At 73.5% G+C, this 56119-nt stretch carries 51 protein-coding genes (1 of these 51 cut by a window edge); 19 read left to right on the forward strand and 32 right to left on the reverse strand.

Features of this window, described 5'->3' with window-relative positions; genetic code table 11:
- Positions 1-89 precede the first annotated feature (89 nt).
- The 10 genes from AB0J08_RS29700 to AB0J08_RS29745 form a co-directional block, all read right to left on the reverse strand.
- Positions 90-995, reverse strand: coding sequence for an ABC transporter permease (locus tag AB0J08_RS29700; RefSeq protein WP_360640919.1), 906 nt, complete (start codon positions 993-995; stop codon positions 90-92).
- Complete coding sequence (locus tag AB0J08_RS29705; RefSeq protein WP_360640921.1) at positions 982-1785, reverse strand: ABC transporter ATP-binding protein; 804 nt, start codon at positions 1783-1785, stop codon at positions 982-984. Before AB0J08_RS29705 ends, AB0J08_RS29700 begins: the two co-directional genes overlap by 14 nt.
- A gap of 264 nt (positions 1786-2049) precedes the next feature.
- Positions 2050-3222, reverse strand: coding sequence for an aliphatic sulfonate ABC transporter substrate-binding protein (locus AB0J08_RS29710; protein WP_360640923.1), 1173 nt, complete (start codon positions 3220-3222; stop codon positions 2050-2052).
- A gap of 265 nt (positions 3223-3487) precedes the next feature.
- Positions 3488-4813, reverse strand: a complete 1326-nt coding sequence (locus AB0J08_RS29715) for a GTP-binding protein (RefSeq protein ID WP_360640925.1) — start codon at positions 4811-4813, stop codon at positions 3488-3490.
- The gene (cysD, locus tag AB0J08_RS29720; RefSeq protein WP_360640978.1) at positions 4813-5745 is read right to left on the reverse strand and encodes a sulfate adenylyltransferase subunit CysD; all 933 of its coding nucleotides are present in this window, start codon (positions 5743-5745) and stop codon (positions 4813-4815) included. Before cysD ends, AB0J08_RS29715 begins: the two co-directional genes overlap by 1 nt.
- A 17-nt stretch (positions 5746-5762) precedes the next feature.
- A complete protein-coding gene (gene cysC / locus AB0J08_RS29725; protein ID WP_360640979.1) occupies positions 5763-6344 on the reverse strand; it encodes an adenylyl-sulfate kinase in 582 nt (193 codons plus the stop codon).
- An 84-nt stretch (positions 6345-6428) separates the two neighbouring features.
- Positions 6429-7130 carry a phosphoadenylyl-sulfate reductase gene (locus tag AB0J08_RS29730; RefSeq protein ID WP_360640927.1) on the reverse strand — a complete coding sequence of 234 codons (702 nt, stop codon included), beginning with the start codon at positions 7128-7130 and terminating at the stop codon, positions 6429-6431.
- Positions 7111-7308, reverse strand: coding sequence for a hypothetical protein (locus AB0J08_RS29735; protein WP_360640929.1), 198 nt, complete (start codon positions 7306-7308; stop codon positions 7111-7113). Before AB0J08_RS29735 ends, AB0J08_RS29730 begins: the two co-directional genes overlap by 20 nt.
- Positions 7305-9029, reverse strand: coding sequence for a nitrite/sulfite reductase (locus AB0J08_RS29740; RefSeq protein ID WP_360640931.1), 1725 nt, complete (start codon positions 9027-9029; stop codon positions 7305-7307). Before AB0J08_RS29740 ends, AB0J08_RS29735 begins: the two co-directional genes overlap by 4 nt.
- A 198-nt stretch (positions 9030-9227) precedes the next feature.
- Positions 9228-9311, reverse strand: coding sequence for a putative leader peptide (locus AB0J08_RS29745; RefSeq protein ID WP_329492070.1), 84 nt, complete (start codon positions 9309-9311; stop codon positions 9228-9230).
- Between the two features lie 177 nt (positions 9312-9488).
- Here AB0J08_RS29745 and AB0J08_RS29750 point away from each other — a divergent pair, with 177 nt between their 5' ends.
- Together AB0J08_RS29750 and rsgA are read left to right on the forward strand one after the other, a co-directional pair.
- A complete protein-coding gene (locus AB0J08_RS29750; RefSeq protein ID WP_360640933.1) occupies positions 9489-10778 on the forward strand; it encodes a YihY/virulence factor BrkB family protein in 1290 nt (429 codons plus the stop codon).
- Between the two features lie 373 nt (positions 10779-11151).
- The gene (rsgA, locus tag AB0J08_RS29755) at positions 11152-12210 is read left to right on the forward strand and encodes a ribosome small subunit-dependent GTPase A (RefSeq protein WP_360640980.1); all 1059 of its coding nucleotides are present in this window, start codon (positions 11152-11154) and stop codon (positions 12208-12210) included.
- 104 nt (positions 12211-12314) lie between these two features.
- On the opposite strand, the gene AB0J08_RS29760 is transcribed toward rsgA, so the two are convergent.
- Complete coding sequence (locus AB0J08_RS29760; RefSeq protein ID WP_360640935.1) at positions 12315-12770, reverse strand: ASCH domain-containing protein; 456 nt, start codon at positions 12768-12770, stop codon at positions 12315-12317.
- Positions 12771-12958: 188 nt separating this feature from the next.
- Between AB0J08_RS29760 and AB0J08_RS29765 the strand changes: the two genes are divergently transcribed.
- Together AB0J08_RS29765 and AB0J08_RS29770 are read left to right on the forward strand one after the other, a co-directional pair.
- The gene (locus AB0J08_RS29765) at positions 12959-14479 is read left to right on the forward strand and encodes an AlkA N-terminal domain-containing protein (RefSeq protein ID WP_360640937.1); all 1521 of its coding nucleotides are present in this window, start codon (positions 12959-12961) and stop codon (positions 14477-14479) included.
- The gene (locus AB0J08_RS29770; protein WP_360640939.1) at positions 14476-14985 is read left to right on the forward strand and encodes a methylated-DNA--[protein]-cysteine S-methyltransferase; all 510 of its coding nucleotides are present in this window, start codon (positions 14476-14478) and stop codon (positions 14983-14985) included. The genes AB0J08_RS29765 and AB0J08_RS29770 overlap by 4 nt, the downstream gene beginning before the upstream one ends.
- Positions 14986-15008: 23 nt before the next feature.
- On the opposite strand, the gene AB0J08_RS29775 is transcribed toward AB0J08_RS29770, so the two are convergent.
- Both AB0J08_RS29775 and AB0J08_RS29780 read right to left on the reverse strand, forming a co-directional pair.
- The gene (locus AB0J08_RS29775) at positions 15009-15542 is read right to left on the reverse strand and encodes a GNAT family N-acetyltransferase (protein WP_360640941.1); all 534 of its coding nucleotides are present in this window, start codon (positions 15540-15542) and stop codon (positions 15009-15011) included.
- 105 nt (positions 15543-15647) lie between these two features.
- Positions 15648-16238 (reverse strand): MarR family winged helix-turn-helix transcriptional regulator, encoded by a 591-nt coding sequence (locus AB0J08_RS29780; RefSeq protein ID WP_360640943.1) that lies wholly within the window; start codon positions 16236-16238, stop codon positions 15648-15650.
- Positions 16239-16553: 315 nt separating this feature from the next.
- On the opposite strand from AB0J08_RS29780, the gene AB0J08_RS29785 reads away from it, so the two are divergent.
- Positions 16554-17990, forward strand: coding sequence for an MFS transporter (locus AB0J08_RS29785; protein ID WP_360640944.1), 1437 nt, complete (start codon positions 16554-16556; stop codon positions 17988-17990).
- A 49-nt stretch (positions 17991-18039) separates the two neighbouring features.
- Here AB0J08_RS29785 and AB0J08_RS29790 read toward each other — a convergent pair whose 3' ends face one another.
- Entirely contained in the window at positions 18040-18759 is a 720-nt protein-coding gene (locus AB0J08_RS29790) for a response regulator transcription factor (protein WP_360640945.1), read from the reverse strand.
- Positions 18756-20027, reverse strand: a complete 1272-nt coding sequence (locus tag AB0J08_RS29795; protein ID WP_360640946.1) for a sensor histidine kinase — start codon at positions 20025-20027, stop codon at positions 18756-18758. The genes AB0J08_RS29790 and AB0J08_RS29795 overlap by 4 nt, the downstream gene beginning before the upstream one ends.
- Positions 20028-20315: 288 nt before the next feature.
- On the opposite strand from AB0J08_RS29795, the gene AB0J08_RS29800 reads away from it, so the two are divergent.
- The gene (locus AB0J08_RS29800; protein ID WP_360640947.1) at positions 20316-22520 is read left to right on the forward strand and encodes an MMPL family transporter; all 2205 of its coding nucleotides are present in this window, start codon (positions 20316-20318) and stop codon (positions 22518-22520) included.
- Between the two features lie 101 nt (positions 22521-22621).
- Here the strand turns inward: AB0J08_RS29800 and AB0J08_RS29805 are convergent, their stop codons facing one another.
- The 3 genes from AB0J08_RS29805 to AB0J08_RS29815 form a co-directional block, all read right to left on the reverse strand.
- Complete coding sequence (locus AB0J08_RS29805; RefSeq protein WP_360640981.1) at positions 22622-23206, reverse strand: DUF305 domain-containing protein; 585 nt, start codon at positions 23204-23206, stop codon at positions 22622-22624.
- A gap of 158 nt (positions 23207-23364) precedes the next feature.
- Positions 23365-24030 carry a DUF3105 domain-containing protein gene (locus AB0J08_RS29810; RefSeq protein WP_360640948.1) on the reverse strand — a complete coding sequence of 222 codons (666 nt, stop codon included), beginning with the start codon at positions 24028-24030 and terminating at the stop codon, positions 23365-23367.
- Between the two features lie 133 nt (positions 24031-24163).
- Positions 24164-24739, reverse strand: coding sequence for a hypothetical protein (locus AB0J08_RS29815; RefSeq protein ID WP_360640949.1), 576 nt, complete (start codon positions 24737-24739; stop codon positions 24164-24166).
- Between the two features lie 282 nt (positions 24740-25021).
- Here AB0J08_RS29815 and AB0J08_RS29820 point away from each other — a divergent pair, with 282 nt between their 5' ends.
- Positions 25022-26599, forward strand: coding sequence for a protein phosphatase 2C domain-containing protein (locus AB0J08_RS29820; RefSeq protein WP_360640950.1), 1578 nt, complete (start codon positions 25022-25024; stop codon positions 26597-26599).
- 21 nt (positions 26600-26620) lie between these two features.
- Here the strand turns inward: AB0J08_RS29820 and AB0J08_RS29825 are convergent, their stop codons facing one another.
- Positions 26621-27265 (reverse strand): TetR/AcrR family transcriptional regulator, encoded by a 645-nt coding sequence (locus AB0J08_RS29825; protein WP_360640951.1) that lies wholly within the window; start codon positions 27263-27265, stop codon positions 26621-26623.
- Between the two features lie 185 nt (positions 27266-27450).
- Here AB0J08_RS29825 and AB0J08_RS29830 point away from each other — a divergent pair, with 185 nt between their 5' ends.
- Positions 27451-27675, forward strand: coding sequence for a hypothetical protein (locus AB0J08_RS29830; protein ID WP_360640952.1), 225 nt, complete (start codon positions 27451-27453; stop codon positions 27673-27675).
- A gap of 129 nt (positions 27676-27804) precedes the next feature.
- Here AB0J08_RS29830 and cyaB read toward each other — a convergent pair whose 3' ends face one another.
- The 4 genes from cyaB to AB0J08_RS29850 form a co-directional block, all read right to left on the reverse strand.
- On the reverse strand, positions 27805-28368 hold the full coding sequence (gene cyaB, locus AB0J08_RS29835) for a class IV adenylate cyclase (protein WP_360640953.1): 564 nt from the start codon (positions 28366-28368) through the stop codon (positions 27805-27807).
- Positions 28369-28826: 458 nt separating this feature from the next.
- Complete coding sequence (locus AB0J08_RS29840) at positions 28827-29867, reverse strand: agmatine deiminase family protein (protein WP_360640954.1); 1041 nt, start codon at positions 29865-29867, stop codon at positions 28827-28829.
- Positions 29868-29899: 32 nt separating this feature from the next.
- Positions 29900-31612 carry an urease subunit alpha gene (locus AB0J08_RS29845; RefSeq protein ID WP_360640982.1) on the reverse strand — a complete coding sequence of 571 codons (1713 nt, stop codon included), beginning with the start codon at positions 31610-31612 and terminating at the stop codon, positions 29900-29902.
- Positions 31613-31617: 5 nt separating this feature from the next.
- Complete coding sequence (locus tag AB0J08_RS29850; protein WP_360640955.1) at positions 31618-32328, reverse strand: urease subunit gamma; 711 nt, start codon at positions 32326-32328, stop codon at positions 31618-31620.
- Between the two features lie 327 nt (positions 32329-32655).
- Here AB0J08_RS29850 and AB0J08_RS29855 point away from each other — a divergent pair, with 327 nt between their 5' ends.
- Together AB0J08_RS29855 and AB0J08_RS29860 are read left to right on the forward strand one after the other, a co-directional pair.
- A complete protein-coding gene (locus tag AB0J08_RS29855) occupies positions 32656-33189 on the forward strand; it encodes an ATP-binding protein (protein WP_360640956.1) in 534 nt (177 codons plus the stop codon).
- Positions 33190-33741: 552 nt separating this feature from the next.
- Positions 33742-35991, forward strand: coding sequence for a SpoIIE family protein phosphatase (locus AB0J08_RS29860; protein WP_360640957.1), 2250 nt, complete (start codon positions 33742-33744; stop codon positions 35989-35991).
- A gap of 91 nt (positions 35992-36082) precedes the next feature.
- Here AB0J08_RS29860 and AB0J08_RS29865 read toward each other — a convergent pair whose 3' ends face one another.
- The 5 genes from AB0J08_RS29865 to AB0J08_RS29885 all read right to left on the reverse strand — a co-directional run bounded on the left by AB0J08_RS29865 (position 36083) and on the right by AB0J08_RS29885 (position 41253).
- Positions 36083-37120, reverse strand: coding sequence for a DUF2637 domain-containing protein (locus tag AB0J08_RS29865; RefSeq protein ID WP_360640958.1), 1038 nt, complete (start codon positions 37118-37120; stop codon positions 36083-36085).
- A 201-nt stretch (positions 37121-37321) separates the two neighbouring features.
- On the reverse strand, positions 37322-38260 hold the full coding sequence (locus AB0J08_RS29870) for a (2Fe-2S)-binding protein (protein WP_360640959.1): 939 nt from the start codon (positions 38258-38260) through the stop codon (positions 37322-37324).
- Between the two features lie 167 nt (positions 38261-38427).
- Positions 38428-39186, reverse strand: a complete 759-nt coding sequence (locus AB0J08_RS29875; protein ID WP_360640983.1) for a hypothetical protein — start codon at positions 39184-39186, stop codon at positions 38428-38430.
- Between the two features lie 395 nt (positions 39187-39581).
- Positions 39582-40436, reverse strand: a complete 855-nt coding sequence (locus tag AB0J08_RS29880; RefSeq protein ID WP_360640960.1) for a hypothetical protein — start codon at positions 40434-40436, stop codon at positions 39582-39584.
- Positions 40437-40623: 187 nt separating this feature from the next.
- A complete protein-coding gene (locus tag AB0J08_RS29885; RefSeq protein ID WP_360640961.1) occupies positions 40624-41253 on the reverse strand; it encodes a nucleotidyltransferase family protein in 630 nt (209 codons plus the stop codon).
- 146 nt (positions 41254-41399) lie between these two features.
- Between AB0J08_RS29885 and moaA the strand changes: the two genes are divergently transcribed.
- The 4 genes from moaA to AB0J08_RS29905 all read left to right on the forward strand — a co-directional run bounded on the left by moaA (position 41400) and on the right by AB0J08_RS29905 (position 45135).
- On the forward strand, positions 41400-42395 hold the full coding sequence (gene moaA / locus AB0J08_RS29890; RefSeq protein WP_360640962.1) for a GTP 3',8-cyclase MoaA: 996 nt from the start codon (positions 41400-41402) through the stop codon (positions 42393-42395).
- A gap of 9 nt (positions 42396-42404) precedes the next feature.
- A complete protein-coding gene (locus tag AB0J08_RS29895; RefSeq protein ID WP_360640963.1) occupies positions 42405-42539 on the forward strand; it encodes a hypothetical protein in 135 nt (44 codons plus the stop codon).
- A 120-nt stretch (positions 42540-42659) separates the two neighbouring features.
- Positions 42660-43412 carry an HNH endonuclease family protein gene (locus tag AB0J08_RS29900; RefSeq protein ID WP_360640964.1) on the forward strand — a complete coding sequence of 251 codons (753 nt, stop codon included), beginning with the start codon at positions 42660-42662 and terminating at the stop codon, positions 43410-43412.
- A gap of 91 nt (positions 43413-43503) precedes the next feature.
- Positions 43504-45135, forward strand: coding sequence for an alpha/beta hydrolase (locus tag AB0J08_RS29905; RefSeq protein ID WP_360640965.1), 1632 nt, complete (start codon positions 43504-43506; stop codon positions 45133-45135).
- Positions 45136-45245: 110 nt separating this feature from the next.
- Here AB0J08_RS29905 and AB0J08_RS29910 read toward each other — a convergent pair whose 3' ends face one another.
- Both AB0J08_RS29910 and AB0J08_RS29915 read right to left on the reverse strand, forming a co-directional pair.
- A complete protein-coding gene (locus AB0J08_RS29910; protein WP_360640966.1) occupies positions 45246-47645 on the reverse strand; it encodes a glycosyltransferase family 39 protein in 2400 nt (799 codons plus the stop codon).
- 112 nt (positions 47646-47757) lie between these two features.
- Positions 47758-48876: an alpha/beta hydrolase-fold protein gene (locus tag AB0J08_RS29915; protein ID WP_360640967.1), complete on the reverse strand. Its 1119-nt coding sequence runs from the start codon at positions 48874-48876 to the stop codon at positions 47758-47760.
- 168 nt (positions 48877-49044) lie between these two features.
- On the opposite strand from AB0J08_RS29915, the gene AB0J08_RS29920 reads away from it, so the two are divergent.
- Positions 49045-50010 (forward strand): hypothetical protein, encoded by a 966-nt coding sequence (locus AB0J08_RS29920; RefSeq protein ID WP_360640968.1) that lies wholly within the window; start codon positions 49045-49047, stop codon positions 50008-50010.
- A gap of 133 nt (positions 50011-50143) precedes the next feature.
- Here the strand turns inward: AB0J08_RS29920 and AB0J08_RS29925 are convergent, their stop codons facing one another.
- Positions 50144-50866, reverse strand: a complete 723-nt coding sequence (locus AB0J08_RS29925; protein ID WP_360640969.1) for a helix-turn-helix domain-containing protein — start codon at positions 50864-50866, stop codon at positions 50144-50146.
- A gap of 78 nt (positions 50867-50944) precedes the next feature.
- On the opposite strand from AB0J08_RS29925, the gene AB0J08_RS29930 reads away from it, so the two are divergent.
- The 3 genes from AB0J08_RS29930 to AB0J08_RS29940 all read left to right on the forward strand — a co-directional run bounded on the left by AB0J08_RS29930 (position 50945) and on the right by AB0J08_RS29940 (position 53894).
- Positions 50945-51355 carry an ester cyclase gene (locus AB0J08_RS29930; protein WP_360640970.1) on the forward strand — a complete coding sequence of 137 codons (411 nt, stop codon included), beginning with the start codon at positions 50945-50947 and terminating at the stop codon, positions 51353-51355.
- Positions 51356-51720: 365 nt separating this feature from the next.
- Complete coding sequence (locus tag AB0J08_RS29935; protein WP_360640971.1) at positions 51721-53265, forward strand: putative Ig domain-containing protein; 1545 nt, start codon at positions 51721-51723, stop codon at positions 53263-53265.
- A gap of 239 nt (positions 53266-53504) precedes the next feature.
- Entirely contained in the window at positions 53505-53894 is a 390-nt protein-coding gene (locus tag AB0J08_RS29940; RefSeq protein WP_360640972.1) for a hypothetical protein, read from the forward strand.
- 66 nt (positions 53895-53960) lie between these two features.
- Here the strand turns inward: AB0J08_RS29940 and AB0J08_RS29945 are convergent, their stop codons facing one another.
- Positions 53961-55142: an RICIN domain-containing protein gene (locus AB0J08_RS29945; RefSeq protein WP_360640973.1), complete on the reverse strand. Its 1182-nt coding sequence runs from the start codon at positions 55140-55142 to the stop codon at positions 53961-53963.
- A 704-nt stretch (positions 55143-55846) separates the two neighbouring features.
- On the opposite strand from AB0J08_RS29945, the gene AB0J08_RS29950 reads away from it, so the two are divergent.
- Positions 55847-56119 carry the 5' end (the start) of a SigE family RNA polymerase sigma factor gene (locus AB0J08_RS29950; RefSeq protein WP_360640974.1) on the forward strand. The gene runs 312 nt beyond the window's last position, so 273 of the gene's 585 nt are visible here — the first part of the coding sequence; the start codon lies at positions 55847-55849; its stop codon lies beyond the right edge, outside the window.

Genomic DNA, 56119 nt, shown 5'->3' on the forward strand with positions numbered 1-56119 from the left:
CGAGCCCATCTGATCGACGCCTGCCTCACCGAGACCGGACTGATCATGGACGGCTGAGCTCAGCAACAGCCGACATCACGCAATCAAGTTCAGTAGCGGGAGCCGGCCAGCAGGCCGCGGTTGCGCAGCACCCGGCGCTCCAGCGGAGCGAAGAGCAGGAGGTCGATGGCGATGCCGACGAACAGGATGAGGATGATGCCGAGGAGGACGCCGGACATGCTGGCCGACTCCCGCTGGTTCTCCAGAAACCGGCCCAGGCCCAGGCCCAGATCGGGGGAGGAGGCGACGAGTTCGGCGGCCATCAGCGAGCGCCAGGAGAACGCCCAGCCCTGCTTGAGGCCGGCCAGGTAGCCGGGGAGGGCGGCCGGCAGCAGGATGTGGCGGGCGTTCGACAGGCCGGTGGCGCCCAGGGTGCGGCCGGCCCGGAGGAACAGCGGCGGCACCTGGTCGATGCCGGCCACCAGGCCGTTGGCGATGGACGGGACGGCGCCGAGCAGGATGACGGTGTACATCATCGAGTCGTTGATGCCGAGCCAGATGACGGCGGCCGGCACCCAGGCGACCGAGGGCAGCGACTGCAGGCCGGAGAGCACCGGCCCGAGGGCGGCCCGGACCGGCTTGACCCGGGCGACCAGCAGGCCGATCGGCGTGCCGATCACGACCGCGATCAGGAAGCCCGATATGCCGCGCCAGACGCTCGTCCAGATGATGCTGAAGAGCGTCCCGGCCTCCCAGAGCTCGACCAGCGAGTCCCAGACGTCGGCCGGGCTGGGCAGCTTGTACGAGGAGGTCAGTTCGAGGCTGTAGGCGCCCTGCCAGACCGCCAGCACGAGCAGCAGCCCCAGCAGCGGGGGCAGGGCCTTCGTCCGCAGGATCTCGCCGAGCGGCACGCGCCGAACCTGGACGGCGTCCAGCGCGTCCAGTCCGGCCCCGACGTCGGCGATGTCCTCCGGCCGCTCCTTGGCCAGGGTGGTGGTGCTGTCAGTGCTGGCCATGGCGGCGGATCTCCCCACGAAGTTCTTCGGTGATCTCGATGGACAGGTCGGCGACGCCGGAGGACTCGATCCGGCGCGGCTGCGGCAGGTCGATCCGCCACTCACGGGCGACCCGGCCGGGGCGGGAGGAGAGCAGCACCACGCGCTGGGCGAGCCGGACGGCCTCCCGCACGTTGTGCGTGACGAACAGGACGGAGAGCTGTCGCTCGGCCCAGATCCGGGTGATCTCGTTGTGCAGCACGTCCCGGGTGATGGCGTCGAGCGCGGCGAACGGCTCGTCCATCAGCAGCACCGAGGCGCCCTGGGCGAGTGCGCGGGCGAGCGCGACGCGCTGGCGCATGCCGCCGGAGAGCTCGTGCACGCGCTTGCCGTAGGAGCCGCCCAGGCGGACGAGTTCGAGCAGCCGCTCGGCCTCGGGCCTGCGCTCGGGGCGGGGCACGCCGGCGAGCTTGAGCGCGAGTTCGATGTTCCTGCCGGCGGTGAGCCAGGGGAACAGCGCGTGCTCCTGGAACATCAGCGCGGGGCGACCGCCGGCCACCTCGATCGACCCCGCGGTGGGCTTGTCGAGACCGGCGACCAGGTTGAGCAGGGTGGACTTGCCGCAGCCCGAGGCGCCGAGCAGCGTGACGAACTCGCCGGGCGCGACATCGAGGGTGATGTCGTCCAGGACGTGCGTCTGGGCGCCCGGGCGGCCGAAGGACTTGTGCACGTGCGAGATCCGGACGGCGGGCGAGCCGCCGCGGGTGTCGACGCCGGTGGCGTCGTCCGAGGTGGTCAGTGCCGGGGTCATCCGGGCACCTCCTGCATCTGGGTGCACCTCCCAGCCGGGGCCGGGGGCGGTCATGGCCCCTCCTGCCGGTGGACGGGCGAGGAGGGCGGGGTGGTGAAGGTTCGGGGCCGGGGTCCGGCCCCGCCCGTCCCGTGTGCTCGGGGCGTCGATCGGGCATCGACCGGGCATCGACCGGGAGGGCGGGGAGCCGGACCGCGGGGCTTGGGTGCGGCGGGGCTCGCGGCGGCGCGGCGGGGTACGGCGGCCGGCGCGGTGCCGCCGTGGTTACTTGGTGCCGAGCCCGGCGTCCGCCACCGGGCTCTGGTTCTTCTCCTTGAGCACCTTGTTGAGCGGCGTCAGGTCGTAGATCCCGGCCAGGTTCGGCTTCTTGAGCAGACCGGCGGTGACGGCGTGGTCGGCCTCGGCCTGCAGGGTGTTGGCCAGCGGGTCGTCCAGGAAGTCGATGTCGGCCCAGGCCGGGTCGAGGATCTCCGGCGGCAGCGCGTTGCCGGCCTCCTTCTTGATGGCCTCGTTGGCGTCGGCCTTGGCCTTGTCCGGGTTGGCCTTGATGAAGGCGTTGGTGTTCACCGAGGCGCGCAGTACGGCCTCCACCACGTCGGCGTGCTCCTTGAGGAACTTCTGCGAGACGATGATGTTGGTGATCACGAACTTCTTGTCCGGCCAGACGTCCTTCTCGTTGAGCAGGACCTTCGCGCCGAGGGTGACCAGCTTGGAGGCGGTCGGCTCCGGTACCCAGGCGCCGTCGATCGAGCCGGAGCTGTACGCGTCCGGGGTGACCTTGTTGTCGGTCCGCACGACGGAGACGTCCCCGGCGCCGGTGTCGGGGTTGACCTTCAGGCCCTTGCCCGCCAGGTAGTTGAGCAGCGCCACGTCCTGGGTGTTGCCGCGCTGGGGGGTGGCGATCTTCTTGCTCCTGAGGTCGTCCAGGCTCTGGACCTTCTCGGGGTTGACCACCAACTTGACGCCGCCGGAGGCCGAGCCGCTGATGATCTTGAGCGACTCGCCGTTGGACTGGGTGTAGCCGTTGATCGCGGGGGAGGGGCCGATCCAGCCGATGTCGATGGAGCCGGCGTTCAGCGCCTCGATCTCGGCCGGGCCCGCGTTGAAGACCTGGGTCCTGATCTGGGTGGCGCCCAGCTCCTTCTGGAAGAGGCCCTCCTGGAGCCCGACCAGCGGGGTGCCGTGGGTCAGGTTGGCGAAGTAGCCGATCTTGACCGTGTCGGCGGAGAGCTTCACCCCGGAGGCGGAACCGGCCGCGGCCGCCGCGGTGTCGGGCTTGGTGTCCTCGCTCTTCGAGCCGTAGCCGCAGGCGGAGAGCAGTGCCACGGCGGTGAGGCCGGAGACGGCGGCCACGGCGGAGCGTCTGATCCGGCCGGCGGCGGGGCGTGCGGGGCTATGCGTGTCGGCGGAGTGCGGAAGTGCCTGGTTCGGTGCCATGGGCGAAGTCCTGTTCACGGACGGACCGCCAGTGGGCGGTCCCGGGCGGGAAGGTCGGGTCGGGCTCGCGGCATCGGGGGATGCCGGGCAAGCCGGGTCGGTGCGCTGCACCAGCTGTGGGGCGGGACAGCGGCGGCCCGGTGACAGGGCTCTGGTCAGCCCTGTCGGCCCACACATCGGGTCAGGCCGCCCTGGCCGCTGCCGAGGACGCCGCTGCCGATGCGGCCGCCTTCCTTGTCCATGCCCGAGAACGCCTCGCTGGGCATCAGACCCAGTCCTCCTCTTCGGGTGCGTCGGGTGTGTCGGTGCGTACGGTGTCGAAGGCCTCGCCCGCCATGCCGGCGGTGAGGGTGGTGCCGTCGGCCGGGTCGATCAGCAGGAACGAGCCGGTCCGGCGGTTCTCGCCGTAGCCGTCGAGCGCCAGCGGCTCGGCGGTGCGCAGCACCACGTGGCCGAGGTCGTTGACGCTCAACCCCTCGGCGCCGGAGCGCTGTTCGAGGGTGTCGATGTCGATCCGGTAGGAGATCTCCTTGACCAGCGCGCGCACGGTGCGGGTGGTGTGCTTGAGCAGCACCTTGTCGCCGGCGCGCAGCGGGCGCTCGTTGAGGTGGCTGACCGTGGCCTCGATGTCCTTGGTGGGCACCGGGGCCGGTCCGGCCGCGATCAGGTCGCCGCGGGAGATGTCGATGTCGTCGGCGAGACGGACGGTGACCGACTGGGGGGCCCACGCGAGGTCCGTCTCCCTGCCGAGTGCGTCGATTCCGGCGACGGTGGTGGTGTGGCCGGAGGGCAGCACGGTCACCCGGTCGCCGACCCGCAGCACGCCGGAGGCCAACTGCCCCGCGTAGCCGCGGTAGTCGGGGTGCTCGTCGCTCTGCGGGCGGATCACGTACTGGACCGGGAAGCGGGCCGGCTGGAGGCTCGGGTCGGTCCCGACGGGGACGGTCTCCAGGTGCTCCAGCAGGGTCGGGCCGCCGTACCAGTCCATGTGGGCGGACGGCTCGACCACGTTGTCGCCGGCGAGCGCGGAGATCGGGACGGCGACCACGTCCTTGACGCCCAGCGAGGCCGCGTAGGCGGTGAACTCCTCGGCGATGGCGGCGAAGACGGGCTCCGCGTACTCGACCAGGTCCATCTTGTTGACGGCCAGCACGACGTGCGGCACGCGCAGCAGCGCGGCGACGGCGGCGTGCCGGCGGGTCTGCTCGACGACGCCGTTGCGGGCGTCGACCAGCACGACGGCGAGTTCGGCGGTGGAGGCGCCGGTCACCATGTTGCGGGTGTACTGCACGTGCCCGGGGGTGTCGGCGAGGATGAACCGCCGGCGGGGCGTGGCGAAGTAGCGGTACGCGACGTCGATGGTGATGCCCTGCTCGCGCTCGGCCCGCAGGCCGTCGGTGAGCAGCGCGAGGTCGGGCGCTTCCTGGCCGCGGCTCAGGGAGGCGCGCTCGACGGCCTCCAACTGGTCGGCGAGCACCGACTTGGAGTCGTGCAGCAGGCGGCCGACCAGGGTGGACTTGCCGTCGTCGACGGAGCCGGCGGTGGCGAAGCGCAGCAGGGAGGTGGCGCTGTTCTCGGTGGTGGTGCTCATTAGAAGTATCCCTCGCGCTTGCGGTCTTCCATCGCGGCCTCGGAGAGCTTGTCGTCGGCCCGGGTGGCGCCGCGTTCGGTGAGGCGGCTGGCGGCGATCTCGGCGATGACGGCGCGGATGTCGGTGGCGTCGGAGTCGACGGCGCCGGTGCAGGACATGTCGCCGACCGTGCGGTAGCGGATCAGGCGCCGCTCGACCGGCTCGTGCTCCTTGGGGCCGCCCCACTCACCGGCGGTCAGCCACATGCCGCTGCGGGAGAAGACGTCGCGCTCGTGCGCGTAGTAGATCTCGGGGAGCTCGATGCCCTCGCGCTCGATGTACTGCCAGACGTCCAGCTCGGTCCAGTTGGAGAGCGGGAAGACGCGCACGTGCTCGCCGACCGCGTGCCGGCCGTTGTACAGCGACCAGAGCTCGGGGCGCTGGCGGCGAGGGTCCCAGGCGCCGAACTCGTCGCGCAGCGAGAAGACGCGCTCCTTGGCGCGCGCCTTCTCCTCGTCGCGGCGGCCGCCCCCGAAGACGGCGTCGAAGCGGTTGCCCTCGATGGCGTCCAGCAGCGGGACGGTCTGCAGCGGGTTGCGGGTGCCGTCGGGGCGCTCGCGCAGCCGGCCGTCGTCGATGAAGTCCTGGACGTGGGCGACGTGCAGGCGAAGGTTGTGCTTCGCGGCCACCCGGTCGCGGTACTCGATGACCTCGGGGAAGTTGTGGCCGGTGTCGACGTGCAGCAGCGAGAACGGGACGGCGGCCGGCCAGAAGGCCTTGAGCGCCAGGTGCAGCATGACGATGGAGTCCTTGCCGCCGGAGAACAGGATCACCGGGCGCTCGAACTCCCCCGCGACCTCGCGGAAGATGTGCACCGACTCGGCCTCCAACGCGTCCAGGTGGGACAGCGCGAAGGGCCCCCCGGAGTTGTCGGGGTCGTCGGTGTGGACCAGGTCGTCGGTCGCGGTGGTCACGCGAGACCCCTCTCGGTCAGGAAGGCGTGGAGTTCGGCGGCGCTCTCGGCCACCTCGCGGCCCTGGGTCTGCAGCCGCAGCTCCGGGTCCGCGGGGGCCTCGTACGGGTCGTCGACGCCGGTCAGGCCGGAGATCTCACCGGCCGCCTGCTTGGCGTACAGCCCCTTGACGTCACGCTCTGCGCAGAGCTCGACGGGGGTGGCGACGTGGATCTCCAGGAATTCGGTGCCACGGGCGGCGTGTCGCTCGCGGACCGCCGCGCGGGAGTCCTCGTACGGGGCGATCACCGGGGCGAGCACCTTGACGCCGTTGGCGGCGAGCTTCTCGGCGACGAAGCCGATCCTGGTGACGTTGGTGTGCCGGTCCTCGCGGGTGAAGCCGAGGCCCTTGGAGAGGAACTCGCGGATCTCGTCGCCGTCCAGGACCTCGACCCGGTGGCCCTCGGCGCGCAGCCGCTCGGCCAGGGCGAAGGCGAGCGTGGTCTTGCCGGCGCTCGGGAGTCCGGTCAGCCACACGGTGGCGCCGCGCTCGCAGGGGCCGGCCGCGGGGGCCGCCTCTGCGGCTCCGTCGGCGGCCAGGGTGGTGGCTGTGCTCACGGTGAGGTCTCCAGACGGGTAGTGACGGTGGATCGGTGGTGACGGCAGGTCAGACGTGAGGGCGGGTCAGAGGTGGATGCCGCACTCGGTCTTGCCGGAGCCGGACCAGCGGCCGGCCCGGGCGTCCTCGCCCTCCTCCGGCTTGCGGGTGCACGACAGCGGCGAGCAGCCGACCGAGGTGTAGCCCTCCCACAGCAGCGGGTTGAGCAGGACGCCGTTGGCGTTGACGTAGGAGTCCACGTCCTCCTGCGTCCAGCGGGCGATCGGGGCGATCTTGACCTTGCGGCGCTTGGCGTCCCAGGCGACCACCGGGGTGCCGGCCCGGGTGGGCGACTCGTCGCGGCGCAGCCCGGTGGCCCAGGCGTCGTAGCCGGCGAGCCCGCGGTTCAGCGGCTCGACCTTCCGCAGCGAGCAGCAGAGGTCCGGGTCGCGGTCGTGCAGCTCGGGCCCGTACTGGGCGTCCTGCTCGGCCACCGTCTGCAGCGGCTTGAGGGTGATGACGTTGACCGGCATCACCGCGGCCACCGCGTCCCGGGTGCCGATGGTCTCCGGGAAGTGGTAGCCGGTGTCCAGGAACACCACGTCCACGCCGGGGAGGACCGAGGACGCGAGGTGGGCGACGACCGCGTCCTCCATCGAGGAGGTGACGCAGAACCGCCGGCCGAAGGTGTCGGCGGCCCAGGTCAGGATCTCCTGCGGGGTCGCCTCCTCCAGCTCGCGGCCGGCGGCGGTCGCGATCGCCTCGTAGTCAGCCGTCGTGCCGGTCATGTGACGTACCCCCGTGAGTCGCCGTACTTCCGTTGGCCGTCGACAGCAGGCCGAGGAACTTCAACTGGAAGGCCCGGCGGCAGCCGTGGCACTCCCAGGCACCGTGCCCGGCCTCGGAGGGGCGCAGGTCCTCGTCGCCGCAGTAGGGGCAGAAGAAGGGTGCCGCTCGCTCGCTCACGACAGCTGCTCCTCGCCGGCCCGGGCGGCCCACTGGGCGAAGCGCTCGCCCTCGGCGCGGTCGGCCTGGTAGCGGGTCAGGACGCGCTCGACGTAGTCCGGCAGGCCGTCCTTGGTGACCTTGAGGCCGCGGACCTTGCGGCCGAAGCCGGCCTCCAGCCCGAGCGCGCCGCCCAGGTGCACCTGGTAGCCCTCGACCTGCTCGCCGTTCTCGTCGGTCACCAGCTGGCCCTTGAGACCGATGTCGGCGACCTGGATGCGGGCGCAGGCGTTCGGGCAGCCGTTGATGTTGATGGTCAGCGGCTCCTCGAAGTCCGGCAGGCGCTTCTCCAGCTCGTCGATGAGCGTGCGGCCGCGCTCCTTGGTCTCGACGATGGCGAGCTTGCAGTACTCGATGCCGGTGCAGGCCATGGTGCCGCGGCGGAAGGGCGAGGGGGTGACGCGCAGGTCCAGCGCCTCCAGGCCGGCCACCAGCGACTCGACCCGGTCCTCGGCGATGTCGAGGACGAGCATCTTCTGCTCGGCGGTGGTGCGCAGCCGGTCGCTGCCGTGGGCGGCGGCGAGGTCGGCGATCTGCCCGAGCAGGGCGCCGTTCACCCGGCCGACCCGCGGCGCGAAGCCGACGTAGTAGTTTCCGTCCTTCTGCCGGTGCACTCCGACGTGGTCGCGCCAGCGGCCGCTGGGCTCCTTCGGCGCGGGCCCGTCGACCAGCTGGTACTTGAGGTACTCGTCCTCCAGCACCTGGCGGAACTTCTCCACGCCCCAGTCGGCGACCAGGAACTTCAGCCGGGCGCGGTTGCGCAGCCGGCGGTAGCCGTAGTCGCGGAAGATGCCGATGACACCGCCGTAGACGTCCGCGACCTCGTCCAGCGGGACCCACGCGCCCAGGCGGACGCCGAGCTTGGGGTTGGTGGAGAGGCCGCCGCCGACCCAGAGGTCGAAGCCGGGGCCGTGCTCGGGGTGTTCGACGCCGACGAAGGCGATGTCGTTGATCTCGTGCGCGACGTCCAGCAGCGGGGAGCCGGAGACGGCGGACTTGAACTTGCGCGGCAGGTTGGAGAAGTCCTTGTTGCCGATGAAGCGGCGCTGGATCTCGTCGATGGCGGGGGTGCCGTCGATGATCTCGTCCTCGGCGATGCCGGCCACCGGGGAGCCGAGGATGACGCGCGGGGTGTCGCCGCAGGCCTCGGTGGTGGACAGGCCGACGGCCTCCAGCTTCTGCCAGATCGCGGGGACGTCCTCGATCCGGATCCAGTGGTACTGGACGTTCTGCCGGTCGGTCAGGTCGGCGGTGCCCCGGCCGTACAGCTCGGAGACCTCGGCGATCGCCTTGAGCTGGGCGACGGTCAGCCGGCCGCCGTCGATGCGGACGCGGAGCATGAAGAACTCGGCGTCCAGCTCGTGCGGGTCCAGGATCGCGGTCTTGCCGCCGTCGATGCCCTCCTTGCGCTGGGTGTAGAGACCCCACCAGCGCATCCGGCCGCGCAGGTCGGCCGGGTCGATCGAGTCGAAGCCGCGCTTCGAATAGATCGTCTCAATACGTGTCCGCACATTGAGACCGTCGTCGTCCTTCTTGAACTGCTCGTTGGCGTTCAGAGGAGTGAAGTGGCCCATGCCCCACTGGCCCTCACCGCGGTGGCGGGTCACCTTGCGAGGCGCGGCGGGGCGGCGCGCCTCGGCGCGGTCGGCCGTCGGCTCGGCGGTCTCGGGGGTGGTGGCCATGGTGAAGTCCTTCGGGGCAGGTGGCTCTGACGCCGGGTGGGTCGCTGGGCGTGCTCGGCCCGGTGCTACTGCTGTGACCTGCGGGTTTCTCAAGGCCGGGAGAGCAGTGACCGTGGCCGGGCGGGCGCCTGCGCATCCTCTTCGGCGGGGATGGCGAGGTGGTGGCGCCGGGTGCGGTGGGTGGCGGCGGGGTGGGGCTCAGATCACCGGACAGATGGCGCTGGACACGCGAAGGAGATCGACGTGGAGTCGACCTACTAGGGTGGTTCCGGCGCTAGGCATGGCAAGAGATTCGCACGGCGCACGACGCGAGGTCCACTAACGTCCGTATTGTGGACGCAAAGGTTTCGCATTCCGAGATGCCGTGACGTTCCCGCCGCTCCCCGGATCGGACCGCTGTCGACCGGTCAGCGACACGGGAGATCAACGGACCTGCCCCGGCCCGATACCGTTAGGCCTGTGCAAGCAGCAGGCGAAACGACGAGACCCAACCCGGAGCGGCCCTCCCGTCGTCGGGGCAAGGGCTCCCGGCGGGCGGCCAAGCAGGTCACCTGGCGCAGTACGGCCTGGGCGCTGGTCAAGGACACCACCAACACCTGCGTCGAGTACCGGGTCACCGGCCTCGCGGCGGAGGCGGCGTTCTTCACCCTGCTGTCCATTCCGCCGCTGCTGCTCTGCCTGGCCGGCACCCTCGGGTACCTGGACGAGTTCCTCGGCGCCGGCACGATCGACAAGCTGAAGTCGGACATCGTCTCGGCAGCCGGGACGGTGCTCTCGGACTCGTCGATCAAACAGGTCGTCGTGCCGCTGCTGAACGACGTGTTCGACCACACCCGGCCCGACCTGATCTCGATCGGCTTCCTGCTCTCGCTCTGGTCCGGCTCACGGGCGCTCTACATCTTCATCGACACCATCACGGTGATGTACGGGCTCGACGGCAAGCGCGGCATCGTCAAGACCAGGCTGATGTCGCTCGGCCTCTACCTCGGCGCCCTGGTGATCGGTTCGCTGGTGCTGCCGCTGCTGATGGCCGGGCCCGGGCTGGTGCAGAACGCCGTGCCGGACCTCGCGACGCTGGTCAACGCCGCCTACTGGCCGGTGGCGATCCTGCTGCTGATCGTCTTCCTGACCACCCTGTACCACCTCGCCGTGCCCGTCTCCACGCCCTGGCGGGAGGACATCCCGGGCGCGCTGGTCGCGTTGGTGGTGCTGGTCGTCTGCAGCGTGGCCCTGCGCCTCTACCTGGTCAGCTCGGTCGAGGGCCCTTCGGTGTACGGCTCGCTGGCCGCGCCGGTGGCCGTGCTGCTCTGGATCTTCGTGGTCGCGCTCGCGGTACTGATCGGCGCCGCGATGAACGCCGCGATAGACCGCCGCTGGCCCACCCTGGAGACCGCCGACGCCCGCGCCGAGAACGAGCGAGCGCAGGAGGAGGCCGCCGCCGCGGTGGTCCGCGAGGTGGCCGCCCGGCGCGCCGTCGAGCGGGCCCGGCGGGCGCGCGAACTCGGCCTCGCCGAGGGCGCCGAGGAGGAGTACGCGGAGGAGGGCGAGGACGCCGACGCGCCCTCCGAGTACCCCGAGCGCTGGGCCGACGTGCTCGCCGCCGACAACCTCCGGGCCCGGCTCACCACCCGGGGCGGCCCGCACCACCGGCCGGCCCCGCCACCGCCGGACAGCGATCGGCCGACCGCGCCACCACCCGAGCGCACGCTGCCCGGCCACCCGCCGCGGCCGCCGTGGGACCAGCGCTGACGCGGTCCGGGCCGGGTGGGGACGCCGCGCCCGGCCACCGGTGGTCGGCCGCGCGGCGCGGGTGAAAAACCGGTTGGCAGGGTCGGGGGAGGCCGCTACGGTGTGAGCAGTTCGGTTCGGGGGCCGCTTTGCCGGCCCATGGAGAAGCAGGAGGTGAGCCTCGTGGCTGTCATTGCCGTCACGGCTGCCCTGGGCAGCGCTCGCATACACCACCTCTCCCTCCCGGCCGCCGGCTGACGACGCCTCTTCGCGCGCAGCCGTAGCCCGGCGGGATCACTTTCCTCCCGAAGGGCCCACCGCGTTGTTCAACGCTGCCTCCGTTCCGTCGTTCCCCCTCTCTTCTTCCGACCCGCTCGACTCCCTCGACCTCCCACTGGCCGGCTACGGCTGGACGGCCGAGTCCGAGGAGTCCTTCGCCCCGCTCGCCGAGGCCGGGCTGACGCCTGCCCGGATCGTCCGGGTCGACCGCGGCCAGTGCGACGTCGTCCTGGCCGACCCGGCGACCGGCGAGGTGCGCACCGTCCGGGCCGACACCCGGGCGGTCGGCGACGCCGACATGATCAACTGCCCCTGCACCGGCGACTGGGCGGCCGTCGACCTCGCGGCCGAGCCGATGCCGTCCGTCGCGGCCCTGCTGCCGCGTTCCACCGCGATCATCCGCAAGGTGGCCGGCAAGCGCTCGGACGGCCAGGTGCTGGCGGCCAACGTCGACACCGTGCTGATCGCCGCCTCGCTCGCCGCCGAGCCCGACCTCGGCCGGATCGAGCGCTTCCTCGCCCTGGCCTGGGAGTCCGGCGCCGAACCGGTGGTCGTGCTCACCAAGGCCGACCTGGTGGACGACGCCGACTTCATCCGGTCCGACGTCGAATCCATCGCGCCCGGCGTCACGGTGCTGGTGGTCAGCGCCGAGACCGGCGAGGGGGTGGACGTGCTGCGCGCCTGCACGCCCGGCACCACCGCCGTGATCGGGCAGTCCGGCGTCGGCAAGTCCACCCTGACCAACGTGCTGGCCGGCGCCGACGTGATGGCCGTTCAGCAGGCCCGCGCGGTCGACCAGAAGGGCCGCCACACCACGACCACCCGTGAGCTGACCCTGCTGCCCGGCGGCGGCGTGCTGATCGACACGCCCGGCCTGCGCGAGGTCGGCCTCTACGGTGGCGAGGGCGTGGCGATGGCCTTCTCCGACATCGAGGAGCTGGCCGAGGGCTGCCGCTTCCACGACTGCGGCCACCACACCGAGCCCGGCTGCGCGGTGCAGGCCGCGCTGGCCGACGGCACGCTCCCGCAACGGCGGATGGACAGCTACCTCAAGCTCCAGCGCGAGAGCGAGTGGATCGCCTCCCGTTCGGACGCCCGGCTGGCCTCGGCCCGGTTGAAGAAGTGGAAGGTCATCACCAAGTCGGTGCGCGCCCGGGGCACCGTGAAGCCGTGACGGCGGACGGGCCGGGCGGCGCGGCTCGACGACGCACCCTGGCGGACGGCGACGGCGCGGGGTGACCGGGCGCGGGTGGGGGTGACGTGCGGTGGTCTGCCGGGTCAGCGCAGATCGGCCACCAGGCGGAACCGCTCCAGGACGACGGGCGTGGAGTCGTCCACGGTGAAGCCCTGGTCCCCGAGGGCGGCGCGCATCTGGTCGCTGTGCCAGAACCGCTCATGGCCGGAGCGCCACTCGGCCACCGTCGCGTAGCCCTCGCCCTCGTCCAGGGCGTGCCGGAGGTCGACCCCGGCGAGCGGGACGACCCGGACGTCGGTCGTCTCCGTCACCGCGACCACCCGGCCGTCCGAGTCGATCACCGCGGAGCGCACGCCCACCCGCGGCAGCGGGTCGCCCGCGTGCTCGTAGTCGGCGAGCAGACCGGTGGTGCTGGTCTTGGCGCCGCTCAGCACGGCGGCGACCAGCTGGTCGCGCAGCGGCCCGGGGAAGGCGAACTCCCCGACCGGGAGCGCGGTGACCCGGGGGTCGTCCGGACCGCTGTACGGCTGCTCACTCATGGGGGCTCCTGCTCCTGTCGGGACGGACGGGTCGGTGGTCGGGCGTCGGTCAGCGTAACCGTCGGCCGGTCGAGGAGGCGCGTGGTTTTCGGGCGACGTCCGGGCCCGGCGACGGCGCCGGCCGGGCCCCGACGCCCGTGTCCGATATCCGCCAGTCGACCGGCCGTCGGTGCCGCAGACTGGACAGCGTGATCGACGACGACATCCGGTACCGAGCCGTGGACAGCCGGGACGCCCGCTTCGACGGCGTCTTCTTCACAGCCGTCACCTCGACCGGCATCTACTGCCGACCGAGCTGCCCCGCGGTGACCCCCAAGCGCGTCAACTGCACCTTCTACCCCAGCGCCGCTGCCGCGCAGGGCGCCGGCTTCCGCGCGTGCCGGCGCTGCCGCCCCGACGCGGTGCCCGGCTCGCCCGAGTGGAACCACCGTGCCGACCTGGTCGGCCGCGCGATGCGGCTGATCGGCGACGGCGTCGTGGACCGCGAGGGCGTCGCCGGCCTGGCCCAGCGCCTCGGGTACAGCTCCCGCCAGCTCCAGCGCCAGCTCACCGCCGAACTCGGCGCCGGGCCGATCGCGCTGGCCCGTGCCCGCCGCGCCCAGACCGCCCGGTTGCTGTTGCAGACCACCGAGCTGCCGGTCACCGAGATCGCCTTCGCGGCCGGGTTCGCGTCCGTCCGGCAGTTCAACGACACCGTCCGCGAGGTCTACGACCGCACGCCCAGCGGGCTGCGCGCCGAGGTCGCGTCGGGTCGGCGCACCGCGACCCCGGCCGGCGGCCTCACCCTGCGCCTGGCCTACCGGGGCGCGCTGGACAGCGACCACCTGATCGACTTCCTGGCCCTGCGCGCCGTCCCCGGCGTGGAGGAGGTGGTGCCCGGACCGCGCCCCGGCGTCCGTACCTACCGCCGGACCCTCGCGCTCCCGTACGGCCACGGCATCGCCGAGGTGGACGGGCTCGCGGCCGACGAACCGAGGACCCGGGGCTGGCTGGACTGCCGTCTCTTCCTGGCCGACCTGCGCGACCTGCCGACCGCCGTCCAGCGGCTGCGGATCCTGTTCGACCTGGACGCCGACCCGGACGCGGTGGACGGCCGGCTCGGCGGCGATCCGGTGCTCGGCGCGCTCGTCCGCGCCCGCCCCGGCCTGCGCTCGCCCGGCCACGTCGACCCGCACGAACTGGCCGTCCGCGCCGTCCTCGGCCAGCAGGTCACCGTCGGCGCCGCCCGCACCCTGGCCGGCCGGCTCGCCGAGAAGTACGGCACGGAGCTGCCGGAGCCGGACGGCGGGCTGCGGCTGCTCTTCCCGACCGCCGGCGCCCTGGCGGTGGCCGACCCCGAGGACTTCGCGATGCCGGCCGCCCGCCGACGGGCGCTCACCGGCCTCTGCGCGGCCCTGGCCGAGGGTGTCGTCCGGCTCGACGGCGGCGTCGACCGGGAGGAGGCGGCGGCGCAGCTGCTCGCTCTCCCCGGCATCGGGCCCTGGACCGTCGGCTACCTGCGGATGCGGGCCCTCGCCGACCCGGACGTCTTCCTGCCGAGCGACGTCGGCGTCCGCCACGGCCTCACCCGGCTCGGCGCCCCCGGCGATCCCAGAGCCGCCGACCGCGCCGCCGAGGCCTGGGCCCCCTGGCGCTCCTACGCCGTCCACCGGCTCTGGGCGGGCGCCACGACCGACATCAGCACTGGAACGGAGAACACCCGCGCATGAGCACCACCGTCTTCACCTTCATGGAGAGCCCGTTCGGCCGGCTGCTGCTCAGCGGCCTCCTGCCGGAGGACGGCGGACCGGCCGCCCTGGCCACCGTCACCGCGCCCGGTCAGAAGTACGCGCTCGCCGAGCCCGCCGACCACTGGGTCCACGACCCGGACGCCCTCACCGAGCCCGTGGCCCAGCTCACGGCCTACTTCGCCGGTGAGCGCACCACCTTCGACCTCCCGCTGGCCCCGATCGGCACCGAGTTCCGCCGGAGCGTGTGGGCAGCCCTGGACGACATCCCCTACGGCGAGACGGTCACCTACAGCCGGCTCGGCGAGCTGGCCGGCGCCTCGCCGAAGGCCGTCCGCGCGGTGGGCGGCGCCGTCGGCGCCAACCCGCTGCTCATCGTCCGGCCCTGCCACCGCGTCATCGGTGTCAGCGGCTCCCTCACCGGCTTCGCCGCCGGGGTGGACCGCAAGCGCTGGCTGCTGGAACTGGAGAGCGGCACGCTGTTCTGAGACCGGTCGGTCCCCGGCGGCGGCTACCCGAGGTCCGGGCGGAGGTCCACCCGCCAGTCGTTGCTGCGCATGGGGCGCCCGGGCGGGAACTCGAAGTCGGTCTCGCCGAGCAGGGTGAAGCCGGCCCTGCGGCAGACCGCGTTGGAGGCGGGGTTGGCCACGTCGGGGAAGGCGTGCAGGTGGCGGTGGCGGGCCTCGGCGCGGGCCGCGGCGACGGCGGCCCTGGTGGCGGCGACGGCGATGCCCCGGCCCTGGTGGGGCGGCAGGACGTTCCAGCCCATCTCGTGCACCGTCTCGCCCCGCCACGTCCGGGTGCCGTAGCCGACGGTGCCGACGGGCTCGCCGCCGGGGAGCAGGACGATGCGGTACATGCAGCCGAGGCCCGCGGGGACGAAGTCCAGGTAGCGGCGGTGCCGGGCGAGGAGCTGCCGCTCGCTCTCCGGGCCGCCGACGTGCTTCTTCATCTCCGGGGTGTTGACCCGGCGGAGCAGCGCGAGATCGGCGTCCGTCCAGGGCTCGATCCGCAGGTGGGGGGTGTCGGCACGGGGGGCTTCCATGTCCGGACGGTAGTCGTTTCCGGGGCCGGCCGCCTTCGAATATCCGGCGGGAGCACCGGCCGCGGGTACCGAGCCGCAGGTAACCGGCGCGGGTAACGGCCGGAGCTACCGGGGCGCGACCTGCTCCCCGGTCCCGGCCGGCTGCTCGGCCGGGACCGGGGAGGCCAGGGCACGGGCGAGCCGGTCGAGGGCGGGCAGCGCCTGCATGACGGCCTCGCGGTCGGTGGCGGTGAGGGTGCCGAGGGCGGTGGCGATGCGGCGCTCGTGGGCCTGCCGCCAGTCGTCCAGCTGGCGCAGGCCGGCCGGGGTGAGCGCGATCCGGGCGGTCCGGCGGTCGCCGGGGTCGGCCTGGCGGTCGACGAAGCCGGCCTCCAGCAGCTTGCCGACCAGACCGCTGACGGTGTTCGGGGCGAGTCGCTGGCGGGCGGCCAGTTCGCCGACCCGCAGCGGCGCGGCGGCGAGTGTCTGGAGGAGTTCGACCTGCGCCATCGGCAGGGACTCCCACGGGTAGTCGGTGCGGATGCTGCTGCGCAGGGCGCGGCGCAGCCGGGTCACCACGTCGGTCAGCCGTCGGGCGCGTTCGATCGCCGGTGCGGGCGGCTCCGCCGGGGCGCCGGAGTCGAGCCGGCCCCCGGGGTCGGTCGGGGCTCCGGCCGGCTCGGCGGCGGGGTCGGGTACGGGGGGTGACGACGGCATGGCGGACAGCGTAGCGCCTGGTGGCGGCCGCTCCGCCGGGCCGACCGCCCACCGGGTGCCCGCCGCCGCGCCCCGGTCGCGCCCCGGTCGCGCACCGCCGGTCGGCCGGACGGCGGTGCCCGGCCGGGGGCCGCTCACCGATCGAACACCGCTCACCGTTCGAGCACCGGGTCATCGATCGAACACCGGTCATCGGCTGCACGGGCGCACGCCGGGCACCGGGCCGTCGGCCGAGCTGGGTCTCGTACCCGGCCAAGGATCGTCCTCCGATCAGCTCGTAGAGAGAACATATCTGCATCCGATATATTTCGCCCCATGAACGCCACCGCCCTCGCCGCCCGGCTGCTCACCGAGCGACCCCGGCCGCGCGGCATCGCCGGGTGGCGCCACGCCCACTGGCTTGCCGTCGGCACCGTCTGCCTCGGAGCCTTCCTCGGGCAGCTGACCTCGGGCATCACCGCCCTCGTCCTCCCCGCCCTCGGGCAGCACTTCCGGGCCGACTTCGCGGCGGTCGAATGGGTCGCCCTGGCCTACCTGCTGGTGCTGGTGGCCCTGCTGGCCCCGGTCGGCCGGCTCTCCGACCTCGTCGGCCGCAAGACCGTGTACCTCGGCGGTTTCGCCGTCTTCGCGCTGGCCTCGCTCGGCGCCGGGTTCGCCGACAGCCTCGCCGCCCTGGTGGCCTGCCGGGCCGTCCAGGCGGTCGGTGGCGCGATGATGCAGGCCAACAGCGTCGCCCTGGTGGCGCGCGGCGTCCCCGGGCACGCGATGCGGCGGGCGCTGGGCATCCAGGCGGCCGCCCAGGGTCTCGGCCTGGCGCTCGGCCCGAGCCTCGGCGGCCTGCTGGTCGAACACGCCTCCTGGCGCTGGGTGTTCTGGATCAATGTGCCGATCGGCCTGTTCGGCATTCTGGCGGGCTGGTTCCTGCTCCCCCGGACCCGCGCCGAGGCATGGACCCCGCGCGCGGGCGGCGACGGCCGCTTCGACCTGGCCGGACTGCTGCTGCTCACCGGGGCGACCACCGCGCTGCTGCTCGCCCTCTCCACCGCCTCGGGCCTGCCGCTGCCCGCCTGGGGCGCGGTCGCTCTGCTGCTCGTCGCGGTGCTGCTCACACTCGGCCTGGTCCGCCGGGAGCGGCGGGCGGCCCGGCCGATCCTGGCACCGGGCCTGGTGAACACCCCGGGCGTGCGGCCCGGCCTGGCCGTCGCGCTGATCGGTTACCTGTTGTTGTTCTGCCCGCTGGTGCTCGGGCCGGTGCTGCTCACCGGGTCGGGTGTCCCGGTCCTACGGGCGGGCCTGGTGATCACCCTGCTCCCGGCCGCCTTCGCACTCGCCGCGACCGTCGGCGGCGGCCTGCTGCCCCGGGCCTGGTCGGACGTCACCCGGTGCCGGTTCGGTGCGGCCGTCGCGGGTGCCGGGCTGCTGCTCCTCGCCCTGCTGCCGGTGGGTGTCGCGACGGTCGCCGCCCCCCTGCTGGTCGCCGGGTACGGGCTGGGCCTGCTGCTGCCCGCCAACAACGCGCTGGTGATGCGGGCGATCCCGGCGGAGTGCTCGGCGGTCGGCGGGGGCATGGTCAACATGGCCCGCAGCCTCGGAACCGCGCTCGGCACCGCCCTGCCCGTCCTGGGCGTCCACCTGGCGGGCGCGGCGTCCGGCGGCCGGACGGTGCTGCTGGCGCTCGCCGCCGTCGCCGTGCTCGCGGTGGCGTTGGCCCGCCCGACCGCCCGACCGCCCGACCGCCCGGGCGCCGGGTGACCGTCGACGCCCGGCGCTCCGCTGCGCCACCCGCGCCGGTCCCGGCCGGCTAGCCGGTGCGCCCGCCCCCGGGTGGGCCCCCGGCTGCCGCGCGGGCGGTGACCAGGCCCGATTCGTAGGCGGCGATGACCGCCTGGGCGCGGTCACGGACGGCGAGCTTGTCGAAGATGCTGGTGATGTGGTTCTTGACCGTGGAGAGGCTGATGTCCAGGTCGCGGGCGATCCCGGCGTTGTCGAGGCCGGTGGCCATCAGACGCCACACCTCGACCTCACGGGGGGTGAGGTCGCCCAGGCCGGTGGGGGTCGGCCGGGCGTCGCGGGGCGCCCGTACGTAGGTGGAGATCAGCCGGGTGAGCAGGCGCGGCGCGACGGCGGCCTCGCCGGCGTGGACGGTGCGGATCGCCGCGCCCAGTTCCTCCGGCGAGCTGTCCTTGGGCAGGAACCCGTACGCCCCGGCGCGCAGGGCGCCCACGACGTACTCGTCGAGGTCGAAGGTGCTGAGGGCCAGGACCCGGCAGCCGGGCACGGTGGCGGCGAGCTCCGCGGTCGCGGCGACGCCGTCGAGGACGGGCATCCGGATGTCCATCACCACGACGTCGGGGAGCAGCCGGCGCGCCAGGGTGACGGCCTGCGCGCCGTTCTCGGCCTCTCCCACCACCTCGAAGGACGGGTCGGGGGAGAGGATCAGCGACAGGCCGCGCCGGACCAGCGGCTGGTCGTCCGCGATCAGTACCCGGATCCTCGGCGGCGTCGGGCCGGCGCCGGTCATCGGAGCACCCCCTCGTGCCGGCGGGCCGGTCCGGCCGCCTCGCCCGCCTCGCCCGCTTCGTCCGTCTCGCCCGTCTCGTCCGCCTCGCCCGGGGGCAGCGGCAGCTCGGCCAGCACGGCGAAACCCCCACCGGCCTGCGGTCCGACGACGAGGGTGCCGCCGTGCAGGGCGACGCGCTCGCGCATGCCGATCAGACCGTAACCGCCCGGGCCCGCCGCCGGCGCCCCCTCCTGCGGTGGCGCGCCCCCGCCGTCGTCCCGCACCTCGATGGCGACCAGATCCTGACGGTATGTCAGGACGACGGAGGCGCGGGCCGGCCCCGCGTACTTGCGGGCGTTGGTGAGCGCCTCCTGGGCGATCCTGAACACCGTGAGGCCGACGGTCGGCGGCAGCGGGCGCCGCGGGCCGCGGACGCTCAGCTCGGTCGGCAGTCCGGCGAGGCGGGACTCGGCCACCAGGCGGTCGAGGTCGTCGGCGTCGGGCTGCGGCAGCGGCGGTGCGGTCTCCGGCTCGTCGCCGGCCCGCAGTACGTCGAGGAGCTGGCGCATCTCCCCCAGCGCGAGCCGCCCGGAGGATTCCAGCGTGACCAGGGCGTCCCGGACCACCTCCGGTCGGGCGAGGTTGGCCCGGGCTCCGCCGGCCATCAGCTGCATGGTGGTGATGTGGTGGGCCACGATGTCGTGCAACTCCCGTGCGATGCGGCGGCGTTCGTCGGCCACCGCTCGGTCGGCGAGGAGTCTGCGGTTGGCCGCCACCTCCTGCTGCCAGCGATTGACCGCGAGGGCGGTGCCGACGACGATCATGGTGGAGAGGGGCGGGCCGAGAGCCTCCTGCCACGGCGTGTTCCGGCCGCTGTTCTGGCTCAGCAGCGTCAGTACCACCGTCGCGGCGGACGCGGCCGCCGTCACCCGGCCGGGGCAGGCCCTGGCGACCGAGTACAGGGCGACCACCAGGACGGCGCCGAAGTGGCTGGGCAACGGCAGGGTCAGGGCGGCCGTCGCGTCGAGTGCCAGGACGGCGGCGAGCGCCGCCACCGGGTGGCTGCGCCGGGCGAGCAGCGGCGCGGCCGCCAGCGCGACGAGGAGGAATCCGGCCACGCTCACCTGGTGCCCGCCGTTGGGCTCGTCGAAGAACACGTAGCTGAGCAGGTTCAGCGCGCAGGCCCCGCCGGTCACGAGCGCGTCGTTGCGCGACCACGGCGGCTCGGCCAGGTCGGTGTGCAGCGTTTCCCCGGCATCGCCGGGCCCGGCGTCTCGGCTCCTGGGCATCTCTGGTTCCCCCTGTGTTCGGCCTCCCGGCCCCTCGGTCTCCCGGACAGGGTTGCACAGCGGCCTCGTCGGCAGCACCGCCGGCCGGTGCTTCGCGCCCTGGTCCGGACCCGTGGAGGAGTCGGGACCAGGACCCTGGTCCTGGTCCCGCCCCGGGGAGGGAGCAGGGGCCCCGGTCCGGATCATTCGCTGCCACGACGCCCGCCGACCCCTCCCGGTGATGGTCTGGAGGCAGGCCGGGAGCCCCCGGCAGACGCCCGTCCGCAAGCCCGTCCGCCGGAGGACATCGTGATCCGCGCCCTGACCGGATACTCCACCAGACACCCGTGGAAGATCATCGCCCTCTGGGGGGTGTTGGGTGTCGTCCTGATCGGCCTGGCCCCGACCCTGATCGCCCGTGTCACCCAGAGCCAGACCGGGGACTTCCTGCCCCGCAGCTACGACTCGGCCGCCGCCCTGCAGATCGCCCAGGAGCGGTTCGGGGCGGATCCCGACGCCACCACGGTGACGGTGCTGGTCGCCCGGACCGACGGCAAGGCCCTCGGCGACGCCGACCGGCAGCGGATCGAGGCCGAGGCGGCGAAGCTGGCCCAGCGCCGCGTGGTCATGCCCAGGGAGGACGACGGCCCGGAGTTCCTGATCCCGGACCGCTCCCAGACGCCGCGGATCGTCCCGGCGATGACGGCGCCCGACCGGAGCTTCGAACTGCTCGCCGTCCAGCTGATCGGGAACCCCGTGGACAAGGGGGTCCAGGGCGTCTACCGGGCCTTCCGGGACGCCGCCCGGGCACAGTTCGCCGAGGCGGGGATGCGCACCGGTTTCACCGGGGGCCTCGCCGGGACCGTCGACACCACCGACGCCCACGAGACCGCGGCGAAGGTCGGGAGCGCCCTCGTCATGGGGTTCATCGTCCTGCTCAACGTGCTGGTGTTCCGCAGTGTGGCGGCGGCTCTGCTGCCGCTGCTCGCGGTCAGCATGATCGGCGGTGTGGCGGTGGGAGCCGTCGGGATCGCCGCGCTGGTCACCGGCCGCAAGCTCGACGCGGGCACGCCGGGGCTGATCAACGTGGTCCTGCTCGGCATCGGCATCGACTACCTGCTGTTCCTGCTGTTCCGCTTCCGCGAGCACCTGCGCGCCCGGCCCGAGCAGCCCGCCCGGGAGGCGGCCGCACAGGTCTGCGCCCGGGTGGGCACCGCGATCACCTCCGCGGCGCTGACCATCGTGGCCGCGTTCGCCACGCTGGGCCTGGCCACCTTCGGGCAGTTCCGCTCGCTGGGCCCCGCGATCGCCGTCGCCGTCCTGGTGATGCTGCTCGGCAGCCTCACCCTGCTGCCGGCGCTGCTCGGGGCCACCGGGCGCAAGATGTTCTGGCCCTCCAGGAGCCTGCGCCGCGAGCCCGGCCGGTCCGCCCGCTTCGGCGCGCTGGTCGCGCGACGTCCGCTGACGATGCTGACCGCCTCCGTCGCCCTGCTCGCCGCGCTGGCCGCCGGGCTGATCGGCATCCGCATGGACTACGGCCAGGGCGACTCCGGTGACCGGACGCCCGCCGCGGCCACCGCCGTCGAGATCTCCCGCGTGCTGCCGGCCGGCGTGTCGGACCCGACGAGCGTCTTCGTCACCCGCACGGACGGCGCCGCCCTCACCGCCGCCGCGCTCGACGGCCTCTCCGGTGCGCTCACCCTGGTCGACGGTGTGGGCCAGGTCGCACCGACCGTCCTGAACGAGGACCACCGGGCCGCCCGGATCGACCTCTACCCGACCGCGGACCCGCAGAGCCGGCAGGCCCGCGACCTGGTCTCCGGACCGATCCGGGCCGCGGTCGCCCAGCACACGCCAGCCGGGACGACGGCCCACGTGGGCGGGACGGCGGCGATCTTCGCCGACGTCTCGACCGCCGTCGACCACGATCTCAGGATCGTGTTCCCGGTCGCGGCCGCGCTGATCGCGCTGATCCTGCTGCTGCTCCTGCGCAGCCTGCTCGCACCGGTGGTCCTGATGCTCTCCGTCGGGCTCGGCTTCGCCGCCACCCTCGGCGCCGCCACCCTGCTGTTCCAGCACGGCCTCGGCGAGCCGGGTGTCGGCTTCACCCTGCCGCTGGTGCTGTTCCTGTTCGTCGTCGCCCTGGGCACCGACTACAACATCCTGATCACCGACCGGATCCGCGAGGAGATGCGGCGACCGGGTCCGGCCCGCGCCGCCGTGGCCCGCGCGGTACAGCACACCGCACCGGCCATCGCGACGGCCGGCCTGGTGCTGGCCGGCTCCTTCGCCACTCTCGCCACGACCCCGGGGAGCGAACAGGTCGCCTTCGCGATGGCGCTCGGCATCATGCTCTCCGCGCTCGTCCTGTCACTGGTGCTGGTCCCCGCCCTGGCGGCACTCCTGGGCCGGAGCCTGTGGTGGCCGGTCCGCCCGCGGCCCGCCGCGGGCGGCGACCCGGAGCACCGTGCGACCGCCCCCGCCCCGGAACCCGAGCGGGTCACGGCGTACTGAGACCCGGACCGCAGGGCGCCGGGGCCCGACGGCAGCGCAGACGGCCGGGGGCGGTGGACGCGAACCGCGTCCACCGCCCCCGGCCGTCCGGTGCGGGTCGATCAGGAGGCGGGCACACCGGGGGCGGCGCCGCGCTCGGTGAGCATGTCGGTGATCAGCTGGATCTCCGAGGTCTGCCCGACCACCATCGACTGGGCGAGCCGCTTCTCGGTCTCGTTCCTCGCCAGGTCGACGTAGCCCTGGGCCATCTCCACCCCGCCCTTGTGGTGCTCCAGCATCAGCTGCAGGTAGTACACCTCGGCGTCGCGCCCGCTGAGCGAACGCAGCTTGGCGAGCTGGGTGTTGGTGGCCATGCCGGGCATCAGCGAGCCGTCGTGCGCCGTGTAGTCGTGGCCCATCCTCATCCACGTCATCGGCTTGGCCGCCGAGTGCTGCGGGAGCCCCCACTGGTCGAGCCAGCCCATCATCATCCCGCGCTGGTTGGCCTGGGTGTTGATGATGTCGAAGGCGAGGGTGCGCACCGGCTCGTCGCCGGTCCGGTCACGGACGATGAACGACAGGTCGACGGCCTGCTGGTGGTGGGTCGCCATGTCACGGGCGAAGCCGGCCTCGGGCGAGTCGCCCGCCGGGGCCGTGAGCGAGGACGAGCCGGAGGCCGAGGTCCCGCTCGCGACCAGCGCGGGTATCCCGAGTGCGAGGGCGAGCGCGGCGGCCAGCGCGGCCGGCCACCAGAGCCGCCTGCGGCCGGCGCGCGGTGCCGCGTCCTGCGAGCCGCCGTCCCGGGCGTCGCCGCGGGCGTTTTCGGCAGCCCCGCCGCGGGCGTCGGGTGCCGCCTCGTCGGCGGTCACATCGCCCCCATGGTGCAGGAGGCGCCCGGCTCCTGGGTCTGCTTGCCCTGCACGTACTTGGTGAAGAACTCGCCCACCCGGGGGTCGTTGGCGCTGTCCACGACCAGCTGGGTGCTCCAGGCGCTGAGGGTGATCGTGCCCTTCTCGTCCGGGTAGGGGCTCATCAGCGAGTACGGGGTGGCCTGCACCTTGTCGGAGAGGGCCTTGATGTCCTCCGGGGTGGCCTTGCCGTTGTACGTGACCCAGACCGCGCCGTGCTCCAGCGAGTGGACGGCGCGCTCGTTCTCGACCGGCTGGTCGTAGACGTGGCCCATGCAGTCCAGCCAGACCGCGTTGTGGTCGCCGCCGACCGGCGGGGTCTGCGGGTAGGTGACCTTCTCCTTGACGTGGTTGCGGCTCAGGTCGCCGAAGGTCTGGACGCCGTCGATCGGCGCGGCGGCCGCGGCCTCCTTGGCCTTCCTGTCCTGGTTGGCGTCGATCACGATCCAGGTGCCGGTGGCGATCGCGGCGATCACCAGGGTGCCGGCGATCACCGAGGCGATGATCTTGTTCCGGCGGTCCCGGCGCTGCTCGGCGGCGCGCAGCTCGGCTATCCGGGCGCGACGGTCGAGACCTGCCTGCTTGCCGCTCGGCTTGTTGGACTGCTTCGAGGCGGAACCCATGAGGTGTCCTTGTCCCCGCCGCGCGCTTCGGGCGCGGCGGTCTGATGAGAGGGCGGAAGGGCGGATCCGCCGGCGCCGCCCCTTCCGCCGTCCGCTCGGACGGGCAGGAGGGAGGGCCGGCGGTGGGTTCCGCTCAGGACCGGTGAACTTGGAGCTCGTGCAGGTCGGGTGCCGGACGCGGACCGTCCAGGAGTCCGCTGGACACCACCCGGGATCGCGCCTCGGGCGTCTCCGTGCGGGCCGCCACGGCGGGCTGCGGATGCGGCGGCGGGTTGGGCAGCTGGGCGTCCTGGGCGCAGTACGGGTGGCCGGAGCAGCCGTCGTTGCGGTGCGGCGACTCGCCGTCGGCGGAGCACCACGTCCAGTGCTGCCGCTCCTCGGCGCGCAACCGGTCGAAAGGCGTGACGGCCGGGCCGGTACGCGGGGCCCCGGCCCGCCGGGACGCGTGCTCCGCCCCGGATGCCCGCGGTGTCGCGGGCGCCTGCGCTACCCCGGTCGTCGGTGAGGCCGCGACGGCCGGGCCGACGACGGTGCTCTCCGGAACGGCCGCCGCCGGGGCGGACCGGTCCGCCGAGACCGCCTGGGCCTGACCCGCGCACGGGAGCGCCGTCAGCAGCCCGACCAGCAGAAGGATCCACAGGGCACCCGCCGGGCGGTCCGCGAGTACGGCCCTCCCCGGTCGGGGCGTTCTGGGGGCCGACGCGGTCATGCGCACATTTAATCAGCCGAACGAGTGAAGCGATGCCCCTCCTCGGCCCCCATTTTCGGCGCCCGAACCTACCGAACACCCCGGAAACGCCCTGCTCCGGGCAGTTCCGGCAAGCAGGGACGGAACGGAAGCGGAACGAGGGGCGAACCCGGCGACCGGGATCATCCGATCAGTGTGCGGTTGTCGCCGAAACCCGGACAGCGTCGTTGCACTCGGAGACAATGACGTCGAGTCCGGCCCCGCCGGGGGCGGCGCGACCACGGACCGACCAGGAGCCGCCAGATGAGCAAAGAGGGTGCACCCGCACAGCAGCACCGGCCGGACGACGGTTGGTGGGAAACGGTCTACGAAGGGCCGGCGGGCACCCTCCCCGACACCCCGGGCGCGGTACCGGGGGAGGGAAGCGTCGACGAGTGGTTCGAGACGGCGGCCGGGTTGATCGGCCGGCAGCGCACGGACGGGCCGGCGGACGGGGTGGAGCCCGGGGCGGCGGCCGGGGTGGAGCCCGCGCCGGAGCCCGTGGCACCGGCGCGGGACAGCATCGACGACTGGTTCGACACCGCGGCCGGTGTGATCGGGCAGCAACGCGGACCGGAGGAGACGCACAGGTTCCAGGCCCCGGCCTGGGCGGCGGGCCCCGAGCCGGAGCCGGTGGTGGCGTCCGAGGCGGAGCCGGCGGTGGAGCCCGAGGCGGAGCCGGTGATGGAGCCCGAGGCGGCTCCCGTCCTGCGGAAGAACCCGGAGCCGGAACCGGCCGCCGAGCCGGCAGCCGCACCGGAGGCCGAGCCCGAGCCGGCGTTCGAGCCCGGATCCGCCGCAGAGTTCGAAGCCCCCGTCCCCGCGCCCGCCCCCGTCCCCGAGACCACTCCCGCCCCCTCGGTTGCGTCCGTGGCCCGCCCGGCCCCCCGGTCGGTGCTCGCCGACGCAGGGCCCGCCGTCCCGCACGTCGGCGAGCGCCCGCCCACATACGGGCCCGAGCCGACCGCCGTGCCGGAGGCGGACCCGGGCTCGCTCGGCGCCGTCGTGCCGGACACCGTCCTGGAGGGCGCCCAGTACGCCACCGCGACCCTGCGAGCCGTCTCGGTCCGCGGCGACTCCGCCCGCTACCGCGGCGAGCCCCGCCGGGACGCGCTGCTGGTGACCAGGTTCGGCGAGGGCGCGGACGGCCTCTTACTCGCCGCACTCGGAGGCTTCGACCGCACGGGCGGGGGCGCCTCCGGCACCCTCGCCGCCGCCGAGCTCGCCCCCGAGGCGGTCGCCACCGCCGCCGCCGAGTCCTGCCGCCAGCTCGCCGCCGCAATCGGCCGCAGCCGGGCCGGCCTCGCCGCCGACCTGCGCGACGGTGCGCGGGACCGCCTCCGCTACGGCCTCCAACGGCTCGCCACGGCGGCCGCCGCCCCGCTGCGCGCCCTCACCTCCCGGGCGACGGGCGACGATCCGGCCTCCCCCGCCTCGCTGCACTGCCTGCTGCTCTCGCTCGACCCGGCGGCCTCCTACCGGGCGGCCTTCGGCGTCGGCCCGGGCGGGCTGTACCTGCTGCGTTCCGGTCACTGGATCGACGCCTACGCGGCTCGGCTGCTGCACCATCCGGACGGGCAACCGCCGGTGCCGGACGGTCCGGTGCCTGACCCGCGCCCGTTCCGCTTCCGGATGGTCCCGGCGACCCCGGGCGACATCCTGCTGCTCTGCACCCCGGGCCTGGCCCGGCCCATCGCCGACGAGCCGGCCGTCGCACACTTCCTGGCCGCCCACTGGGCACACCCCCACCCGCCGGGCACCGTGGACTTCCTGCGCCAGGTACAGGTCCGCGCCAAGGGCTACGCCGACGACCGCACGGCGGCCGCGATCTGGACGGAGTGAGGAGCCTTCGGACGGGGTCCGTCAGGCGGGTGCCAGCAGGGTCCGGCAGGCCGACTCCGCCAGGTGCAGCGCCCTCGTGCGGCGCGCGCCGGGCAGGCCGAGCGCGATCGGCACGGCGAGACCGTCCAGCAGGGCCCGGATCTGGGCGGCGCGCTCGGCTGCCCCGGCGCCGTCCGCCGCTCCGTCGGGTCCGTCCGCTCCGGCGGGGCCGGCCGTGAAGGAGCCGGAGGCCGTCCCCTCGTCGAGCAGGGCGACGAGGTCGGCGTCCCAGGGGGCCTCGATCTCCAGTTGCCCCTGCCGGAGTTCCTCACTGGCGGGGGAGCGCCCCCACACCTCCACCCAGAGGATCCAGCGCGGATCGCCCGGGCCCTCGGGCAGGTAGAGCCGGGTGTAGTCGCCCAACCGCTCCCAGACGTCCCGCCCGCCGTCGGTCAGGGCGGTGTGGCGGCGGGCCCCGAGCTGGTCCTCGCTCCAGCGCAGGGTCTCCAGCAGCAGCTGGTCCTTGCTGCCGAAGTAGTAGAGCAGGTGCCCGGCGCTCATCTGCAGCTGTTTGCCGAGGCCGGCCATGGTGAGCTTGGCGAGCCCGTGCTCGGCGATGGCAGCCCGCGCGGTGGCGAAGACCTCCTCGCGGGGGCGCGCCGGCCGGCGCGGGCGGGCGTCCGCCATGTGCTGCTCTCCTCTGTGCTGCTGCGGCTGTGCCGCTCGCGTCCCACGATACTGGCCGTGCCCGAAGGGCCACGGAGTGGGAAGCCGGCCGGTTCGACGGCACGCTGCTGCGGGTACGTACCGAATACCGCGCGGCGCGCACCGCATCGTGCGGGCAACGGACGACCCGATCCGAGGGGGTGGCCATGGCCACGCTCATCGCCCTGTTCGCCGTCCTGGCCGTGGTCGTGACCGGCCTGGCGGTCCACCTGAACCGCCGCGGCAACGGCCCCACCGAGAACCTCGACGGCCTGCTCGCCGAACAGCAGCGCCTCGCCCAGCTGCGGGCCCTGCGCTCCTCCTACAGCTCGATCGCCATGCACAGCACCCATGGCCTCACCACCGACGACCTCGGCCGCCACCCCCACTGACCCCACGGCCCGGACCAGGCCGCTCGCAGTGCCCGATCGTGCGCGACCGGCGTGACTACCTCCCGACGACCACTGAACGACCACGCCCCGCCCGGACTCCGGGTGGGGCGCTTCGTCATGCCCAGGGGGTCAGGCCGGACGTGCGGCGACGACCGCGTCGGTGTAGAACTCGGTCGTCAGGTCGTCCTCACCGATCCCGAGCTCAGCGAGAACAGCCCGGACGACGTCCAGGGCCGGTCCGAGGTCTGCCTCGGTCTCAGCGGCGGTCTCGACCTCGATGAATGTCCCGTCGATCTCGGGGACGCGAACCAGTGTGGCCAGGAAATGCCGGCCCCCGTGCCGGAAGTCGTAGTTTCGGCAGCGCTTCTCGAAGGCGATGCGCGGGACGAATCCGAGCCCGAGGACGATCTCGTGGGCGGCCTCGGCGTCCTCGACTACCGTCTCCGCCTCAGGCTTCGATCCCGACGCTTCATCGACGCGGGCACCCTTGTAGGTGAGGACGGTACGGGTGTCGTCCGGGCCGTGCACGGTGCGGATCCGCAGCTCCCTGTCGGCGCCCATGAGGGAGCCGTCTCGGGCGTCGTAGTAGGTGTCGCGGTACACCTCAGCCCTGCCGGCTCCGTATCGGTCCTCCAACTGCCTGAGGACTGCTTCCGGATCCCGGACTGCTGCCTTCAGCTCAGCCTCGATCATGTCCGTCCCTCCGTCAGATCACGCGCTCCGAGTCACGCACCATCGCCTCGAACTGCCGCCGCCACCCCCTGAAGAGGGGACCGTACGGGGTGGCCGGCACCAGTACGAGCACCCCGGGTAGGAGCCCCATGGGAATTCTCTGGCGCAAGTCCGAGGCGCCGGCGGAAGCCAAGAGGCCGACCCGGGTGTTCGATGATGTGGACGGATGGGCTCCGCTCGGCACGGTGGGCGGTCGGGGCGTACTGGAGTCCCCGCAGTGCAGGCGGCCGGAGTCGAGCTCTGACCGGGCACCCCCAAGAAGGGCGCGGCGGCTCGACTCCGGCTCCTGTCGGGATCAAGTGGGAGAGAAGCGGGAGATGATCTTCGTAAGCGCCTGCTAGGTCCTGCTGGCTATTGCTGGGTTCCAGCAGGTCGGGGGAAGGTAACCCCCCGGGCCGGCGCTCTGACCTGCTGATCTCTCAGCGCCTCGGCTGCTGCTGGGTGATGCAGTGGATGCCGCCGCCGTTGGCGAAGATCTCCCGGGCGTCGACGAGTTCGACGGTGCGGCCGGGGTAGGCGCGGCCGAGGACGGCGGCGGCCTCCTGGTCGCGCGGGTCGTCGAAGGCGCAGAGCACCACGGCGCCGTTGGCCACGTAGTGGTTGATGTAGGAGTAGTCGACCGGTTCGCCGTCCTCGTCCAGCAGGACGGTGGGGGCGGGCAGTTCGATGACCTCCAGGGTGCGGCCCCGCGCGTCGGTGGAGGCGCGCAGGATCGCCACCAGCTCCTGGCACACCTGGTGGTCGGGGTGGGCCGGGTCCGGCTGGACGTGGGCGACCACGACGCCGGGGCGGACGAAGGAGGCGACGATGTCGATGTGGCCGCGGGTGCCGAACTCGTCGTAGTCGCGGGTGAGTCCGCGCGGCAGCCAGATCGCCTTGGTGGTGCCGAGGTGGGCGTGCAGCTCGGCCTCGACCTCCTCGCGGGTCCAGTCGGAGTTGCGACCCTCGCCGAGCTGCACGGTGTCGGTGACGAGGACGGTGCCCTCGCCGTCGACGTGGATGCCGCCGCCCTCGTTGATCAGGCGGGAGGCGAAGCGCTGAACACCCGTCAGTTCGCTGATGTGCTCGGCGATGTGCTGGTCGTTGTCCCATCGGGCCCAGGACTGCGCGCCCCAGCCGTTGAAGATCCAGTCGGCGGCGGCCAGCGAACCCTTGTCGTCGATCAGGAAGGACGGGCCGATGTCGCGCATCCAGGCGTCGTCCAGCGGGCGTTCGACGATCTCGACCTCGGGGGAGACGTACTTGCGCGCCTGCTCGGTCTCGCCGGTGTTGACCACCAGCGTCACCGGCTCGTACCGGACGATGGTGTTGGCCACCGCGGCCCAGGCCTCGCGTCCGGCGTGCAGGTGCTCCGGGCTGTCGAAGGTCGGGTTGGTGGTCGGGAAGGCCATCCAGGTGCGCTCGTGCGGGTGCCACTCGGCGGGCATCCGGTAGCCGAGCGAGGCGGGGGTGGGGGTCATCTTCGCGTCCTAGGAAAGAAAGTGAGGGTGGGTCAGAGGAAGTAGAGGCGGCTGAGCGAGACGCTGTCGGCGGGCTCGGAGCGCAGTGGCGAGCCGTCCAGCGAGACCAGGCCGGTCTCGGTGACCTGGACGTTGCCGACCCGGGCGTTGCGGACCATGTCGCGCGGGCCGATGCCGCGGGTGTTCCGCACGCCGACCCGGCGGCGCCTGGTCGGCATGCCGTCGGCGGCCCGGTCGAGGTAGGCGCCGTCGGCGGCGGCCTGGGCGACGAAGGCGACGGAGATGTCCGCGGCGGTGGCGCCGTGGGCGCCGAACTGGGGGCCGAGGACGAGGGGTTCGCAGCGGTCGGTGGAGGCGTTGGGGTCGCCGACGACGCCGTAGGCGGGGAAGCCGGCCTTGAGGACGAGTTGGGGTTTGGCGCCGAAGTGGTCGGGGCGCCACAGGACGATGTCGGCGAGTTTGCCGATCTCGATGGAGCCGACCTCGTGGGCGAGGCCGTGGGCGATGGCGGGGTTGATGGTGAGTTTGGCGATGTAGCGCAGGACGCGTTCGTTGTCGTCGCCGCCGTCGGTGGTGCCGTAGGAGCCGGTGCCGTCGAGGGGTCCGAGTTCGGCCTTCATCTTGCCGGCCATGGCGAAGGTGCGGCGGACGGTCTCGCCGGCGCGGCCCATGCCCTGGGCGTCGGAGGAGGTGATGCCGATGACGCCGAGGTCGTGCAGGACGTCCTCGGCGCCCATGGTGCCGGCGCGGATGCGGTCGCGGGCCATGGCGGCGTCGCCGGGGAGGTCGACCTTGAGGTCGTGGGCGGAGACGATCATGCCGAAGTGTTCGCCGAGGGCGTCGCGGCCGAAGGGCAGGGTGGGGTTGGTGGAGGAGCCGATGACGTTCTCGACGCCGGCCATCTTGAGGACGTTGGGGACGTGTCCGCCGCCGCAGCCCTCGATGTGGAAGGCGTGGATGGTGCGGCCTTCGAGGACCTTGAGGGTGTCCTCGACGGAGAGGCACTCGTTGAGGCCGTCGGTGTGCAGGGCGACCTGGACGTCGTACTCCTCGGCGACGCGCAGGGCGGTGTCCAGGGCGCGGGTGTGGGCGCCCATGTCCTCGTGGACCTTGAAGCCGGAGGCGCCGCCCTCGGCGAGGGCCTCGATCAGCGGGGCCGGGTCGGAGGAGGAGCCGCGGCCGAGGAAGCCGATGTTGACGGGCCAGGCGTCGAAGGCGTTGAAGGCGTGGCGCAGGGCCCAGGGCGAGTTCACCCCGACTCCCCAGACCGGGCCGAACTCCTGGCCGATGATCGTGGTGACGCCGGAGGCGAGCGAGGCCTCCATGATCCGCGGGGAGAGCAGGTGGACGTGGGTGTCGATGGCGCCGGCGGTGGCGATCATGCCCTCGCCGGACACGATCGTCGTCCCGGTGCCGACGACGACGTCCACGCCGTCCAGGGTGTCCGGGTTGCCGGCTCGGCCGATGGAGGCGATCCGGCCGTCGATCAGGCCGATCGAGGTCTTGCGGATGCCCTGGACCGCGTCGATCACCAGCACGTTGCTGATCACGACGTCACAGGTGTCGCGGACGGCGGCGGCCTTGAGGTGCAGGCCGTCGCGGGCGGTCTTGCCGAACCCGGCCAGGAACTCCTCGCCGGGCGCCTGCGAGTCGGACTCGACCCGGACGATCAGACCGGAGTCGCCGAGCCGGATCCGGTCCCCTGCCCGGGGGCCGTGCACCGCGATGTAGTCGTGCGGGGTGATGGCGCTCACGATTCCACCTCGGCGTCGTCGAAGTTGGTCAGGTAGCCGGTCGCGCGGGCCTTGGCCAGGGCTGCCTCCTTGGCGCCCGGCGCGTCCAGCGGACCGTCCACCAGCCCGGCGAAGCCGATCGCGACCCGTTCGCCGCCGATCGGCAGCAGGCCGACCTCGACCGTGGCGCCCGGGTCGAAGCGCACCGAGGACCCGGCGGGCACCGCGAGGTGGGTGCCGTAGGCGGCCCCGCGGTCGAAGGCCAGGCGCGGGTTGGCCTCGAAGAAGTGGAAGTGCGAGGTGACCGAGATCGGCACCTCGGAGGTGTTGTGGACGGGCAGCACCACCGTCTCCTCGACGGGGTCGTAGCCCGTTCCCGCGCCGAGCAGTGCGCCGCCCGGTGCGTCGTCGCCGAGCGAGCCGGCGCCCTTGAACGGGTCGTTCACCACGGCCAGCCGGGTGCCGTCGTCGAAGACCGCCTCGACCTGGACGACGGTGACCACGTCCGGGACGCCGGGGAGCACGTCGTCGGCGGTGAGCACGCTGCGCCCGGCCTCGATGGCCTCGGCGAGGCGCCGGCCGTCGCGGGCGGCCTCGCAGACGGCGTCGGCGATCAGCGCGTGCGCCTCGGGGATGTTGAGGCGTACGCCTCGGGCGCGCCGGGCGCGGGCCAGCTCGGCTGCTGTGAAGATCAGCAGCCGGTCCCGCTCGGTGGGGGTCAGTCGCACGGTTCCTCGCTCGCGGTCGCCGGGGAGTGCCGGTGGGTGCCGGGGATGAAGTTAGAACGGCGTTCAAATATCTCGGGCCATTGAACCCGGACCCGGCCGCTCTGTCCAGCGTTGCCCGAAAACGGCTCGTACGCATCGCAAACCTGTCCGGGGCGGGCAGTTGGATCACGAGGATCACGCCGTGCACCTTTCACCCCAGGTGATCGGACGCACACTGTTCCAAACGCCGAAAGCTGGGCATGAGGATGGTGGTCAGAACGAGGCGGCCACCCGACCGGCGGGGGATCCGGCAGCGGGTGCCCGGATTGAGGGCGGGGGCATGTGGTGATGGACGGTCAGTCGCGATTCCCGCGGCAGCGGACGGGCTCGGGGGATGCCTTCCGGTCCAGGCCTCAGGGAGGCGCACCGGGTGCGTCCGGGGTCACCGGCACGGCGGGCCAGGCGCTGCCGAGCACCTCGGCGCCGGGCTGTGCACTGAACCGACGGCTGCACCTGGCGGTCGACGCGGCCGATCTGGTCGCGGTCGGCGCGGTCCGCCGGCGGCTGCGCTCCGCGCTCGGCCACTGGGGGGTGCCGGAGCTGGCCGACACGGCCGAGCTGCTCTCCTCCGAGCTGGTCACCAATGCGCTGCTGCACACCGGCCAGGGCGCGGTCTTCGTCGCGGTGCTCACGGCGGACCTACGGCTGCGGATCGAGGTCCAGGACGGCGTCACCCGGCTGCCCGGCCGCCGCCGGGAGCAGGACGCCGAGTACGCCACCTCGGGGCGGGGGCTGATGTTGGTCGAGGCGCTGGCGGACTCCTGGGGCGTGCAACTGCGCGGGGACGGCAAGGTCACCTGGTTCGAGCTGGTCACCGCCTGACCGTTCCTTCTCTCCGGCTTTCCCCGGGCCCCGGCCCCACCTCCTGTCTCACGTCCCGATCCGCGGCCCGTCCGGCCCCGATCCGCGGCCCGTCCGGCCCCGATCCGCGGCCCGTCCGGCCCCGATCCGCGGCCCGTCCGGCCCCGATCCGCGGCCCGTCCGCCGTGCTGCCGTCCGCCCCTCGCGCTGCCGCGCGCCCCCTCCTCGCGCCACCGCCGCCGCTGCCCGGCGCCCCCGGCAGCACCCGTTCGGCGCGGTCCGCGGACGTCGGCCGACCGGGCTCCCGGACCGCCAGTACCAGGTCGTTCGCTGCCGAACGGCACCCCTGGGCGAAGGCCGAGCCGAATATTCCCGGCCCGGTGCCATTGCCGCTCGGCCGAACATTGGCCAGGATGGTGGGAATGTGTGTCCACGTGCGGCAGGCAGCGGGGAGACCTCACCTCGACTGACAACCGCCCGGCGGCACGGTCCGATCGAGCACCACCCACTCACACTGCCACGCGGCCAGGCCGGACAGTCGGCGCGGCCCGTCACGGCAGCGGCAGGAGCAGCATGCCCACTGAGCCCGAGTCACCGGGGCCGGCGCTTCCTCCCGGCCAGTCCACGGCCGGGTCGGGGCGGGCGAGACCACCCGCCCAGGCGGTGCGCAGGCACGCGCTGCGGACGGCACCCGGCCTGGCCGCAGGCCGGCTGGCGCCGATGCTCCCGGGTGCCCTGCCCGTCGCCTCGGGGGACTCCACGCCGGACTGGCTGGAGCCCGCGATGGCCGCCAACGGCATCGGCTCCTTCGACTGGGACATCCGCCGCGACGTCCTGGAGGGCGACCAGCGGGCCTGCGCGATCATGGGCCTGGACACGGTCGAGCGGGACCGTTTCGACCGAACCTCCGCCTCCTTCCTGGCCCTGCTGCACCCCGAGGACGCGCCCGTGGTGCGCCGCCGGGTCGAGCGCGCCGTCGCCGAGCTGGGCCAGTGCGGCGCCTACTACCGCACCGTCGGGCCGAGCGGGGCGATGCGCGCCGTGCGGTTCCGCGGCCGGGTCCTCGCGGACGCCTTCGGCCGGGCCTCGCGAATGGTCGGCTTCATCTGGGACGCCACCGTCGAGCTGCGCAAGCGCGATCGCGCCGACCGGATGGCGCTGCTGCGGGAGGAGCGCTCGCGGTTCATCAAGGAGGCCGCCCGCGCGCTCTCGGAGGCCGTCACCGTCCGTGACGTGGCGCGGGTCTTCACCGAGCTCCCGCTGCCCGGGCTGCCGCCGGACGGCCTGGTACTGGCCTCCTTCGAGTCCGGCCGGGTGCAGATCCTCGGCGCCTCCGGCTACCGGCCGGAGGAGCTCTCCTTCTGGGACCGCTCGGTGCTGCCCGCCGACCACCCGGCGGCCGAGGCGCTGCGCAACCGGGCGCCGATCTTCATCGCCAGCCGCGACGAGTTCCTGGAGCGCTACGCGAAGGTGTGGACGCCGACCAGCCGGACCGGCCGCAGCTCCTGGGCGTTCCTGCCGCTGGTCGCCAGCGGCCGGCCGATCGGCGTCTGCCTGGTCAGCTTCGACGACGACCGCCAGCTGGACGCCGACGAGCGCACCCTGCTGTCGACACTCGGCGGCCTGGTGGCGCAGTCACTGGCCCGGGCCCGGCTGCACGACGCCGAGCACGAGCTGGCGGCCGGCCTGCAGCGGGTGATGCTGCCGCGCAACGTCCCGTCGGTGCCCGGGGTGACCACCGCCGTCCGGTACCTGGCGGCCGGCTCCGGTCTGCAGATCGGCGGCGACTGGTACGACGTCGTCCCGCTGCCCGGCGGGCACGTCGGACTGGTGATCGGCGACGTCCAGGGGCACGACGTGCACGCTGCCGGGATCATGGGCCAGCTGCGGATCGCGCTGCGCGCGTACGCGGCCGAGGGCCACCCGCCGGCGGCCGTGATGGCCCGCGCCTCCCGCTTCCTCGCCGATCTGGACACCGACCACTTCGCCACCTGCACCTATGCCGAGGTCAACGTCGACTACGGCGTGGTCTACGCCGTCCGGGCGGGCCACCTCGACCCGGTGGTCCGCCGGGCAGACGGCACCGCCGCCGTGGTCCAGGTCGCGGGCGGGCTGCCGCTGGGCATCGCGCCGGACGAGGAGTACCGGGTCACCCGCTTCAGCCTGGACCCGGGCGAGACGGTGCTGCTCTGCACCGACGGCCTGGTCGAGGCGCGCGGCATGGACCTCGACGACGGCATCGCCCGGCTGACCGAGGTGGTCGCCGGACCGCTCGCCGACCGGGAGGAGGGCCGGGTCGACCCGCTGGAGGAGCTGGCCGACCGGATCTCCTCCCAGGTCGCCGACTCCAGCGAGCGCGAGGACGACATAGCGCTCCTGCTGCTGCGCTGGGACGGGCCGGAGGGCGGCCTGGCCGCCCAGCAGCTGCGCCGCCGGATCGGGCAGGCCGACCTCGCCCGGATCTCCGAGGTGCGGGCCGAGCTGCGCGACGCGCTGCGCCGCTGGGGCGTCGCCGAGCTGGTGGACACCGCCGAGCTGCTCGTCTCCGAGCTGGTCACCAACGCGATCCGGCACACCGACCGGGACGCCATGTTCACCGCCCGGCTCTACCGCGAGCCGGTAGCGGACGGCGGCCGGGCCCGGCTGCGGGTCGAGGTGGAGGACGAGTCCGACCTCTGGCCGACCCGGAGGACGCCGGGGGAGCAGGCCTCTTCCGGGCGCGGACTGATGCTGGTCGAGGCGCTGGCGGACGGCTGGGGCGTGGAGCCGCGCGGCTCGGGCAAGCGGATGTGGTTCGAACTCACCGCCACACCGGCGGCCTGACCGGCCCGGGGCCGGTCTGCGGTGGGCCCGACCGACGCAGGCCGGGCCCACCGCAGGCCCGCAGGTCGCACCGGCGCCCGCCCGGTGCGGCTCAGCCGAACTGCTGCTCCAGGTTCTTCAGCTTGCGCTCCAGCGAGTCCAGCCGGGGCAGCGCGACGGTGTCCTCCTCCAGCGTGAGGTCGATGGTGCGCCGCTCCGGACGGGCCGGCAGGCCCGGCTGCACCACGGGGCCCTCGGCGGCCGGCGGGGGCGGCTCGACGGCGGGCCGGTCCGTCGAGGGGCCGCCGGTTATGGCGGACTCCTGGCCGGACTCCAGCTGCCGGGCCGAGCCGCGGGTGCGCCAGGCGCTGTGGGAGCGGTTGATGGCCCGGATCTCGGCCCGCTCGCGGCGCCCGGCCAGCCGGCGGCGCTCCTTCTCCACGACCTTCTCCCGCTTCTCCTCGCGGACCTCGTCGACCGCCTCGTCCAGGCTGCGGACGCCCTCCAGCAGCATCAGCGACCAGGCCGCGTAGGTCTCGCGCGGGGCGCGCATCCAGCGGACGATCCGGATCTGCGGCAGCGGGCGGGGGACGAGGCCCTGTTCGCGCAGCGCGGCCCGGCGGGTCTGCTTGAGCGCCCGGTCGAACAGCACGGCGGCCGAGAGCGACATCCCCGCGAAGAACTGCGGGGCACCGGCGTGGCCGAAACCGCGCGGGGCGTGCACCCAGTTGAACCAGGCGGAGGCGCCGGCGAACAGCCAGACCAGCAGGCGCGAGCCGAGCGCGGCGTCACCGTGGCTGGCCTCGCGGACGGCGAGCACGGAGCAGAACATCGCCGCCCCGTCGAGGCCGAACGGGACGAGGTACTCCCAGCCGCCGGAGAGGTTGAGGTTCTGCACCCCGAAACCGACCAGGCCGTGGAAGGAGAGCGCGGCCGCGACGGCGGCGCAGCAGAACAGCAGCGTGTACGAGGCCCCGCCGTACAGGGATTCCTTGCGGCGGCGGCGCTCCTCGGAACGCTCCCAGGAATCCGAGCCGCCCGGGCCGGCGGCGGATCCCCGATTGCGGGCCAGGGCCACCAGCAGGGCGGTGACCAGCAGCACCGCAACGCCGGTGACGGCCCAACCGAGCGGTATGTCGGACAATTTCATCGCCTGGACCAGCCTCGCTTTCCTGCGTCGTGATGGCGGGGACCATCATGGCGGATGCTCGGCCCGAGAATGGCTGATTCGCCGTCAATGCGCTGAGGAGAGGGATTTCTGACGTGGGAGAAGTCGCATTGTCGGATTAATTAAAGGGTGTTGATTCCCGGAATTCCGGGCTTTCCGGGCCCTGCTCGAAGGTCGCGGCTGTCAACCCCGCGTGACGCGGGGGCAGCCGCCGCACATCTCCTCGGGCTGGACGGTGTAGGCGAGGCAACAGCTGGCCCGGGCACGGTCGGTGCCCGAAGCACTGTCGGCCGCGAAGCCCGCGCCGAGAGTGAACGACGCGGGCGCGCCGGGCGTGCACGCCGTGGGCGCCGGGAGTGCCGGGGCCTCCGAGGCCCTCGGGCCGGCCGGCCGGTGCGCTGCCGAGGGTTGCGCTGCGAGCAGGTCCGAGAGCTCGGCCCGGGCCCGCTCCTCCTCGCCGAGCAGTCCGCCGACGTACCAGAGCCCCTCCACCACCGCGTCGGTCGCCATCGCCCACAGCATCCGCGGGCTGCGCCGCACCGCGGGGCGGAAGGCGGTCAGCACCGGGGCCAGGAGGCCGGCCAGCGCGGTGCGCAGCTCGGTGGCCAGTGCCGCCTCGTCGGCCACCGTGCGGGCGCCGGGCAGCCCGGCGGCCGGGTCGCCGGGCAGGCAGACGAAAGCACCCGGGCGGGCGGTGAGTTCGCCGCTCGCGCGGCGGATCGAGACGTCCGCGGGGGTGAGCAGCGGCACCCGGCGCTCCAGGAACCAGGGCAGCGTGAACAGCAGCGCCACCGGCCAGGTGAAACGGTGCAGGCCGAAGCCGGCCGCGACGTCGGGGCGCAGTGGCCGGCCGTACCGGGCCAGGCCCTGCCGCTCGTCGTGGGCGATCAGTTCGCGCAGCGCGTCCGGGTCGGCGAGGAGGTCGGCGCCGCAGATCCAGCCGTCGCCGGTGCGGGGCGGCGCGCTGTGCACCCGCAGGGCGGGGACGAGCCGGCCGAGTCTGCGGTAGCTGGCGGTGCAGGGCACCGGCGGGTGGTCGTTCGGCCGGCGGCTGACAGCGGGCGCGGGGGCGGTGCGGGGGGCGCGCGGCGCGGGGCCGGGCCGGGTGCTGCTCGCGGTCATGGTGCGGGCCCCATCGGGTCGACCGGAACCCGTGCCGGACCGTCCGGCCCGTGCCCGGCCGGGTTCGACGGCGGCCGGGCCCCGGCCGGCCGGGGCCTGGCGGAGCCCGGGAACGGCAAGGCGAACCTGGCCGGAGTACTGCTCACTCCGGCCAGGTTAGGCTCACCTTAGCTGATTGTTCCCCGAGGTTCCCGCTCGATGCGTCCGTCCGGGGGAGCGCCCGGCGCGCGCACCGCGCTCAGCTGGCGTGCGAGCCAGACCGGTACGCCCCCGAGCGCCTGGACCAGCCTGGTCGCCTCGGCCCGCAGCCGGACGGCCTCGTCCGGTTCGGAGACCTCGGCCAACGCCGCCAGCGCGGGCGCCACCCCCACCGTGAAGCCGAGCTGCTCGCGCAGTCGCAGGGAGGCGTCGAACCCCTCCCGGGCCCGGTCGTGGTCCCCGGCGGCCTGGGCCAGCGCGGCCAGGTGCCGCCAGGTGTAGGAGCGCAGCAGCTCGTCCCCGCGCTCGCCGGCTCCCTCGTGCGCCCGGCGGTAGGCGATCCAGGCCGCCGTCCGGTCGCGCAGCAGGTTCTCCGCGACCAGCCCCCGGCGGAAGTCCAGCAGCGGCCGCCCGGGAGCGTCCGGCGGCAGCAGCGCGGAGGTGCGTCCGAGCGCCGCCTGTGCTTCGTCCAGCCGGTCGCGCGCGCCGAGCACGCTGGAGACGTACGCCAGGAACCCGCGGGCGCAGGAGGCGCCCGCGCGCTGCTCGGTGCTGGTCACCAACGCCTCGGCGAGGCGCAGCGCCTGCTCGGCCTGGGTCCAGTTGGCGGCGGTGAACAGGCATTGCTCGATGAGGAGTTCGGCCCGCCCGAGCGCGGCCTCCGGGTCGCGTTCGGCGGCCGGGCGTAACAGCTCCGCGGCCTCCTGCCAGCACGCCCTGGACCGCAGCCGCCATACGGTGTCCCCCGGCTCCCGGGGCGCCGCCCGCCCCCGACCGTCCCGCCCGTCCCGGCCACTCGGGCCCCATCCGTGCTCCGACAACGCCACCTCCTTGTGTGCGCCATCCAGCAGGACGCCGGCCTCTGCCCCCAAGGCCCGCGTTGTGGCGGCAATTCAACACGGGGGTGAGCTTGTGCACCAGATCACGAGCGCAGGTTGTTGCGCGCGGACCGGGGCCGTGTGGATCGCTCCCGGGGCGGCGGGCCGGCCGGGGCAGGCGGGGCCGCCCGGCGTCGGGCGGCGCCGGGCGGGACGAGGTGGCGTCAGGTGGCGTCAGCGGGGACCGGGTGGAGTCAGCCGGACAGAGCGGGTCAGCCCGGGACCAGGACCGGGTCAGGGCCGGGTCAGGACGTCCAGCCGGTCTCCATCAGGGCCTCGGCGGCGCCGTTGGCGGGCTGGGGCACTCCGGCCAGGTCCAGGCTGAACAGGGCGACCAGCAACTGCTCGCCGCGCACGGTGGCCTGGTGCGAGTAGCCGGCCAGGGTGAACATCGCGGCGGCCATCTCCTCGGCGTGCAGGGTCTGCAGCCAGAGGCACTCCACCGACTTCACGTCGGCCGGCTCGGTCCAGGTGTCCACCTGGGCGACCATCCGGCTGCCGAGCAGGGTGACGCCGTCGCGCTCCTGGGCCTCCGTCAGCTCCAGGTCGTCGAAGCCCAGCCACTCCAGGTAGCGGGCCGCGGTGAACACCGCGTCCTGCGAGGTGCGCACCGGGTGCGGGCGGAACGGCGCGCGCCGCCGCCAGGGCGTGGCCGAGGCGCCGGATCCGCCGGGCGGGGCGGGGACGGGCGTGTTCAACGGGTGGGCCGGGTGCGGGCGGGAGCTCTGCGGACCCGCGGCGCCGAGCCGGCCGGTGGTCGCACTGCCGCCGAGCCGGGTGGTGCGGTCCACCGGCAGCCGGACGGTGGCGCCGCAGTTGCAGGTGAACTCGGGCTGCGGCCACTGGTCGGAGCGACCGCAGTGCGGGCAGCGCATGTTCAGCCAGGAGTCCTCCCAGGACCGGAACCGCACCTGCACCGGTACGCCGCCGCGCAGCAACGGCACCTTGAGCGAGGCGCCGCACGGGCAGGGCAGCGACGGCGGCTCGTACAGGTGCTCGCGCCGGCAGGCGGGGCAGCGGATCGCCCGGGCGCCACCGCCCGTCACCGGCCCGTGCTGCGCGGGGTCGTGTCCGGTGAAGTCGTCGGGCAGTCCGGACATCGCGGGCACCGTCCGTTCGAATCGAGGGGAAGGACGTGTCCCATGCTCCCCGAAACGCGGGGGCCGCGGCGCGGAATGGGGCAATCCTCAGGGACAGATCAGGGGTGTGCGGTCGATCCCTCGTCGGGGAGGAGGAGCCCGGGCCACTCCGGAGGGGGATCGGGCACCCGTGCGGACCGGAGGATGATCACCCGGCCGCCCAACGCGCGAGGTCGGCGGGGGTGTCCAGGTCGTCGGGGACGGCGATGTCGGCGCACTCGACCAGCGCGATCTCGTCGGCGTGCGCTGCCAGCAGAGCGCGCGCGCCGGAGTCGCCGGTGGCGCCAGCCGCCGCCTCGGCGAAGTGCCGCGCACCGATCAGCACCGGGTGCCCGCGCCGCCCCTCGTACCCCGCCGCGGCCAGCTCGGCACCGGCCCGATGGGCGGCCAGCAGCCGGGCCACCGCCGCCGGGGTGACGCCGGGCGTGTCCACCAGCATCACCAGGGCGGCCGACGTCCCGGGCGCCAGCGCGGCCAGCCCGGCACGCAGCGAGGAGCCCATCCCGCCGGCCCACTGCGGATTGGACACCAGCCGGCAGCCCGGCAGATGGGCGGTGGACCGCACCTGCTCGCCGGCCGCGCCCAGCACCACCGTCACCGACGCGCAGCCGCCGGCCCGGACCACCGCCACCGCGTGTTCCACCAGCGGCCGCCCCCGGTACCGGATCAGCGCCTTCGGCCGGCCGCCGAGCCGCCGCCCGCCCCCGGCGGCCAGCACCAGGGCGGCGACCGGCCGTTCACCACCCGTCCGGCCCCTGGTCCCCGTGCTGTCGCGCATGGGCCCAGCCTGCCCCCCCGAGGTGGTCGCGCGCAGCCGTAGGAAGCCACAGTTGTGCGAACACACAAGGAGAACCCGCAGGCCGGGGCGGCTCCCCGGTGGTTCGGCCGCTGGTTTCCCGGCCCCGCTGCCCCTGTACTGGGCCGATGAACACCGCACCGCGCCCGCTGCTGGACCGCTTCGGCAGGGTCCACACCGACCTGCGGGTCTCGCTCACCGACCGCTGCAACCTGCGCTGCACCTACTGCATGCCGGCCGAGGGCCTCGACTGGCTCCCGAAGGCCGAGGTGCTGAGCGACGACGAGGTGGTCCGGCTGGTGCGGATCGCCGCCGAGCGCCTCGGCATCGGCTCCGTCCGGCTGACCGGGGGCGAGCCGCTACTGCGCCGCGGTCTGCCGGAGCTGGTCGCCCGGATCACCGCGCTCGGCCCCGAGGTCTCGCTGACCACCAACGGCATCGGCCTGGCCCGCACCGCCGGGGCGCTGCACCGGGCCGGGCTGCACCGGGTGAACGTCAGCCTGGACACCCTGCGCCCCGAGCGGTACGCGGCGATCACCCGCCGGGACCGGATCGCCGACGTCCTCGCCGGTCTGGCCGCCGCGCAGGCCGCCGGGCTCGCGCCGGTGAAGGTCAACGCGGTGCCGGTGCGCGGCGTCAACGACGACGAGATCCTCGACCTGGTCGAGTTCGCCGCCGGGCACGGCTACCGGATGCGGTTCATCGAGTCCATGCCGCTGGACGCGCAGGGCGCCTGGGACCGGGCGACGATGGTCACCGCCGACGAGATCCTGGCCGTCCTCGGCACCCGCTGGGACCTGATCCCGGTCGGCCGGCACGGGAACGCGCCGGCCGAGGAGTGGCGGATCGCCGGCACCGACACCGTGGTCGGCGTGATCGCCTCCGTCACCCGCCCGTTCTGCGGCGGCTGCGACCGGGTCCGCCTCACCGCCGAAGGGCAGTTGCGCAACTGCCTGTTCGCCACCGAGGAGTCCGACCTGCGCGCGCTGCTGCGCGGCGGCGCCGACGACGACCGGATCGAGACCGCCTGGCGGGCCGCCATCGGCCGCAAGGGCCCCGGTCACGCCATCAATTCGGCCGGCTTCGTCCAGCCGGACCGGCCGATGTCCGCGATCGGGGGGTGAGCCGTCGGCATGCCGGGCCTGTCCGCGGTGTCGGAGGAGGGGCCGGCCCGGCCGGGCGTCGCGGCGACCCCGCTGGACGCCGTCCTGGCGGAGACGGCCCGTGCGCTGCGGCCCACGCGGGTGGCGGCCCGCGCCCGGGTGTGAGCTTCGACATGCTCGAACGCTCCGCGCTGCGCCACCTTGACGGTGCGTGGGGCGGCTGGTCTGCTGGGTCGCCGTCAGCCTTCCCCCAGCCCCAGCCTCCCCCCAGCCCCGGAGTCCTCCGTGCCCGCCCGCCGCACCGCCCTGTCCGCCACCACCGTCTTCCTGATATCCGTCGTGGCGCTGGCCGGTTGCTCCGGGGGTGTCGACCGGCCGGTCGCCGACCCCGCCGGGCCGGCCGCCGCCGGCACCAGCCCGCTGCAGAACCCCGACGGCACCAGGTCCGGCCTCGCGCCGCTGACCTCGCCCGAGGAGCGGAAGGCCGGCCGGGACATCATCGCCAGGGTCGCCACGGCCGCCGCCGGCCCCAGGGACGGCTACGACCGCGACGAGTTCGGCCCGGCCTGGACGGACAACGTGGACGGCGTCCCGGGCGGCCACAACAACTGCGACACGCGTAACGACCTGCTGGCCCGGGACGGCCGTTCGGTCGAGCGCGGGAAGGGGTCGAGCTGCACGGTCACCGCGATGACCATCGACGACCCGTACACCGGGAGGACCGTCCGGTGGACCAAGCAGCAGGCCTCGAAGATCCAGATCGACCATGTGATGCCGCTCTCCTACGACTGGCAGATGGGCGCGTCGAAGTGGGACAAGGCCAAGCGCGTGCAGATCGCCAACGATCCGCTCAACCTCGTTCCGGCGGACGGTTCGCAGAACGCCGCCAAGGGCGACTCCGGCCCGGCCACCTGGCTGCCGGCCAACACCGCCGTCCGCTGCTCGTACGCGGTGCGCTTCGCCCAGGTCTCGCTGAAGTACCAACTGCCCGTCACGGAGGCGGACAAGAAGGCCATGCTCCAGCAGTGCGACGGCTGAGGAAACGTTCCGCCACCCTTTGTCCCCCTTCGCCGCCCAGGGTGTCGATAACGATGTGACCAGTGTGATGACCGGGTGATATTCGTGTGCGGTGTACTTCAAGATCACCCGGTTCTCGCGGCGCGCCCTGCCCGCCGTCGCCGCCGCCGCCCTCCTGGCCGGCTGCACCAGTTCGGCCGGATCCGACGGCGCGGCCGCCGCCGCGCCGTCCCCGGTCACCACCGCCGCCACCCCGACCCCGACCACCCCGCCGACCCCGACCACCCCGCCGACCCCGACGCCCAAGCCGACCGGCGCGGCGGACCCGGCCCTCAAGCCGTTCTACGGCCAGCAGATCGCCTGGGCGCCCTGCGCCGACGACCCGAAGACCGACAAGGTCGACGAGTCGGTGGTCCAGTGCGGCACGCTCAAGGTCCCGCTGGACTACGCCGGCCCGACCGGTGACACCATGGACGTGGCCGTCGTCCGCGTTCCCGCCGCCAAGCCGGACCAGCGGGTCGGCTCGCTGCTGGTCAACCCCGGCGGGCCCGGCGGCTCCGGCGTCAGCATGGTCAAGCGCGCCCCCACGCAGTTCGACGGTCCGCTCCACGACCGCTTCGACACGATCGGCTTCGACCCGCGCGGCGTCGGCCTCACCACCCCGCTGAACTGCCTGGACGACAAGGTCCGCGACGAGTGGGTCACCACGGACACCCCGGGAACCGACCACGGCAAGGTGCTCGCCGACGCCTGCCAGGCCAAGTTCGGCAAGGTGCTGCCGTTCATCGGCACCCGCAACACCGCCCGCGACATGGACGTCCTGCGGGCCGTCCTGGGCGACCAGAAGCTCAACTACTTCGGCATGTCCTACGGCACCTACCTCGGCACCCTCTACGCCGAGGAGTTCCCCGACCGGGTCGGCCGGCTGGTACTGGACGGCGCGGTCGACCCGTCCGTGCCGCTCGTCCAGCACAACATCGAGCAGTACGCGGGGTTCGAGCGCTCCCTGCAGACCTTCGCCGCGAACTGCGCCAAGCAGGACCAGTGCCCGCTCGGCAAGGACCCGGCCAAGGCCGCCGGCAAGCTCGCCGACTTCCTCGACGGGCTCAAGCAGAAGCCCCTCACCACCACGGGCGGGCGCACCCTCACCGCCACCGCGGCCTGGACCGGCATGATCGACGGCCTCTACGGCGACGAGAAGGCCTGGGACTCCCTGCGCAACGACCTCGGCTGGGCCATGGTCCGGGGCAAGGGCGACTACCTGCTCGCGCGCGCCGACGGCTACAACCACCGTGACAAGGACGGCCACTACGGCGTCTCCGCCGACGCCTACACCGCCATCCACTGCGCCGACGGCGCCACCAGTGCCCCGACCGGCGAGGCGCTGCAGTCCGCGTACGCCGAGATGGCGGCCAAGGCGCCGCTGATCAGCCGGCACGAGCCGAGCCTGGCGCTGTTCGACCCCGACTGCCGGGCCTGGCCGTTCCCTTCCGCGGAGCAGCCGCACCCGGTCACGTCGAAGAGCGAGGCGACCATCGTCGTGGTCGGCTCGACCGGCGACCCGGCGACGCCCTATGCCTCGGCGGAGAAGCTCGCCACCCAGCTCGGCAAGGCCGTGCTGCTCACCCGTGAGGGCGAGGGCCACACCGGTTACGGCTGGAGCACGTGCATCCGCACCTCGGTCGACACCTTCCTGACCGAGGGCACCGTGCCGGCCGCCGGGACGCGCTGCCCGACCGACTGATCCGCACGAGTACGAGCACGAGCACGAAGGGGACGCACCGCTCGCCCGCGGTGCGTCCCCTTCGTCGCCTGCGCGCTGTGCGTCCCCGTGAGCCGTCGTCCTTCGCCGGCTCAGGAGGCGGGTGTCTGCGTCAGGTCGTAGAAGGTGGTGCCGCCCACCGTCCTCGCGGTGAAGTGGCTCTCCACCCAGGCCTCGATCCGGGCGGTCTGCGACTCCTGGGCCCCGCCGTCGGCACCGGTGCCGGCGACCGCACCGACCGCACCCGCACCCGCACCCGGTTCGGTGCCGGTACCGACACCGGTCACACGGCGCGAGCCGCCGGCGATGAACCAGTGCACCCTGCCTTCCCGGACGTACTGCTGGAAGGCGTCCAGGCTGAGCGACGGGTCGCTGCCGTTGAAGCCGCCGAGGGCCATCACCGGTACACCGGAGGCGAGTTGGTAGCTCGCGGCGTTCTGCGAGCCGCTGGTCGCGGCGGCCCAGGTGTAGCGGTCGGCGTCCTGCTTCAGCGCGGCGGCGGCCTCGTCGCTCACCACGGCGCCGTTCAGCAGCCCGCCCATGCCGCCGGGGGCCCCGCCGCCGGCCGTCCCGCCGCGTCCGCCGGTCCCGTCGCGTCCGTCGCGCCCGCCGTTGCCGCTGTTGCCGTCCGTCCCGGGCCGACCGTTGCCGTCCGGGGCACCTCCGGGAACGCCGCCGGGCAGTTGTCCCGGAACGCCGCCCTGACCGGGAGAGACCGGCTGCCCGTTGATGAAGAACCGCCCGTCGCCGCCCGGAGGCATCCCGCGCATCCCGCCCGGGCCCGTGCCCCGCCCGCCCGCGACCGCCGGACCGGCCGTCACGATCGAGCCGGTGTGCGGGGTGTTCACGGTGTCGACCGCGTACGCCGCCGGACCGCCCAGCGCCGCCGCCAGGCCCACCAGCCCGACGGTCGTGGCGAGCCGTGCCGCCAGCCGCCCGGCCAGCAGCAGCGCCGCCCCGGCCGCGAGCCCGCCGACCAGGACCGCCCAGCGCAGCCACGGCAGGAACTCCGCGCTGCGCCCGAGCAGCACGTACGCCCAGACCGCCGTCACCGCCAGGGTGACGCCCAGCACCGCCGCGTACGGCAGCCGGTGCCGGACCCGCCAGAGCCCGTCGACGCCCATCCCGACCAGGGCCGCGACCGCCGGGGCCAGCGCCACCGTGTAGTACTGGTGGAAGATGCCGGACATGAAGCTGAAGGTCAGGGCGGTGCAGACCAGCCAGCCGCCCCACACCAGGAAGGCCGCGCGGGCGGTGTCCGTGCGGGCGTGACGGCGGGTCGCCCAGAGGCCCAGCAGCAGCAGGATCAGCGCGGCCGGCATCAGCCAGGCGATCTGCCCGCCGATGTCGCCGTCGAACAGCCGGGTGATACCGGTCTCGCCCCAGCCGCCGCCCATCGCGCGGCCGCCGCCGGGCGGTGCCTCCGCCCCGCCGACGAGCCGGGGGCCACCGCCGCCGACGCTGCCGGTCTCGTTGCCGTTGAGCCGGCCGAGGCCGTTGTAGCCGAAGGTGAGCGAGAGGAAGCTGTTGTCCTGCGAGCCGCCGACGTACGGCCGGGCCGAGGCCGGCACCAGCTCGACCACCGCCACCCACCAGCCGCCCGCGACCACCATGGCCAGCCCGGCGGCCAGCAGTTGCCGCACCCGCCGCCAGAGGCCGGTGGGCGCGACCACCAGGTAGATCAGCGCGAAGGCCGGCAGCACGAGGAAGGCCTGGAGCGTCTTGGTGAGGAACGCCAGCCCGAACATCACCCCGGTGAACACCAGCCACCGGGTGCCCGCCGCCTCGGTGGCCCGCAGCAGGCCGTACGCGGCCAGCGTGAGCAGCAGCACCAGCAGCGCGTCCGGATTGTTGAAGCGGAACATCAGCGCCGCCACCGGGGTCAGCGCCAGCGCGCCACCCGCCAGCAGAGCGCCGAGCGGGGAGAAGCGACGGCGCACCGTCGCGTACAGGGTCGCCACGGTGGCGACCGCCATCAGTGCCTGCGGGGCCAGCACCGACCAGGAGGAGAGCCCGAAGAGACGGGCGGAGAGCGCCATCGGCCAGAGCGCGAGCGGCGGTTTGTCGACGGTGATGAAGTTCCCGGCGTCCGAGGAGCCGTAGAAGAAGGCCTTCCAGCTCTGGCTGCCGGCCTGGGCCGCCGCCGAGTAGAAGGAGTTGGCCCAACCCGAGGCGCTCAGGCCCCAGAGGTAGAGGACGGCGGTGGCGGCCAGCAGGGCCAGCAGTGCGGGCCGTACCCACCGCGGGTCGTCGGCGCGGCCGCGCCGGGAACGGGCCGGCAGGGTGCGCAGCCGGCCGGCCCAGGAGGCCGGGCCCCTGGGGCCGGTGGCGGGCGGCGGGCACGGCGGGAAGAGTGCTTCGGCCGCCGCGGGGGCCGCCGCCGGTCCGGGGCCGGGGGCGTCGGGGGCCGGCTGCGGCACGTCCGGCGGCGGGAAGTCGGCGGCCTCGGGCCACGGTTCGCCGGCCGGCGGGGAGAAGCTGGTCGTGGTCATGGGCGCTACGCTCGGGCGCCCGGCTGAGAGGACCGTGAGCCCCGGCTGTGAGCCGTCTCTAATCCTGGTGGAGACCGTGGCTGCGCCGGGGGCGAGGTCCCGCGGAGGTGTGCTAGGCCGCCTGGGGCATCGTCAGGTGCTTGCCCAGCCACTCCAGCGCCGGCGGGATCTCCCGGGTCCAGGTGTGGAAGTTGTGCCCGCCGGTGTCCAGGGTGATGGTGGAGAGCTTGGTCGGCGCCTTGAACGCCTTCACCATGTCCTGGGTGGCGTCGTAGTTGTTCTCGTCGTGGGCGGTGGCCAGCAGCAGCGAGACGGGCGCGGCCGGCTGGTTCCGCAGCCGCCACAGCAGGTCGTTCTCCTGCTTCAACTGGCCGTTGCCGCCGAAGAGGTCGCCGGTGGTCTCGTCGATCGGCGCGGTGTAGTAGCCGGAGAGCGAGACGGCGGCCCGGTAGGCGTCCGGCTTGCGCAGCGCGAACTTCAGCGCGCAGTAGCCGCCGGTGGAGTTGCCGATCACGGCCCGGTTGGTCGGGTCGGTGCCGATCCGGTAGGCGGTGCCGAGCGCCTTGGGCAGGTCGCTGGTGAAGAAGGTCTCGACCTGCGGGCCGTTCGGGACGTCCACGCACTCGGTGTCCCGGTTGTTGACGAGGGTCGGGCGCATCATCACCAGGATGGTCGGCGGGAGCTTCTTCTGGTCGATCGCCTCCAGGGCGGAGGCCGGGTACTGCATCAGCGAGATCAGCTTCTCCGGGGTGCCGGGGTAACCGGCCAGCACCAGCGCCATCGGGAACTTCCGCTGCGCGAACTCCGGCTGGAAGTACTGCGGCGGCAGGTAGACGAAGCCGTCGGTGCTCAGCCCGCTGCCCGCTCCTTTGACGGAGACCTCGTGGATCAGGCCGACCCGTTCCGGGTTGGAGCCCTGCTGCGCGTAGAACTTCTGCTCGCCGGTGATGGCGACGGCGGCGTTCGGCTGGTGGTCGACCACCGTGCCCGGCCCGCCGTTGGTGCCCAGGAGATCGGTCCAGGAGCTGTAGAAGCCGAAGTAGCCGTTGGCGATCAGCCCCATCGCGACCAGCACCGAGATCTGGGTGGCGAGGAAGGCGCCGATCCGCCCGAGCCAGGCCTGCCAGCTCCGCCCGCCGAATCTCGGCCAGAGCCACATCGTGGCGGCGAAGACGCCGATCGCGAGGAGGGAGGCGATGATCTGGAGGGGGAGTCCCGTAAGCCTGAGCACGTGCCCGATCGTAGTTGACCGGATCCGGCGCTCCGTGCGCCCCCACGTGCGCCCTGCCTACGCCTCAATGCGCCGTTTGTACGCCCTGTTGACCGCGTCCCCTCGGATCGAGATCATGTCGGCGGGGATTGCACGGAGCGTGCAGGAGAGATCACGGGGGGAGCGGGCATGAAGTCCTTCACCAAGGTCGGCCTGGCGGCCGGCGCAACGCTGCTGCTGGCAGCGTGCTCAAGTGGAGGGTCGGGGGGAACGGACGCCTTCGGGATGGGACCGGGCAAGAGCCAGCCGGCCTCCGCGAGCGCCAGTGCGAGCCCGAGTCCCACGCCCACACCGACCCCGACGCCGACCAAGCCGCCGTACGGCCCGGTGCTGGTGAGCTACATCGACCCGGTCAACGCCGCGCTCGCCAAGCTCAACGCCTCCGCCGGCCTGGACGCCTTCTCCACCGTCCTCCAGGAGGCGGTCACCGCCGCGAACGCGGCGGGCAGCGGCCTCGGCCTCGCGGGCGAGCCGGCCACCGTCACGACCGCGCGGCGCCAGCTGGTGACCGCTCTCGGCCAGCTCTCCACCGACCTCACCAAGGTCCGCAGCGACATCAAGGCGAAGAACGTCTGCGCCACCACCTCGGCCTTCGCCGAGGTGGGCCTGTCCGAGGGCCTCAAGGCGCTGCCCGCCGCCCTCGCCCAGATGACCGCCGCCGGTTACCCCACCACCTTCAACCTGCCGCAGGCGCCGGCTCTCCAGACCCGCTCCCTGGACAGCGGCACCATGGTCCGCTCGGGCCGCCTCAAGGGCGAGGGCGTCCTCAAGGTCGACAACGGCGGCAGCGCCGACGCGGTGGTCTCGCTCGCCCAGAACGGCAAGTCGATCCACTCGGTCTATGTCGGCAAGGGTAAGAAGGCGTCCATCGAGGGCGTCGAGGACGGCACCTACGACGTCTTCTTCGCCGGCGGCGTCGACTGGGACCCGACCCTGAAGGCGTTCACCCAGAACTGCGACTTCAGCAAGTTCGACGACAGCATGGCCTTCGAGACCGGCCGCACCTACACGTCGTGGTCCATCACCCTCCAGCCGGCGGTCGGCGGCAACGCCAAGACCAGCGACGTGGACGAGGACACCTTCCCGCAGCCGTAGGCCCGGCGGGGGCGGGCCCGCGCGGGGCCCTCCAGCGCCGCCGGTCGATGCGACCGGCGGCGCTCCGCTGTGCGGCCGGAGTCCCCGGCGGAGCGGTTCCGCGTGGGCGTCGAGGTCCGGGACGCCTGACGGTTCACCCGGCGGTGCCGTCCGGGGCGAGGCCCTGGGCGAAGGCCGGGGCGAGGGTGTGGGCGACCGTCTCCACCGGGGGGAGGAGGCGGTCGGCGGCCTCGCCCAGGAGGTGGCCGTGGAGCGCGCGCTGGTAGGCCGCGCCGACCAGGACGAGCGCGGCCGCGCTCGGGTCGAGTGCGGCGGGGAGGCGGCCGGCGGCCTGACGGGCGCGCAGGGCGTCGGCCACCGCCCCGAGGGCGAGGTGGGGGCCGATCTCGCCGCCGCGCTCGACGAGCAGCGCTCTGAGCTGGGCGTCGGACTGGAGGGCGCCGAGGATCGGCATGATCCCGCGGTAGAACCGTTCGAGGCCGCGCAGCAGGGCGGTGAGGTCCGCCGTGGGGTCGTGCCCGGCGGGGTCGGCCGTGGGCCCGTGCTCGGCGCGGGCGGGTGCGTCAGGGGCGGTCGTCGGGTCGTGCCCGGCGAGGCCGCCTTCGCCGAGGACTGCGGTGGCGTCCGCGAACGCCGGCAGGTGCAGCGCGATGACGGCCTGGAGCAGGCCGAGCCGGTCGCCGAAGTGGTAGAAGATGCTCGACTCCGCGACGCCCGCCCGGCGCGCGATCTCCTTGGTGGACAGGGCCAGGCCCGCGTCCCCGAGGACCTCCTCGGTGGCCTTGAGCACCGCCTCCCGTACTCCGGTCGAGGGTCGACCGCGTCGTGCCTGGGTCACGTCGGCTCCGTTCTCCATAACTTCTTGAGTAATCGCTCAGGAAGAGGTTAACTTACTGACGGATCACTCAGTAATCCACCTCGGGAGGGAACCCGGATGACCAGCGTCGAGTACCGCAAGAATGCGATCCGCCGGCTCTACAAGGCACTTGAGGCCGGTGACCTGGACGTCGCCGACGAGTTGTTCACCGCCGACTTCGTCACCACGGAGGGTCAGCACCAGAACGTGCGCGGTCCGCAGGGCTTCAAGGACGCCATCGCCGCGGTGCACGCCACCCACGCCGACCCGTCGTTCGAGATCCTCGACCTGCTCGGCGAGGGCGAGGACGTCGTCGTGCGCTGGCGGATGACCGCCACTCACTCCGGCCCGCTGATGGGCATTCCGGCCACCGGGAAGCGGGTCAGCACGGAGGCGTTCGCCCTGTTCCGGTTCGTCGGCGACCGCATCAGTGAGCGGCACGCCGTCATCGACCGGCTCGGCCTGGTGCAGCAGCTCAAGGGGGAGTAAGGGGAGCAGCGGGGGCGGGCGGGCGGGCGACGATCGCCGCCCGCCCTTCGCGCGTGCCGTCCTTCGCCATTGCCGTCCTTCGCCCGTGCGCCGTCCCGGCGCTTTTCGCGGATCCGGGCGGGAGTGTGTGGCGCAGGTCTCCCGCCGGCCGGGGGGGCGGGTGGCGGTACCCGGTGCGAGGCCGCGACCTCGGGTGATGGGTCGCGGTCGCGGCGAACGCGGCGGTGGGGAAGGGGAGTCGGCGCGGAATCGGTGACGCGAGTTCTGTCGGCATGGTTGACCTTGTTGAAGTGGCCATGGCACTTTCGTGCGGCGCGGGCGTCCGCGACCGGTCGTACGCCCCGCGATCCCCCACAAGGAGAAGCATGTTCAAGAGACTTGCCGCCATCGCCGGCGCAAGCGCCGTCGTCGCAGGTGGGCTGACCTTCGCCGCCACCCCCGCCCAGGCGGTCCAGGCCGGCGACCTGACGTCCACCATCGCCCTGAGCAACTGCTCCGCCTCGCTGGTGCGTTACCCCTCGTCGGTCGACACCGACCGGGCCCTGATGCTCACCAACGGCCACTGCCTGCCGACGATGCCGGCCCCCGGGGTGGTCGTCCAGAACCAGAGCGCCAGCCGCAGCGGCACGCTGCTCAACGCCGCCGGATCCTCGCTCGGCACCGTCCAGGCGGACAAGGTGCTCTACGCGACCATGACGGGCACCGACGTCGCCCTGTACCAGCTGACCGACACCTTCGCGTCCATCACGTCGAAGTACAGCGCGACGGCACTGACGATCAGTGACACGCACCCGGTCGACGGCTCGGCGATGTACATACCCTCGTCGTACTGGAAGCAGGTGTGGAACTGCTCGATCAACGGGTTCGTCGACACCCTGCGCGAGGACGGGTGGACCTGGCACGACTCGCTCCGTTACAGCGCCGGCTGCAACACCACGCACGGCACCTCCGGTTCGCCGATCGTCGACGCCGCCACGAAGAAGATCGTCGGCATCAACAACACCGGCAACGACGACGGTGCGATGTGCACCCTCAACAACCCCTGTGAGGTGGCGGCCGACGGTACCACCACGGCCACCAAGGGCCAGAGCTACGGCGAGGAGACGTACTGGTTCACCACCTGCCTCGGCACCGGCCGGGCCATCGACCTCAACGTCAGCGGCTGCCTGCTCACCAAGCCGGCCGGTAGCACCAGCGTCTCGGTGACCAACCCGGGCAACCAGACCACCGCGCTGAACGGCTCGGCGAACCTGCAGATCTCGGCCACCGGCGGTACCGCTCCGCTGACCTTCTCGGCCACCGGCCTGCCCGCCGGGCTGTCGATCGGCTCCACCGGCAAGATCACCGGAACCGCGACCACCGCCGGCACCTACAACGTCACCGTGACCGCGAAGGACTCGGCCGCCAAGACCGGTACCGCGAGCTTCACCTGGACCGTCACCGACGGCACCAGCACCTGCACCCCGGCGCAGCTGCTCGGCAACGCCGGCTTCGAGACCGGCAGCGCCGCGCCGTGGACCGCCACCAGCGGGGTCGTCGACAACAGCGCCTCGCAGGCCGCGCACAGCGGTTCGTGGAAGTCCTGGCTGAACGGCTACGGCTCCGCCCACTCGGACAGCCTCTCGCAGACGGTGACCATCCCGGCCGGCTGCAAGGCGACGCTGAGCTTCTACCTGCACGTGGACACCGCCGAGACCGGCTCCACGGTGTACGACAAGCTGGCCCTGACCGTGAACGGCACCGCGCTGAAGACCTACTCCAACGTGGACGCGGCGGCCGGCTACCAGCTGCGCACCTTCGACCTCTCGTCCTACGCGGGTCAGTCGGTCACCGTGAAGTTCGCGGGCACCGAGGACGCCTCGCTGCAGACGAGCTTCGTGATCGACGACACGTCGGTGCAGACCAGCTGACGAAGCGGTAGTCGAGCGCCGGCCGCCCGGAGAATCCTCCGGGCGGCCGGCTGCTCTGCGTCGGCGGGTGGTGAAGTCGAACTCGCCGTGTCCACCTGATGCCCCCACCTCGGCCGGTCGGCGTGCATGGCGCGCTGCGGCGGCGTCCAGGGGGCGTTGCTCATCGGGGGAGTCTGACGGCGGTGGGTTCGGCGGTCCGGCCTCTGGTGCGACCGGCTGACCGGGCCCACACTGCGGGCATGGGGAAGCGGATCGTGGCCGGTCTGGTCGTGGTGGTGGCGGCGGTGTCGGGGTGCGGCGGAGCGGCCGGCACGACGGCGTCGCCGTCCGCGGCCGGCTCGTCCTCGGCCGGCCCGCCCCCGGTGAGCCCCGTGGCGGACTGCGTTCTGAGCATCACGCCCTGGCTGGAGACGTACCTCGACGGTGGCACCGACCTCGGCGACTACCAGGAGATGGGCCTGTCCAGCGCCCAGGGCGGAGCGCTCCGCGAGCTCCAGCGGCAGGCCGCCGCCCTCAGGGCGCAGGGGCCGCTGCCGTCCGGCTGGGTCACCACCGAGGTGAAGCGGGCCTGCGTCTCGATCGTCGAGGCGAGGGCCACCATGACCGTGAAGCCGACGGGTTGGCCGTAGCCGAGGCCGTCCGGTCGGGAACCGGGCGGCCTCGGGGCCGGAGGCGTCACGCGGCGCCGGACGGCATCAGTAGGAGAAGGCCCACTCCTGGGTCGGGATCCCGTAGTAGGTCCACTGCTGGGCGGGGGCGCCGTCGGTCTTCAGGGAGTTGTCGATCTCCAGCGCCTTGCCGCTGTTGCGGTTCTTCAGGGCGTAGCCGGCCGCGCCCTTGACCAGGTCCCACTTCTGGGTGGCGATACCGACGTAGGTCCACTGCTGGGCGGGGGCGCCGTCGGTCTTCAGGGAGTCCGCGATCTCCAGGGCCTTGCCGCTGTTGGAGTTGACGACCTCCCAGCCGTCGCCGACCCAGTGGAAGGTCCAGCGCGAGGTGGGCATGTCGTAGCAGGTCCACTGCTGGGCGCGGGCGCCGTTGACCAGCTGCGAGTTGTCGATCTCCAGGCACTTGCCGCTGTTGGCGTTGACCAGCGGGGTCTTCCAGTCGGTCGCGCGGACCTGCTGGATCCAGCTGCCTAGGTCGTCGACGCGGACGTCGGCGGCGCCGCTGTGCGCGGTCTCGGTGCTGCCGAAGCAGCCGTTCTGCCAGGAGCGGCTGGTGATGCCCGCCAGCTCCGCCTTGCCGTCGACGGTACGGACCGCCGGGCTGCCGGTGTCGCCCTTGCAGAGGGCGGCGGCGGTGCCGGCCTTGGGGGCGATGTCGAGGCCGGTCGGCTTGACGGCGGCGACGGTGAAGGCGGCGCTGTGCAGCTGGTCGGGCAGCCACTCCGTGGCGGTGCGGCCGTAGCCGGGCACCTGGAGCTCCTCGCCGAGGGCGGGCGCGGTGCTGGAGACGGCCAGCGGGGTGACGTCGGTGACCGGGTTGACCAGGCGGGCGAGGACGAGGTCGCGGTCGGGGCGGGGGACGAGCTCGACCACGTCGCGGACCTGGCCCGCGGTCGTGGTCAGGTCGGTGCGGCCGACGGTGACGGTGGTCGGCAGCACCGGCTTCCCGGCGGGGACGGTGGACGGCTGTTCGGGGTTGTCGGCGAAGCAACTGGCAGCGGTGATCACCCAGAACTGGTCGATCAGGGCTCCGGTGCAGGCGCGCTTGCCGTTGCCGATGTCGATCTTGGCGGTGAACGCGTAGGAGCCGTTCGGCGCTGCGTCGCCGACCACGGCGCCGGCCTGACCGGGCGCGGCCAGCAGCCCGCCGGTGGCGGTGGCGGCGAACAGGGCGGTCAGCCATGCGGCGCGCGGACGCGAAAGAGACATGATGGTTCCTACCTTCGGCGATCGAGGACGTGCGGACACGCGGCAGAGGGTCGGTTCCGCCGCGCGTTCGTCTCGAACGGCTCGGGTCGGTCGGTGCCGGTGGACGGCAGAAGCGGTAACGGCAGTGGGACCGCCGTCACTTCGGCCGGGCTCGATCCGGAGAATTCCCCCATGGTGATTCATCCCCCCGTTTGTGGAACACCCGCGTGACGCGGAAAAGCGTGGCCGGAACGCGGCGTACCGGCCTGGCCCCCCGGCACAGGCGGTGGAGAGAGGACGGCCATCGGCCCCGATTCCCGGGCCCGGCGGCGGATCGACCTCTGCGTACGTGGATGTGTTGATCATTCGTACCACGGCCTGTCGGCGGCCGGAAAGGAATAATTCCGGCCACCGCGGCCGACTGGTACGACCTGGGCGATCGATCTGTTCCGGCCGCCTTTCGGCCGATTCATCCCGTCGGCCCGCGGGTATTCCGGCGGGGCCGACGAGGGGCGGACTCGGCTGGTTCGCCACCGAATCGGCCGGTCCCGGGCACCGTGATCGTGCACGTGCGGCTTTCGGCGCCGCCTGCCGGAAAGCGCTGTGCCCGCGCCGCCCGCTCCACCGAGGAGCGGCCGTACCGCCCACGGCCGGCGCGGGGCGGCCCTCGAAGACCGTCGTCCGCGAGCTGCCACATGACGGGGGGTCAACGGCGTTAGAAGGGCATGGACCACATACCGAGTGCGGACGCCCCGGCCGAGGGGGCACCGCCGGATTTCCCGGACTTCGTCGCGTCCCGGGGGCGACAGCTGCTGCGCACCGCCTTCCTGCTGACCGGCGGTGACGCGCACCTGGCCGAGGACCTCGTCCAGGAGGCGCTCGGCCGGATCTTCGTGAAATGGCGCCGGATAGCCCGGCTCGACAACCCCAGCGGCTACGCCCAGACCGTGCTGGTCAACACCTTCCTCTCGCACCGGCGCCGCCGCAGCAGCTCCGAG

Source organism: Kitasatospora sp. NPDC050463, from assembly GCF_040655255.1.
Lineage (GTDB): Bacteria > Actinomycetota > Actinomycetes > Streptomycetales > Streptomycetaceae > Kitasatospora.

Coding starts and splice junctions, on each gene's coding strand:
- AB0J08_RS29700 (WP_360640919.1), bottom strand. CDS start 995: ATGGCCAGCACTGACAGCACCACCACCCTGGCCAAGGAGCGGCCGGAG.
- AB0J08_RS29705 (WP_360640921.1), bottom strand. CDS start 1,785: ATGACCCCGGCACTGACCACCTCGGACGACGCCACCGGCGTCGACACC.
- AB0J08_RS29710 (WP_360640923.1), bottom strand. CDS start 3,222: ATGGCACCGAACCAGGCACTTCCGCACTCCGCCGACACGCATAGCCCC.
- AB0J08_RS29715 (WP_360640925.1), bottom strand. CDS start 4,813: ATGAGCACCACCACCGAGAACAGCGCCACCTCCCTGCTGCGCTTCGCC.
- AB0J08_RS29730 (WP_360640927.1), bottom strand. CDS start 7,130: ATGACCGGCACGACGGCTGACTACGAGGCGATCGCGACCGCCGCCGGC.
- AB0J08_RS29740 (WP_360640931.1), bottom strand. CDS start 9,029: ATGGCCACCACCCCCGAGACCGCCGAGCCGACGGCCGACCGCGCCGAG.
- AB0J08_RS29745 (WP_329492070.1), bottom strand. CDS start 9,311: ATGCCTAGCGCCGGAACCACCCTAGTAGGTCGACTCCACGTCGATCTC.
- AB0J08_RS29760 (WP_360640935.1), bottom strand. CDS start 12,770: ATGAGTGAGCAGCCGTACAGCGGTCCGGACGACCCCCGGGTCACCGCG.
- AB0J08_RS29770 (WP_360640939.1), top strand. CDS start 14,476: ATGAGCACCACCGTCTTCACCTTCATGGAGAGCCCGTTCGGCCGGCTG.
- AB0J08_RS29775 (WP_360640941.1), bottom strand. CDS start 15,542: ATGGAAGCCCCCCGTGCCGACACCCCCCACCTGCGGATCGAGCCCTGG.
- AB0J08_RS29780 (WP_360640943.1), bottom strand. CDS start 16,238: ATGCCGTCGTCACCCCCCGTACCCGACCCCGCCGCCGAGCCGGCCGGA.
- AB0J08_RS29785 (WP_360640944.1), top strand. CDS start 16,554: ATGAACGCCACCGCCCTCGCCGCCCGGCTGCTCACCGAGCGACCCCGG.
- AB0J08_RS29790 (WP_360640945.1), bottom strand. CDS start 18,759: ATGACCGGCGCCGGCCCGACGCCGCCGAGGATCCGGGTACTGATCGCG.
- AB0J08_RS29795 (WP_360640946.1), bottom strand. CDS start 20,027: ATGCCCAGGAGCCGAGACGCCGGGCCCGGCGATGCCGGGGAAACGCTG.
- AB0J08_RS29810 (WP_360640948.1), bottom strand. CDS start 24,030: ATGGGTTCCGCCTCGAAGCAGTCCAACAAGCCGAGCGGCAAGCAGGCA.
- AB0J08_RS29815 (WP_360640949.1), bottom strand. CDS start 24,739: ATGACCGCGTCGGCCCCCAGAACGCCCCGACCGGGGAGGGCCGTACTC.
- AB0J08_RS29820 (WP_360640950.1), top strand. CDS start 25,022: ATGAGCAAAGAGGGTGCACCCGCACAGCAGCACCGGCCGGACGACGGT.
- AB0J08_RS29825 (WP_360640951.1), bottom strand. CDS start 27,265: ATGGCGGACGCCCGCCCGCGCCGGCCGGCGCGCCCCCGCGAGGAGGTC.
- AB0J08_RS29830 (WP_360640952.1), top strand. CDS start 27,451: ATGGCCACGCTCATCGCCCTGTTCGCCGTCCTGGCCGTGGTCGTGACC.
- cyaB (WP_360640953.1), bottom strand. CDS start 28,368: ATGATCGAGGCTGAGCTGAAGGCAGCAGTCCGGGATCCGGAAGCAGTC.
- AB0J08_RS29840 (WP_360640954.1), bottom strand. CDS start 29,867: ATGACCCCCACCCCCGCCTCGCTCGGCTACCGGATGCCCGCCGAGTGG.
- AB0J08_RS29855 (WP_360640956.1), top strand. CDS start 32,656: ATGGACGGTCAGTCGCGATTCCCGCGGCAGCGGACGGGCTCGGGGGAT.
- AB0J08_RS29860 (WP_360640957.1), top strand. CDS start 33,742: ATGCCCACTGAGCCCGAGTCACCGGGGCCGGCGCTTCCTCCCGGCCAG.
- AB0J08_RS29865 (WP_360640958.1), bottom strand. CDS start 37,120: ATGAAATTGTCCGACATACCGCTCGGTTGGGCCGTCACCGGCGTTGCG.
- AB0J08_RS29870 (WP_360640959.1), bottom strand. CDS start 38,260: ATGACCGCGAGCAGCACCCGGCCCGGCCCCGCGCCGCGCGCCCCCCGC.
- AB0J08_RS29880 (WP_360640960.1), bottom strand. CDS start 40,436: ATGTCCGGACTGCCCGACGACTTCACCGGACACGACCCCGCGCAGCAC.
- AB0J08_RS29885 (WP_360640961.1), bottom strand. CDS start 41,253: ATGCGCGACAGCACGGGGACCAGGGGCCGGACGGGTGGTGAACGGCCG.
- moaA (WP_360640962.1), top strand. CDS start 41,400: ATGAACACCGCACCGCGCCCGCTGCTGGACCGCTTCGGCAGGGTCCAC.
- AB0J08_RS29895 (WP_360640963.1), top strand. CDS start 42,405: ATGCCGGGCCTGTCCGCGGTGTCGGAGGAGGGGCCGGCCCGGCCGGGC.
- AB0J08_RS29910 (WP_360640966.1), bottom strand. CDS start 47,645: ATGACCACGACCAGCTTCTCCCCGCCGGCCGGCGAACCGTGGCCCGAG.
- AB0J08_RS29920 (WP_360640968.1), top strand. CDS start 49,045: ATGAAGTCCTTCACCAAGGTCGGCCTGGCGGCCGGCGCAACGCTGCTG.
- AB0J08_RS29925 (WP_360640969.1), bottom strand. CDS start 50,866: ATGGAGAACGGAGCCGACGTGACCCAGGCACGACGCGGTCGACCCTCG.
- AB0J08_RS29930 (WP_360640970.1), top strand. CDS start 50,945: ATGACCAGCGTCGAGTACCGCAAGAATGCGATCCGCCGGCTCTACAAG.
- AB0J08_RS29935 (WP_360640971.1), top strand. CDS start 51,721: ATGTTCAAGAGACTTGCCGCCATCGCCGGCGCAAGCGCCGTCGTCGCA.
- AB0J08_RS29940 (WP_360640972.1), top strand. CDS start 53,505: ATGGGGAAGCGGATCGTGGCCGGTCTGGTCGTGGTGGTGGCGGCGGTG.
- AB0J08_RS29945 (WP_360640973.1), bottom strand. CDS start 55,142: ATGTCTCTTTCGCGTCCGCGCGCCGCATGGCTGACCGCCCTGTTCGCC.